This is a genomic window from Streptomyces aidingensis, assembly GCF_900112355.1.
Taxonomy (GTDB): domain Bacteria; phylum Actinomycetota; class Actinomycetes; order Streptomycetales; family Streptomycetaceae; genus Streptomyces; species Streptomyces aidingensis.
In genome coordinates this window covers 111,301-167,953 of sequence record NZ_FOLM01000013.1, presented here as the reverse complement: position 1 = coordinate 167,953, position 56,653 = coordinate 111,301, and the positions used below count along the sequence as shown (strand labels likewise).

The 56,653-nt window shown below is 73.1% G+C and carries 48 protein-coding genes; 14 read left to right on the top strand and 34 right to left on the bottom strand.

What is annotated here, in order from left to right; genetic code table 11:
• Positions 1-28: 28 nt before the first annotated feature.
• The gene (locus BM242_RS21920; protein WP_093840604.1) at positions 29-784 is read left to right on the top strand and encodes an SDR family oxidoreductase; all 756 of its coding nucleotides are present in this window, start codon (positions 29-31) and stop codon (positions 782-784) included.
• 93 nt (positions 785-877) lie between these two features.
• Here BM242_RS21920 and BM242_RS21915 read toward each other — a convergent pair whose 3' ends face one another.
• The 5 genes from BM242_RS21915 to BM242_RS21895 form a co-directional block, all read right to left on the bottom strand.
• On the bottom strand, positions 878-1,927 hold the full coding sequence (locus BM242_RS21915) for an SIS domain-containing protein (protein WP_093840603.1): 1,050 nt from the start codon (positions 1,925-1,927) through the stop codon (positions 878-880).
• Positions 1,928-2,057: 130 nt separating this feature from the next.
• The gene (locus BM242_RS21910) at positions 2,058-3,587 is read right to left on the bottom strand and encodes a glycoside hydrolase family 3 protein (protein ID WP_093840602.1); all 1,530 of its coding nucleotides are present in this window, start codon (positions 3,585-3,587) and stop codon (positions 2,058-2,060) included.
• 20 nt (positions 3,588-3,607) lie between these two features.
• On the bottom strand, positions 3,608-4,630 hold the full coding sequence (locus BM242_RS21905; protein ID WP_245834380.1) for a carbohydrate ABC transporter permease: 1,023 nt from the start codon (positions 4,628-4,630) through the stop codon (positions 3,608-3,610).
• Complete coding sequence (locus BM242_RS21900) at positions 4,627-5,583, bottom strand: carbohydrate ABC transporter permease (protein ID WP_093840601.1); 957 nt, start codon at positions 5,581-5,583, stop codon at positions 4,627-4,629. The genes BM242_RS21905 and BM242_RS21900 overlap by 4 nt, the downstream gene beginning before the upstream one ends.
• Before the next feature lie 141 nt (positions 5,584-5,724).
• Positions 5,725-7,014, bottom strand: coding sequence for an extracellular solute-binding protein (locus BM242_RS21895; RefSeq protein ID WP_093840600.1), 1,290 nt, complete (start codon positions 7,012-7,014; stop codon positions 5,725-5,727).
• A 270-nt stretch (positions 7,015-7,284) separates the two neighbouring features.
• On the opposite strand from BM242_RS21895, the gene BM242_RS21890 reads away from it, so the two are divergent.
• A complete protein-coding gene (locus BM242_RS21890) occupies positions 7,285-8,088 on the top strand; it encodes a GntR family transcriptional regulator (protein ID WP_093840599.1) in 804 nt (267 codons plus the stop codon).
• A gap of 473 nt (positions 8,089-8,561) precedes the next feature.
• Positions 8,562-9,059, top strand: a complete 498-nt coding sequence (locus BM242_RS21885; RefSeq protein WP_093840598.1) for a GNAT family N-acetyltransferase — start codon at positions 8,562-8,564, stop codon at positions 9,057-9,059.
• Between the two features lie 34 nt (positions 9,060-9,093).
• On the opposite strand, the gene BM242_RS21880 is transcribed toward BM242_RS21885, so the two are convergent.
• Positions 9,094-9,471, bottom strand: a complete 378-nt coding sequence (locus tag BM242_RS21880; RefSeq protein ID WP_139238400.1) for a hypothetical protein — start codon at positions 9,469-9,471, stop codon at positions 9,094-9,096.
• A 245-nt stretch (positions 9,472-9,716) separates the two neighbouring features.
• On the opposite strand from BM242_RS21880, the gene BM242_RS21875 reads away from it, so the two are divergent.
• Complete coding sequence (locus BM242_RS21875; RefSeq protein ID WP_093840637.1) at positions 9,717-10,919, top strand: NAD(P)/FAD-dependent oxidoreductase; 1,203 nt, start codon at positions 9,717-9,719, stop codon at positions 10,917-10,919.
• On the opposite strand, the gene BM242_RS21870 is transcribed toward BM242_RS21875, so the two are convergent.
• A complete protein-coding gene (locus tag BM242_RS21870) occupies positions 10,906-11,346 on the bottom strand; it encodes a hypothetical protein (RefSeq protein WP_093840596.1) in 441 nt (146 codons plus the stop codon). The two genes, BM242_RS21875 and BM242_RS21870, sit on opposite strands and share 14 nt — an antisense overlap.
• A gap of 120 nt (positions 11,347-11,466) precedes the next feature.
• Between BM242_RS21870 and BM242_RS21865 the strand changes: the two genes are divergently transcribed.
• Together BM242_RS21865 and BM242_RS21860 are read left to right on the top strand one after the other, a co-directional pair.
• Positions 11,467-12,285 (top strand): helix-turn-helix domain-containing protein, encoded by an 819-nt coding sequence (locus BM242_RS21865; RefSeq protein ID WP_093840595.1) that lies wholly within the window; start codon positions 11,467-11,469, stop codon positions 12,283-12,285.
• Complete coding sequence (locus BM242_RS21860; protein ID WP_093840594.1) at positions 12,282-12,494, top strand: DUF397 domain-containing protein; 213 nt, start codon at positions 12,282-12,284, stop codon at positions 12,492-12,494. The genes BM242_RS21865 and BM242_RS21860 overlap by 4 nt, the downstream gene beginning before the upstream one ends.
• Here BM242_RS21860 and BM242_RS21855 read toward each other — a convergent pair.
• The 17 genes from BM242_RS21855 to BM242_RS21775 form a co-directional block, all read right to left on the bottom strand.
• Positions 12,463-15,270, bottom strand: coding sequence for a SpoIIE family protein phosphatase (locus BM242_RS21855; protein WP_093840593.1), 2,808 nt, complete (start codon positions 15,268-15,270; stop codon positions 12,463-12,465). The genes BM242_RS21860 and BM242_RS21855 overlap by 32 nt on opposite strands.
• A gap of 100 nt (positions 15,271-15,370) precedes the next feature.
• Positions 15,371-16,297 carry a PfkB family carbohydrate kinase gene (locus BM242_RS21850; protein WP_093840592.1) on the bottom strand — a complete coding sequence of 309 codons (927 nt, stop codon included), beginning with the start codon at positions 16,295-16,297 and terminating at the stop codon, positions 15,371-15,373.
• A gap of 17 nt (positions 16,298-16,314) precedes the next feature.
• Positions 16,315-17,304, bottom strand: a complete 990-nt coding sequence (locus BM242_RS21845) for a zinc-dependent alcohol dehydrogenase family protein (RefSeq protein ID WP_093840591.1) — start codon at positions 17,302-17,304, stop codon at positions 16,315-16,317.
• Entirely contained in the window at positions 17,301-18,149 is an 849-nt protein-coding gene (locus BM242_RS21840; RefSeq protein ID WP_093840590.1) for a carbohydrate ABC transporter permease, read from the bottom strand. The genes BM242_RS21845 and BM242_RS21840 overlap by 4 nt, the downstream gene beginning before the upstream one ends.
• Positions 18,146-19,192, bottom strand: coding sequence for a carbohydrate ABC transporter permease (locus tag BM242_RS21835; protein ID WP_093840589.1), 1,047 nt, complete (start codon positions 19,190-19,192; stop codon positions 18,146-18,148). Before BM242_RS21835 ends, BM242_RS21840 begins: the two co-directional genes overlap by 4 nt.
• A complete protein-coding gene (locus BM242_RS21830; RefSeq protein WP_093840588.1) occupies positions 19,189-20,571 on the bottom strand; it encodes an ABC transporter substrate-binding protein in 1,383 nt (460 codons plus the stop codon). The genes BM242_RS21835 and BM242_RS21830 overlap by 4 nt, the downstream gene beginning before the upstream one ends.
• 199 nt (positions 20,572-20,770) lie before the next feature.
• A complete protein-coding gene (locus BM242_RS21825; protein ID WP_093840587.1) occupies positions 20,771-21,538 on the bottom strand; it encodes a DeoR/GlpR family DNA-binding transcription regulator in 768 nt (255 codons plus the stop codon).
• Between the two features lie 326 nt (positions 21,539-21,864).
• Entirely contained in the window at positions 21,865-22,881 is a 1,017-nt protein-coding gene (locus BM242_RS21820) for a hypothetical protein (RefSeq protein ID WP_093840586.1), read from the bottom strand.
• 141 nt (positions 22,882-23,022) lie between these two features.
• The gene (locus BM242_RS21815; protein WP_093840585.1) at positions 23,023-23,754 is read right to left on the bottom strand and encodes a D-Ala-D-Ala carboxypeptidase family metallohydrolase; all 732 of its coding nucleotides are present in this window, start codon (positions 23,752-23,754) and stop codon (positions 23,023-23,025) included.
• 192 nt (positions 23,755-23,946) lie between these two features.
• Positions 23,947-24,600 (bottom strand): peptide deformylase, encoded by a 654-nt coding sequence (gene def / locus BM242_RS21810; RefSeq protein WP_093840584.1) that lies wholly within the window; start codon positions 24,598-24,600, stop codon positions 23,947-23,949.
• Positions 24,601-24,711: 111 nt separating this feature from the next.
• Positions 24,712-25,734, bottom strand: a complete 1,023-nt coding sequence (locus BM242_RS21805; RefSeq protein WP_093840583.1) for a tetratricopeptide repeat protein — start codon at positions 25,732-25,734, stop codon at positions 24,712-24,714.
• A gap of 285 nt (positions 25,735-26,019) precedes the next feature.
• The gene (gene rsrA / locus BM242_RS21800; protein ID WP_093840582.1) at positions 26,020-26,313 is read right to left on the bottom strand and encodes a mycothiol system anti-sigma-R factor; all 294 of its coding nucleotides are present in this window, start codon (positions 26,311-26,313) and stop codon (positions 26,020-26,022) included.
• Complete coding sequence (locus BM242_RS21795; RefSeq protein ID WP_093840581.1) at positions 26,310-27,125, bottom strand: sigma-70 family RNA polymerase sigma factor; 816 nt, start codon at positions 27,123-27,125, stop codon at positions 26,310-26,312. Before BM242_RS21795 ends, rsrA begins: the two co-directional genes overlap by 4 nt.
• Before the next feature lie 115 nt (positions 27,126-27,240).
• Positions 27,241-27,972, bottom strand: a complete 732-nt coding sequence (locus BM242_RS21790) for an alpha/beta hydrolase family protein (RefSeq protein WP_093840580.1) — start codon at positions 27,970-27,972, stop codon at positions 27,241-27,243.
• A 49-nt stretch (positions 27,973-28,021) separates the two neighbouring features.
• Entirely contained in the window at positions 28,022-28,843 is an 822-nt protein-coding gene (locus BM242_RS21785; protein ID WP_093840636.1) for an SOS response-associated peptidase, read from the bottom strand.
• A gap of 65 nt (positions 28,844-28,908) precedes the next feature.
• Complete coding sequence (locus tag BM242_RS21780) at positions 28,909-29,730, bottom strand: hypothetical protein (RefSeq protein ID WP_139238399.1); 822 nt, start codon at positions 29,728-29,730, stop codon at positions 28,909-28,911.
• A gap of 320 nt (positions 29,731-30,050) precedes the next feature.
• On the bottom strand, positions 30,051-32,723 hold the full coding sequence (locus BM242_RS21775) for a glycoside hydrolase family 48 protein (RefSeq protein WP_093840578.1): 2,673 nt from the start codon (positions 32,721-32,723) through the stop codon (positions 30,051-30,053).
• Between the two features lie 339 nt (positions 32,724-33,062).
• On the opposite strand from BM242_RS21775, the gene BM242_RS21770 reads away from it, so the two are divergent.
• Positions 33,063-34,877 (top strand): glycoside hydrolase family 6 protein, encoded by a 1,815-nt coding sequence (locus BM242_RS21770; RefSeq protein WP_425443910.1) that lies wholly within the window; start codon positions 33,063-33,065, stop codon positions 34,875-34,877.
• A 284-nt stretch (positions 34,878-35,161) separates the two neighbouring features.
• On the opposite strand, the gene BM242_RS21765 is transcribed toward BM242_RS21770, so the two are convergent.
• From BM242_RS21765 to BM242_RS21755, 4 genes are read right to left on the bottom strand one after another with little or no spacing between them, the layout of a single operon-like run.
• The gene (locus BM242_RS21765; protein WP_107365160.1) at positions 35,162-36,274 is read right to left on the bottom strand and encodes a methyltransferase domain-containing protein; all 1,113 of its coding nucleotides are present in this window, start codon (positions 36,272-36,274) and stop codon (positions 35,162-35,164) included.
• A gap of 4 nt (positions 36,275-36,278) precedes the next feature.
• Positions 36,279-36,455 (bottom strand): hypothetical protein, encoded by a 177-nt coding sequence (locus tag BM242_RS29605; RefSeq protein WP_175541520.1) that lies wholly within the window; start codon positions 36,453-36,455, stop codon positions 36,279-36,281.
• A complete protein-coding gene (locus BM242_RS21760) occupies positions 36,452-36,805 on the bottom strand; it encodes a hypothetical protein (RefSeq protein ID WP_093840575.1) in 354 nt (117 codons plus the stop codon). Before BM242_RS21760 ends, BM242_RS29605 begins: the two co-directional genes overlap by 4 nt.
• A gap of 41 nt (positions 36,806-36,846) precedes the next feature.
• Complete coding sequence (locus tag BM242_RS21755; RefSeq protein WP_093840574.1) at positions 36,847-37,113, bottom strand: hypothetical protein; 267 nt, start codon at positions 37,111-37,113, stop codon at positions 36,847-36,849.
• Positions 37,114-37,258: 145 nt separating this feature from the next.
• Between BM242_RS21755 and BM242_RS21750 the strand changes: the two genes are divergently transcribed.
• Positions 37,259-38,035 carry an aminotransferase class IV family protein gene (locus tag BM242_RS21750; RefSeq protein ID WP_093840573.1) on the top strand — a complete coding sequence of 259 codons (777 nt, stop codon included), beginning with the start codon at positions 37,259-37,261 and terminating at the stop codon, positions 38,033-38,035.
• 563 nt (positions 38,036-38,598) lie between these two features.
• Here BM242_RS21750 and BM242_RS21745 read toward each other — a convergent pair.
• The 3 genes from BM242_RS21745 to BM242_RS21735 form a co-directional block, all read right to left on the bottom strand.
• Positions 38,599-41,379, bottom strand: a complete 2,781-nt coding sequence (locus BM242_RS21745; RefSeq protein WP_093840572.1) for a WD40 repeat domain-containing protein — start codon at positions 41,377-41,379, stop codon at positions 38,599-38,601.
• Positions 41,380-41,446: 67 nt separating this feature from the next.
• Positions 41,447-42,640 carry a WD40 repeat domain-containing protein gene (locus BM242_RS21740; RefSeq protein WP_139238398.1) on the bottom strand — a complete coding sequence of 398 codons (1,194 nt, stop codon included), beginning with the start codon at positions 42,638-42,640 and terminating at the stop codon, positions 41,447-41,449.
• Between the two features lie 121 nt (positions 42,641-42,761).
• Positions 42,762-43,799, bottom strand: coding sequence for a LacI family DNA-binding transcriptional regulator (locus BM242_RS21735; RefSeq protein WP_175541519.1), 1,038 nt, complete (start codon positions 43,797-43,799; stop codon positions 42,762-42,764).
• Between the two features lie 236 nt (positions 43,800-44,035).
• Here BM242_RS21735 and BM242_RS21730 point away from each other — a divergent pair, with 236 nt between their 5' ends.
• From BM242_RS21730 to BM242_RS21715, 4 genes are all read left to right on the top strand, one after another.
• Complete coding sequence (locus BM242_RS21730) at positions 44,036-45,394, top strand: ABC transporter substrate-binding protein (protein ID WP_245834378.1); 1,359 nt, start codon at positions 44,036-44,038, stop codon at positions 45,392-45,394.
• 13 nt (positions 45,395-45,407) lie between these two features.
• Positions 45,408-46,442 carry a carbohydrate ABC transporter permease gene (locus tag BM242_RS21725; protein WP_093840569.1) on the top strand — a complete coding sequence of 345 codons (1,035 nt, stop codon included), beginning with the start codon at positions 45,408-45,410 and terminating at the stop codon, positions 46,440-46,442.
• A gap of 2 nt (positions 46,443-46,444) precedes the next feature.
• Positions 46,445-47,380, top strand: coding sequence for a carbohydrate ABC transporter permease (locus tag BM242_RS21720; protein ID WP_093840568.1), 936 nt, complete (start codon positions 46,445-46,447; stop codon positions 47,378-47,380).
• Between the two features lie 231 nt (positions 47,381-47,611).
• A complete protein-coding gene (locus tag BM242_RS21715; RefSeq protein WP_093840567.1) occupies positions 47,612-49,030 on the top strand; it encodes a GH1 family beta-glucosidase in 1,419 nt (472 codons plus the stop codon).
• A gap of 138 nt (positions 49,031-49,168) precedes the next feature.
• On the opposite strand, the gene BM242_RS21710 is transcribed toward BM242_RS21715, so the two are convergent.
• Together BM242_RS21710 and BM242_RS21705 are read right to left on the bottom strand one after the other, a co-directional pair.
• Positions 49,169-50,545: a sensor histidine kinase gene (locus tag BM242_RS21710; RefSeq protein WP_093840566.1), complete on the bottom strand. Its 1,377-nt coding sequence runs from the start codon at positions 50,543-50,545 to the stop codon at positions 49,169-49,171.
• Positions 50,542-51,240: a response regulator transcription factor gene (locus tag BM242_RS21705; RefSeq protein ID WP_093840565.1), complete on the bottom strand. Its 699-nt coding sequence runs from the start codon at positions 51,238-51,240 to the stop codon at positions 50,542-50,544. Before BM242_RS21705 ends, BM242_RS21710 begins: the two co-directional genes overlap by 4 nt.
• Before the next feature lie 32 nt (positions 51,241-51,272).
• Here BM242_RS21705 and BM242_RS21700 point away from each other — a divergent pair, with 32 nt between their 5' ends.
• Positions 51,273-51,941, top strand: a complete 669-nt coding sequence (locus BM242_RS21700; protein ID WP_425443908.1) for a hypothetical protein — start codon at positions 51,273-51,275, stop codon at positions 51,939-51,941.
• 261 nt (positions 51,942-52,202) lie between these two features.
• Entirely contained in the window at positions 52,203-54,383 is a 2,181-nt protein-coding gene (locus BM242_RS21695) for an acyltransferase family protein (RefSeq protein WP_245834377.1), read from the top strand.
• A 45-nt stretch (positions 54,384-54,428) separates the two neighbouring features.
• Here the strand turns inward: BM242_RS21695 and BM242_RS29900 are convergent, their stop codons facing one another.
• Positions 54,429-56,594, bottom strand: a complete 2,166-nt coding sequence (locus tag BM242_RS29900; RefSeq protein ID WP_217652566.1) for a LysM peptidoglycan-binding domain-containing protein — start codon at positions 56,592-56,594, stop codon at positions 54,429-54,431.
• Positions 56,595-56,653: the final 59 nt, after the last annotated feature.

The following is a 56,653-nucleotide window of genomic DNA, read 5'->3' as shown; positions in this document are numbered from 1 at the left end:
ATCACTCACTACAGAAAGAGGGTGCGGCATGTCCACACTCAGCGGCAAGACCGCGCTGGTCACCGGGGCGAGCCGGGGCATCGGGCGGGCCGTCGCCGAGCGGCTGGCCCGGGACGGCGCCCGGGTGGCCGTGCACTACGGGCAGAGCGAAGGCGGCGCCAAGGAGACCGTGGCCGCGATCGAGGCGGCCGGCGGCAGCGCCTTCCCGCTGCGCGCCGACCTGAGCACCGGTGACGGCACGGCCCGGCTGTGGGCCGAGTTCGACCGGTCGGCCGGCGGACTGGACATCCTGGTCAACAACGCCGGGGTGGTCGGCACCCGGCAGGGGGCCGGCGCGGTCACCGAGGAGAACATCGACCACCTGCTCGCGGTGAACCTCAAGGCGCCGCTGCTGCTCACCGCGGCCGGCCTGGACCGGTTGCGGGACGGCGGGCGGATCGTCAACGTCTCCACCGTGCTGACCCGGCGCCCGATGGTCACGGAGCTGCTGCCGTACGCCGTCAGCAAGGCCCCGCTGGATGTGTACACCACGTTCCTGGCCCGGGAGCTGGCGCCGCGCGGCATCACCGTCAACGCGGTCGCGCCCGGTGCCACGGACACCGACATGAACGCCGACTGGCTGCGCGCCAGTGACGAGGGCCGGGCCGCTGCCGCCGCCTTCGCCGCCCTCGGACGGGTGGGCGAGCCGGCCGACATCGCCGACGTGGTGGGCTTCCTGGTCTCCGAGGACGCCCGCTGGGTCACCGGCCAGTGGCTGGAGACCGGCGGCGGCGTGCTGCTCTGAGCGGCGGCGTCTCCGCGGCGGTGCCCCGGTTCCGGCCCGCCCCCGTGCGGGCCGGAACCGGGGCGCCGCCGGTCCGGCGGGTCCGGCGGGGGTTCAGCGGGTTTCGGTGACCTTGGCCAGGGAGCGGGGGGCGTCGGGGTCCTGGCCGCGGGCGATGGTGACCTCGTGGGCGAGGAGCTGGAGCGGCAGGATCTCCAGCACCGGCTGGAGCTCCTCCGGGACGCCGTCGGCGGGCAGCACAAAACCGGCGGAGGCACCGGCCACCGCCGCGGCCGGGCCGACCACCATCAGGTCCGCGCCCCGGTCGGCCAGCCGCTCCAGCACCGGGCGCAGTGCCTCGCCGCCGCGGCCCTCGGTGACGATGGCGATCACCGGGGAGACGTTGTCCACCATGGCCAGCGGGCCGTGCAGCAGATCGGCGCCGGAGTAGGAGAGCGCGGGGATGTAGCTGGTCTCCATCAGCTTCAGCGCCGCCTCCTTGGCCGTCGGGTAGCCGTAGCCGCGGGAGGTGATGACCATCCGCTCGGCAAAGCGGTAGCGGGCGGCCAGGTTCCGGATCTCGGCCCCCCGGGCCAGGATCTCCTCGGCCAGCGCGGGCAGTTCCTTCGCCCGCGCGGCGCCGTCTGAGCCGCCCAGGGCTTCCACGAACAGATACAGCGCCAGCAGCGAGGCGGTATAGGTCTTGGTGGCGGGCAGCGCCCGCTCCGGTCCGGCCAGGATGCCGATGTGGTACTCGCTGACCGCCGCCAGCGGGGAGTCCGGGTTGTTGGTGACGGCCAGGGTGATCGCCCCGGCCTCCCGGGCGGCCCGGGTGGAGGCGACCAGATCGGGCGAACCGCCGGACTGGCTGACCGTGATCACCAGCACATCGGTGAGGTCCTGCGGGGCGTTGTAGGCGGTGGTGACGGACATCGAGGTCAGCCCGCACGGCCTGCCCAGCCGGATCTCCAGCAGGTACTTGGCGTACAGCGCCGCATTGTCCGAGGTGCCGCGGGCGGTGAGCAGCACGAACCGCGGGGCGCGCGCCGCGATCTCCTCGGCCACGGCACGGATGCGCGGCATCCCCTCGCCGAGCAGCCGCCGCAGCACGGCCGGCTGTTCGGCGATCTCCCGGGCCATGATGCGTCCGGCCTGCGCGGTCATTGCGTGTGCCTCCTGTGGGGCGGTGTTCCGGTACGGCGGGGGGCGGCCTCCGGCCGGGCGGGGCCAGGGCCGCGGTCGGCGGCGCGGGGATCGGCGCGGGGATCGGCGCGGGGGTCGGCGCGGGGGTCGGTCATGGTGCGGTGAGCGCCTCCGCGGCGGCCCGGCCGCAGACGCGGGCGGCGCCGTGGGTGGCCAGGTGCAGGGCGCCGGCGGGCGGGGCCTGCGGGATGCCCATCTCCACCACCACCGTGTCCGGGCGGGCGGCCAGCAGCGCGTCCAGCGCGGCGGCCATCCAGGGGTGGCGGTGCACGTCCCGCACCACCGCGACCACCGGACGCTCCCCGGCCCCGGCCAGGATGTCGGCCACCAGCCGCCCGGTGCCGTCCGCCTCGGCCCGGTCGCGGCCGTAGCGGGCCACCCGGGTGCCGGGCAGCAGGCCGTCCAGATGGCCGCCGACGCCCCACGGGGTCTCGGCGCCGACCGCGACATTGGCGGCGGCGGAGAACTCGGCGACATAGGGCGGGGTGGTCAGCACCGGCCGGGGCGCGCCCGGGTCGCGGGGCGTGACGCGCAGCGCCCGGCGGGCGGCGGCCAGGCCGATGTCTTCCCCCGCCGCGGCCGGGCGGCGGGCGGCAGCGCGCTGCTCCGCGGCCTGGCGGCCCAGGGCGCGCACCCGCCGCGCCGCGTCGTGCAGCCGCTCCTGGGGCAGTTCGCCGGAGCGGACGGCGGCCACGATCGCGTCGCGCAGCCGCTCCACCTCCGCCCAGTCGGAGGCGCGGCCGGCCACGCAGATGGCGTCCGCCCCGGCGGCGACGGACAGCGCCGCGCCGCGCGGCATGCCCCAGGTGGCCGCGATGGCGTCCATGTCCAGCGCGTCGGTGAAGATCAGGCCCTGGAAGCCGAGACCGCCCTCGCTCACCGGGGCGCGCAGCAGCCCGGTCAGCACGGCCGGGCTGAGCGTGCCGGGCCGGTCGGGATCGAGCGCCGGGACGACGATGTGCGCCGACATCACGCAGCGCGTGCCGGCCGCGATCGCCGCCCGGAAGGGCGCCAGCTCGCGCTCGTGCAGTGTCGGCAGGTCCACCGGGACGCGCGGCATGGCCAGATGGGAATCGGTGTCGGTGTCGCCGTGGCCCGGGAAGTGCTTGACGCAGGCGGCGACGCCGGCCGACTGGAGCCCTTCCACAAAGGCAGCGGTGTGCCGGGCGACCAGCTCGGGATCGTCGCCGAAGGAGCGGGTGCCGATCACCGGGTTGCGCGGGTCGGAGTTGACGTCCGCGGACGGTCCCCAGACCAGGTTGGCTCCGGCGGCGGCGATCCGGCGGCCCATCTCCGCGGCCACCTCCCGGGTGAGTCCGGTGTCGTCCACCGCGCCCAGCGCGTTGGCGCCGGGGAAGGAGGAGCCGGTGCGCACCTCCAGCCGGGTGACGTCGCCGCCCTCCTCGTCCAGGGCGATCAGCACCTCGGGGTTGGCGGCCCGGAGCCGGTCGGTGAGGGCGGCGAGCTGCTCGGCGGAGACCACGTTGCGGCCGAAGACGCCGACCCCGGTCATGCCGTTCTCCAGACCGCGCAGCAGCCAGTCGGGGGCGGTGTCGGTGCCGTCGAAGGCGGGCTGGAGGACGGCCAGGGCGTCGCGGGCGATGCGGGCTTCGTCACTCATGGGCGGGTCAGTGGTCCCTTCTATCCCTTCACGGCACCGGCGGCCATGCCTCCGGTGACCCGTCGCTGGATGATCAGGAAGAGGATCACGACCGGGAGGGTCACCAGGGTGGAGGCGGCCATGGTCGCGCCCCAGTCGTTGCCGAACGCGGTCTGGAAGGAGGAGAGCCAGATGGGCAGGGTCTTGGCCTCGGGGGACTTGTTGAGCACCAGCACCATGGCGAACTCGTTCCAGGCCATGATGAAGCCGAAGATGGAGGTGGCCATCAGGCCCGGGGCCAGCAGCGGGAAGATCACCCGGAAGAAGGCGCCGGTCCGGCCGCAGCCGTCGATCATGGCGGCCTCCTCCAGTTCCCTGGGCACGGCGGCGATGAAGCCGCGCAGCGTCCAGATGGTGAAGGGCAGCGCCATCACGAAGTAGATCAGCGTCAGCGACCACACGCTGTTGAGCATGTCCAGGTCGCGGGCGTTGAGATACATGACGATGATCAGCACTTCCCAGGGCGCCATCTGGGCCACCATCACCACCAGCACCATGGCCCGGCGGCCCCGGAACCGCATCCGGGCCAGGGCGAAGCCGGCCATCAGGGCGACCAGCAGGGCCAGCAGCACCGCGCCCAGGGTGACGATCACGCTGTTGGCGGCATAGGTCCAGAACAGTTCGGCGCCGGTGGCGGTGGAGTAGTTCTCGAAGGTGGGGACGAAGAGGAAGGACGGGTCCTTGGTGAGGATGTCCGTCTGCGGCTTCAGCGAGCTGGACACCATCCAGTAGACGGGGAACAGGAACACCGCGATGAGCAGCAGGGCGGCGGCGTTGGGCCAGATCCGGCCGGGGGCCGTGCCGCGCGGGCGGTGCGGCCCCCGCCGCACCGGCGCGGCGGTGCCGGTGCCGGTGCGGCGGGGGGCGGCGCCGCGGCCGGTGCCGTCGGCCACGGTCTGCCGGACGGGGTCGGCGGCCGGCGGAGCCCCCAGCGGCCCGGAGACGTTCAGCCCGGCCATCCGGTCCGTGGTCTTCTCCACCGGGGCCGTGGAATCGGGGCTCATGACTGCTGCTCCTTCTCCTGCTTGAGGATCAGGCGGAAGTAGAAGGACAGGGCGACCAGCAGGATCAGCAGGGTGAGCACGGAGATCGCGGCGGCGGCCCCGAACTGCTGCTGGCCCATGCCCTCGATGTACGCCATCACCGGCAGGGTCTCGGACTCGCGGTCCGGGCCGCCGCTGTTGAGGGCGTAGACCTGGGCGAACGCCTTGAACACCCAGATGATCTCCAGGAAGGTGGTGATCAGGAAGAACGGCCGCATGATCGGCAGCACCACGGACCAGAAGATGCGCCAGGCCGAGGCGCCGTCCATCCGGGCGGCCTCGTAGATCTCGCCGCCGATGGTGGTCAGGCCGGCGTAGAGATTGAGCGCCACGAACGGCACCGACATCCAGACGATCAGGACGGTGGCGATGGTGAGCGTGGAGAAGCCGGACTCGAACCAGTTGTGCTGCTCGTAGCCGTCGAAGCCGAGCGTGCGCATGACCCAGTTGGCCAGGCCGAACTGGGTGTCGAACAGCCAGCGGAAGACGGTGGTGCTGGGGATGATCGGCATGGCCCAGGCGAGCACCAGGGCGATGGACAGCGCCAGCCGCATCTTCTTGCCGAGCCGGTTCAGCAGCAGGCCGACCAGGGTGCCGAGCACCATGATCAGCACCACGTTGGCGCCCATGAAGACGAAGGTGCGGCCGACGGTGGACCAGAAGCGGTCGTCGTCCAGGACATCCGCGTAGTTGTCCAGGCCGGTCCACTCGGTGGTGCGGGTGATGATCTGCCGTTTGCCGAACTCCTGGAAGGAGATCAGCACATTGCGCACCAGCGCCCAGCCCAGGATCAGGGCGAGTGCGGCCACAGCGGGCAGGATCAGCAGATAGGGCACCAGGCCGGCGCCCCACGGCCGCCGGGGCCGTCCGCGCGCCTCCGCGGCAACTGGTGTGCCCGGGGTCTGAGCCGTCATAGTCGTGTCTTCCGTCTTCCTCGCGCTCTCACTCGCGCTGGTGCGCGCCCGGTGCCGGCCGGTGTGCGGACGGCGGGACAGCGGACAGCCCCCGGGGCCGCCGGCGGGGCTCCCCCGCCGGCGGCCCCTGCGGGGCGGGTGTCACTCGCGGTTGATGCGGTCGGTGATCTCCGCGTCCGCGGCCTCGGCGGCCTCGGCGTAGTCGTCACCGTTGAGCACCTTGGTCATGTACGACTTGATGGGGTTGGGGTCGGTCTCGACATTGGCCCATCCAGTGGTCAGCGGAGGAAGGTAGCCGACCTCCGCGGCCTGCACCATGGCCTCGGCGAAGGAGCCGGCCTCCGGGGAGGCGGTCACATCGGTGCGGTTGGGGATCACGCCGCCGCCCATGGCGTCCACGTACTTCTGCGCCCACTCCTGGGAGGTGGCCAGCTCCAGCCACTTGGTGGCGTACTCCTTGCTGCCGGCCCGCTCGGCCACGGCCAGGTTGGAGCCGCCCAGGAAGACGTGGCCGGGCTCGTCGGCGGTCTTGCCGGGGATCGGGAAGTAGCCGAAGTCGGCGGTCCCGCCCTTCTCCTCGATGGCGGCGATGGCCCCGCCGGCCTCCCAGCCCAGGCCGATCCAGGAGGCGATCTTCTCATTCGGGACCACGTCCACGGACTGCTGCGGGGTGGCCTCGTCGGTGTCCTTGGGAGCCGTGGAGAACTCCTGGAGCTGCTGGTAGAACTCCATGCCGGCCTGCGCCTGAGGGGTGTTCAGGGCGCCGGCCCACTCCTCGCCCTCCTTGACCGCGAAGGCGCCGCCCTCGTCGGCCATGAAGCCGCCGGCCACGTACCAGCTCTGGCCGGGCAGGTAGATCGGCTGGGCGTCGGTGTTGGCCTCGATGGTCTCCAGGGCCTCGATCCACTCCTCGCGGGTGGTCGGGACCTCGGCGCCGGCCTCCGCCCAGATGGCCTTGTCATAGATGACCGCGCGGTTGGCGCCGTACATGGGCACGGAGTAAAGGGCGCCGTCCACCTGGGCGGACTCCAGCATGGTGGCGTTCCACGGCTGGTCGGCCAGGTCGCCGAGGTCGGCCAGGCCGCCGGTGGTGGCAAAGCCCACGGTCTGGGTGTTGCCTATCTCCAGGACATCCACGGTGCCGTCCTCGGAGAGGGCGGTGGTGATCTTCTCCTGGATGCCGTTCCACTCCTGGATCTCGACATTCACCTCGACACCGTGCTCGGCCTCGAAGGCGGTGTTCAGCTCGTCCAGCCAGGCGTCCGGAGCGGAGCCGGTCATGATCCATACGGTGATGGCCTCCGGCTTGTCCCCGCCGCCACCGCCGCCGCCACCGGCGTTGTCATTGCCACTGTCGCCGTCGCTGCCGCACGCGACCGCACCTGCGGCCATCGCTGCCACGCCGATGGCTGCCATAAGCTTGCGCTTCACGTCATCCTCCTCAGGGGGAGGCCGGACCCCCTTGCGCCTGGTCACGGGACGGCCTTTAGTGGTGTACTCAAGAGGTGTAGACCAGTTGCATGACAGGCTGGACTAGACCAGTAGGGGTGTCAAGGGCCGCACAAGGGACCGGCTCCGTCCGTTACCGGAACGACATCTGCGCGAAGAAGCGCCCGGGTTCCGGCCCATGACACGATTGAGCCGCACTATTCGGAGGAGCCGGTGTCAACAGCACGGAAAGAGCCGGGGAGGCGCGCCAAGGTGACCGACGCAAGCGCTGTCGTCAACACCGCCGGCGGCAACGCCGCAGGTGGTCAGGGCACGACAGGCGGAGACGGCGACCGCACACGGACCGCGCGGGTACCGAAGTACTACCGGCTCAAGCGGCACCTCCAGGACATGACGGAGACCATGCCGCCGGGCACCCCGGTGCCGCCGGAGCGCTCGCTGGCCGCGGAGTTCGACACCTCCCGCACCACCGTCCGGCAGGCGCTCCAGGAGCTGGTGGTGGAGGGCCGGCTGGAGCGCATCCAGGGCAAGGGCACCTTCGTGGCCAAGCCCAAGGTGGCCCAGGTGCTCCAGTTGACCTCTTATACGGAGGACATGCGCGCGCAGGGCCTGGAGCCCACCTCACAGCTTCTGGAGATCGGCTACATCACCGCCGACGACCGGCTGAGCCGGCTGCTGGACATTCCCGAGGGCGGCCGGGTGCTGCGCATCGAGCGGCTGCGGCTGGCCAACGGCGAGCCGATGGCCATCGAGACCACCCATCTGTCCCAGGAACGCTTCCCGGCGCTGCGCCGCTCGCTGGTGAAGTACACCTCGCTGTACACGGCGCTGGCCGAGGTCTACGGGGTCCATCTGGCGCACGCCGAGGAGACCATCGAGACCTCGCTGGCCACCCCGCGGGAGGCCGGCCTGCTGGGCACCGATGTCGGACTGCCCATGCTGATGCTCTCCCGCCACTCCCGGGACAGCAACGGCGATCCGGTGGAGTGGGTGCGCTCGGTCTACCGCGGCGACCGCTACAAGTTCGTGGCCAACCTCGAACGCCCCGGCGGCTGAAGCCGTCCGGCGGACGTTTCCGCCGCCGGGCGGCCGTTGGGCGTCGCACCGCCGGAGACCGCCCTGCGGCGCGGAGCCGGCCTGCCCGGGCCGCCCTGGATTCCCCTTCCGGCCGCCACAACGCCGGTCCGGCAGCGGCGCGGCACATGAACCCCCGTCGGCATGCCCGTCCGCCCTCGCTCCGCTCCCCTCCCCTTGTTCCCTTGGCGCGGTGCCGGTGTGGGCCGGCGGGCGGGCACGCGCCACCATGCGGCGGGATGCCCGCCGCCGCCGGCCGCTTCAGGCCGCACCCCGGCCGCACGGGTCACATGCCGGGCCGGAGGACCGCCGGCCTCTCCCCGCATCCTGCCCGGCCGGCGGCCCTCCCTTCCCCAGCCCGCTCCGGCCCGCCCCGGCCAGGTATACCCGGCCGGGGCGGGCCGCCCCCGTTGCGGGCAGGTCCCGATGTCGGTGCCATGCCGCACCATGGCCTCATGGACATCACCATCCGCGAGGCCCTGGCCGAGGAGCTGCTGCCTGCCGCCGATCTGCTCACCCGCGCCTATCTGGACGACGGCCTGCTCACCTTCGGCACCGACGACCCCTATCTGGCCACCCTGCGCGACACCCCGCACCGCGCAGCCGAGGCCGAACTGCTGGTGGCCGTCGATCCGGCGGACGGCGCCCTCCTCGGTACGGTCACCTTCGCCCCCGAGGGCCCGTATGCCGAGATCTCCCGGCCCCAGGAGGCGGAGTTCCGCATGCTGGCCGTCTCCCCCGCGGCACGCGGCCGGGGTGTCGGCGAGGCGCTGGTGCGCGCCTGCATCGGCCGGGCCCAGTCCCGCGGCATGCGCGGCATAGTGCTGTCCACCTCACCGCTGATGCACACCGCCCACCGTCTCTACCGGCGCCTGGGCTTCGCCCGCACCCCCGAGCGGGACTGGTCGCCCACCCCCGACTTCACCCTGCACGTCTACACCCTCACCTGGTGACCACTCCCCTGGTGGCCAAGCGCCCGCGCCCGGCTCAGAAGCCCCGCGGCGGCTGCCCCGGCCCGCCCATCGGCGCCGGGGGACCCTGCGGCGCGGCGTAGGCCGCCGGCGCAGCCGCGTTCTGCCGCCGGGGCGAACCGATCGACACGGCCACCGAGCCCAGCATCAGGCCGATCCCGGAAAGCCCCGCCACCAGCGACTCCCCCGGCCACTCGAACGACCCGTGCTGAGAGCTGCATATCTCCTCCTGCCGCGGGCTCTCCGGCGTGCCCTCGTTCTCGGTGGTGCACCGGTAGGAGAAGGAGACGCCCATGGTGTCCGGGCTGGACCCCATGACCGAGAGGGCATAGACGAACATGGCCGGCCCTCCCAGCAGAAACAGCACCTGGAAGGTACGAGCAGCAGGATGCACGGCCGGACTCCCCCGATTCGGTCAACAACCGGGACCTGACCCTATAGCCGCCGCCCACCCCGCCATCCCTCGATGAGAGCGGGACGAGAGCGACCGGAGAGCAGCCGGAGAACACCCACCGCACCCGGCCCCGGGCCGTACCGCTCCCGCCGGGCGTGAGCCGGCTCACGGTCACCGCGCCCGTGTCACAACGGGCCCTCCTCCGGTGTCTTGTGGTCGAGCCCCTGGAAACGGAGGAGAAGAACATGGCGGAGAACACCGAGGTGGTCGTGGTCGGCGGCGGATACGCCGGGGTCACGGCGGCCAACCGTCTGACGCAGCGCGAGGACGTGCGGGTGACCCTGGTCAACACGCGCCCGGCCTTTGTCGAGCGCATCCGCCTGCACCAACTGGTGGCCGGCTCCTACGACGCGACCACCGACTACCGTCAGGTGCTGGCCGAACGGGTCCGGCTGGTCGTCGACACGGTGACCCGGATCGACGCGGCCGGGCGCAGCGTGACCCTGACCGACGGCGGCACGCTCGGCTACGACTATCTGGTCTATGCGGTGGGCAGCGGCAGCGCCGAGCCCCAGGTGCCCGGAGCCGCCCTGTTCAGCTACCCGCTCGCCAGCCTGGAGCAGGCGGAACGGCTGCGGCCGGTCCTGGAGGCCGCGTCCGCCTCGGCCCCGGTGACGGTGGTCGGCGCCGGCCCGTCCGGCCTGGAGACCGCCGCCGAGCTGGCGGAGGAGGGCCGCGCCGTCACCCTGGTCTGCGGCGGGCCCCTCGGCCCCTATCTGCACGCCCGGGGCCGGCGCTCGGTCGCCAGGCGGCTGGCCCGGCTCGGCGTGACCGTGGTCGACGGTCCCGGCACCCGGGTCACGGAGGTGACCCGCGACGTGGTGCGGCTCGCCGACGGCCGCGAACTGCCCAGCGAGGTGACCGTCTGGACCGCCGGCTTCGGCGTGCCGGACCTGGCCGCCCGCAGCGGGCTGGCCGTCGACGCCGAGGGCCGCCTGCTCACCGACGAGACGCTGACCAGCGTGGACGACCTGCACATCATTGCGGCCGGCGACTCCGCCGCACCGTCCGACCTGCCGTTCCGGATGAGCTGCCAGGCCGCCGGGCAGCTCGGCGCCCAGGCCGCCGAAACCGTGCTCAGCCGGATCGCGGGCAGGCAGCCCGCCCCCGTCAACGTGGTCTTCGCCGGCCAGTGCATCAGCCTGGGCCGGGGCGGCGGCATCTTCCAGTTCGCCTCCAGGAACGACCACGCCAACCCGCTCTACGTCGGCGGCCGTGCCGGGGCGAAGCTCAAGGAGTTCGTCTGCAAGAGCACGCTCAAGCAGCTGGCGGGCGAGGCCCGCAAGCCCGGCGGCGTCACCCTGGGTACCCAGTCCCTGATCAAGAACACCCAGCGCCGGGACCTGCTCCGGACCAGGCACGGCAGCACCCCGCTCACTCTGCCCTGAGTCTCCGCTCCCGCTGCTGGTCCCGCTGCTGGGCCCGCTGCTGGGCCCAGAGGATTTCGGACATGTGGGCGGCGCGCAGGTCGTTGGGGACGGTGAACAGTTCCTCTCCGGTGAGCGCCGAGCGCAGGGTGACCCGGCGGCGGTCCACCCGGGTCACCGTGCAGACCTGGCCGTGGCGCACGGACCAGACGGCCGCGCCCGGTTCCAGGGTGATGCGGTGCGCCATCGCGCCGGTGAGCATCAGATTGCCCACCGCCGCCGCGTCCTCCACGGCCAGCGGCGCGATGTCGACGCGCAGCCTGCCCGCGTCGCCCACCAGCCGGACCGGGGCGGCCACGCCCACGACGCCGAACATGTCCAGCAGCAGATCACGCGCCCGCCGGGCCGCCTCCGCGTGCCCGTCGGTCGTACAGGCCGGAACATTCATGAGCCGGATACCTCCTCCACTTTCGGGTGCATCCAGTTCATCGGCCGGACGCCCCGGCAGGGAACGTGCCAGCGTATGAAGCTCTCAATTCCATGCCGGGGAAGGAGAGTCGAAAGGCCCATGACGATCGAACTCGACCAGACCGCCGTTCCCGAGGACTCGGTGCTCACGTTCTTCGGCGAGCAGCTTGCCGCCCACCGGAGGAAGGCGGGCTGGACCCAGGAGCAGACGGCCAGGGCGGCGCGCTCGACGCAGTCGATGATCAGCAAGGTGGAGAAGGCCCGGCTGGTCCCCTCGGACGTACTCGCCGCCGATCTGGACCGGGCCTTCGGCAGCGACCGCTACTTCACCCGCCTCCACGCCCTGGTCCGCCGCTACGCCTACCCGCGCTGGTTCCTGCCGTACATCGCACTGGAGCAGGACGCGACCGCCATCCGCTCGTTCGAGGGGCAGGTTCTGCCCGGGCTGTTGCAGACGGAGGAGTACGCCCACGCGATGCTGGCGGCCGTCAGGCCGGACAACCTGGCGGAGCTGGTGGCCGTCCGCATGTCCCGGCAGGAGATCCTCGGCAAGGAGACACGGCCGCACACCTGGTTCATCATCGACGAGTTCGCTCTGATGCGGCACATCGGCGGGCCGCAGGTGATGCGCCGCCAGTTGCGGCATCTGCTGGAGGCGGGGCGGCACCCGCGAACCGTCGTCCAGATCGTCCCCCGGAGTGTTCCGGCACGTCCGGCGCTCGCCGGTCCCTTTACGCTGCTCACGCCGCAGGAAGGCGAGACCGTTGTCTATATCGACGGGTACCCCCAGGGGCGTCTGAGCCCCGATACTGGCGAGGTCACGGCCGCCGTCCACGCCTATGATCTGCTCCGGGCGGTGGCACTCTCCCCACAGCAGTCGGCCGAACTCATCGACACTCACCTCAGGGGACTCTCATGACCGCAAGCAACCTGCGGCAGGAATGGCGGAAGTCGAGCTACAGCGACAACGGGGGGCCAAGCTGCCTGGAGGTGCGCGACGGCATAGCCGGGGCGGTTCCCGTGCGGGACAGCAAGCAGCCGGAGGGCGCGCAGCTCCGGGTGCCCGCTTCCGCCTGGGCCGCCTTTCTCGGGCACCTCACCCGGGGAGGGGCTGTTCGGTCCAGATGACCTTGCCGGAGCCGGTGTAGCGGGTGCCCCAGCGCTGGGTGAGCTGGGCGACCAGGAAGAGTCCGCGTCCGCCCTCGTCGGTGATGCGGGCCCGGCGCAGGTGGGGCGCGGTGCTGCTGCCGTCCGAGACCTCGCAGATCAGCTTGCTGTCGCGGAGCAGCCGCAGCGTGATGGGCTCGCTGCCGTGGCGGATGGCATTGGTCACCAGCTCGCTGACGGCCAGTTCGGTGGGGAACTGAAGCTCCTCCAGCCCCCAGTCGGCCAGCACGGCGGTGACGTCTGCGCGGACGCGCGGGACGACGGCCGGGTCGGCGGGCAGGTCCCAGGCGGCGACATGGCGGGCGTCCAGCGCGCGGGCGCGGGCGACGAGCAGGGCGATGTCGTCGGCGGGGTGGCCGGGCAGCAGGTCGTCCAGGTCCCGGCAGGTCTGCTCGGGGGTGCGGCCGGGCCGGCCGAGTGCCCGCCGCAGCCGTTCCAGGCCCAGGTCGGGGTCGCGGCGGCCCAGGTGTTGCAGCAGTCCGTCGGTGTACAGCACCAGCGAGCTGCCCTCGGGCACCTCGATCTCGGCGGTTTCGAAGGGCTGGCCGCCCAGCCCCAGGGGCGGGCCCGGGGGCAGTTCGGGGAACTCCACGGTGCCGTCCGGGAGGACCAGGGCGGGCGGCGGATGGCCCGCGCGGCCCAGGGTGCAGCGCTGGGTGACCGGGTCGTACACGGCGTACAGGCAGCTCGCGCCGACGATCTCCTCGCCGCCGTGCTCGCCCTCCTCCCGGTCCAGGTCGAGACGGCAGACCAGGTCGTCGAGCTGGGTGAGGATCTCGTCCACGGCCAGGTCCAGGGCGGACATGTTCTGCACGGCGGTGCGCAGCCGGCCCATGGTGGCGGCGGCGGGCAGGCCGTGGCCGACCACGTCGCCGGCGACCAGCGCCACCCGGCTGCCGGAGAGCGGGATGACGTCGAACCAGTCGCCGCCGACCCCGGACCGCGCGGGCAGATAGCGGTGGGCCGCCTCGACCGCCTGCTGCGCGGGCAGGCCGCGCGGCAGCAGGCTGCGCTGGAGGGCGAGGGCCACCGCGTGCTCGCGGGTGAAGCGCCGGGCGTTGTCGATGCTCACGGCGACGCGTGAGACGAGTTCCGCGGCGAGCGCGAGGTCGTCCTCCTCGAACGGCTCGGGGCGCTCGGAGCGGTAGAAGCTGACCACGCCCAGGGTGGTGCCGCGGGCCAGCAGGGGCACCGCGATCAGCGAGTGGACACCGGCGTCCAGGATCTTCCCGGTGCGGGGAGGGTCCTGGGCGATCCAGCCCGCGGCCTCGCCCAGCACCGCCTCCCGCACCGGCCTGCCGCTCTCCAGGGCGCGGGCCTGCGGGGTCCCCGGGGCCAGCGTGATCAGGTCGCCGACCTGGTACATGTCGGAGGTGCCGGGGAAGCCGGGGATGCCGTGCGCCGCGGTGCGGCGCAGCGGTCCGTCCACCGGTACCGGCTCCTCGCCGAGCAGCACGGCGGCCGGCAGGTCCACCGCGGCGAAGTCGGCGAGCTGCGGGACCACCACCCCGGCCAGTTCCTCGGCGGTCCGGGTCACGTCCAGGGTGGTGCCGACGCAGGCGCCGGCGTCGAACAGCAGGTCCAGCCGCTGCCGGGCCCGCAGCGCCAGCCTGCCGACGCCGGGCTCGCCGATGGCCAGCAGCCACCGGCCGGCGTCCTGCGTGCCGGGCGCGGGGGCGGGCGCGGGCGGAGCCGGGTGGCGGCCGGCCGCCGCCCGGAGCGGCGCGGTGGGGCCGGACGGGCCGGCTGCCATGGCGGGGAGCGGGGGCGGCCCGCCGGGGCCGGGGTGCCCGGCGCCGGGCACCGGTGTGTCCAGGCGCCGCAGGTCACCGGAGGGCAGCAGGGCTTCCACGGCAATACCCGCGATCCCGTCGGCGTCCTCCACCGGCCGCCCGAGCAGCACGGCTGTCCGCCCGTCGGTGAGCGCCACCTCGGCCGGTCCGGCCCGCCCGGAGGAGATCATCGCGGTGGCCCGCTCCTCCAGCAGACGCAGGTCCCGGGGGGCGAGCAGCTCGGCGAGCGGGGCCCGGGTGCCGCCCGGTCCGCGGGCCGCCGCCCGGCGGCGGGTCTTCCAGTAGGTCTCCAGCAGAGACCGTTCGCGGGCCGTCGTGCCGTCCAGCAGCCGCTGCCCGATGGCGCGGACCGCCTGCATCGCCACGCCGATCATGTGGGGGTCGTTGGCGTCCGCCAGCTCGCAGCTCAGGTCGAGCACGCCCAGCACCCGGCCGGTGAGCGGATCGCGGATGGGGACGCCGACGCAGGACAGGCCGCTCAGGCAGTCGGCGAGGTGTTCCCGGCCGCGCACGAAGGCGGGCTGCCGGGTCAGGGCGGCGGTGCCGATCCCATTGGTGCCGATGGCCTGCTCGGCGGCGCTGAATCCGGGGGCGAGCCGCAGCGCGTCGAGCCGGCGGTTCAGGAAGGGCATGCCGACCCGGCGTTCCAGCAGCCGGGCCCGCTCGTCGCTGAGGAACGCGGTGACGCGGACGCCGGACAGCCGCTCCTCCAGGCTGTCCAGCACCGGCCGGGCGGCCCGCACGAGGCTGTCGGCGTCACCGTCCGGGACGGCGCGGTGGGGATCGTCCGGCGGGGTGCCCTCCGCGACGCCCAGCGTGCGGCAGCGCCGCCAGGACGCCAGGATGGGCGCACGGACCATGGCCCGCCGGTCCGCTCCGCCGCCCGGAAGCAGTCCGTCGGGCGCTTCGGACCCGGTGGTCACGTCGTGGGGGCCGACTGCCATGAGTCACTTCCGCCATAGGGTGCGGTCACCCGACCGCAGGAAAAATCATACCTTTCCTGGGCACAACGGGAGAACACCGGGTTTTCTTCCGCCCGGCCGGTCAGGCGCCCGGGGCGGCGGATTCCAGATCGGCGAGGGTGGGGGGCTCGGGGCCGGTGCGGGTGCAGGTGAGGGCGGCGGCACGGGCGGCGCGGGTGAGCAGGCGGCGCAGCCCGTCGGGGCCGGCCGGCGGGCTGCCGCCGGCCGCGGCCAGGGAGTCGAGCAGGGCGGCCTGGAAGGCGTCGCCCGCGCCGACCGTGTCGGCGACGGTGACGGCCGGGGCCGGCACATGCGTCTCCCCGGTGGGGGTGACCGCCAGGGCACCGGCGGCGCCCAGGGTGACCACGGCCAGCGCCGGGGAGGGCTCGGAGGCGAGCAGGCGGCGGGCGGCCTGAGCCGGGGCCAGGCCCGGCAGCAGGAAGGCCAGGTCCTCGTCGCTGGCCTTGAGCACGTCGGCGGTGGCGGCCAGCCGCAGGCAGGCGGCCAGATAGACCTCCCGGTCGGGCTGGACGGCGGGGCGGACATTGAGGTCGGCGGCGACGGTGCGGCCCCGGGCGCGCTGCTCCTCGCACAGGGCGATGACGCGGGCGGCACCGGGTTCCAGGATCGTGGCCAGGGAGCCGGTGTGCAGGACGGCGGTGTCCTCCGGCACGGGCAGCCCGGCCGGGTCCCAGGTGGCCAGGAAGTCGTAGGACGCCGAGCCGTCCCGGTCCAGGCAGGCCAGGGCCACGGTGGTGCGGGCGGTGGCGGCCGGGGCGCGGATCACGGGGACGCCGGTCTCCGCGAGCCGCGCCGCGACCAGTTCACCGGGCGGGTCGTCGCCCCAGCAGGTGACCAGGGTGACCGGCCGGGCCAGCCGGTGCAGGCCGACCGCCACATTGGCCGGGCTGCCGCCCGCCACCGCGGTGGCCTGCCGGGAGCCGGCGGGCCAGAGCAGGTCGACCAGCGACTCGCCGACGACGGTCACACGGGCCGCGCGCTGGGGCATGTCGGGTACTCCTCGGTTCAGGGGAGGACGAGGATCTTGCGGCCCTGTCCCGCGGCGAAGCGTTCCAGGGCCTCGGGGTAGCTGTCCAGCGGGAAGCGGTCGCTGATGAACAGGGCGGGGTCGATGACCCCGCCGGCGAAGAGTTCGGCGGCCCGCTCGAAGCTGTGCAGCACCGCCATCGAGCCGGTGATGGTGATCTCCTGGTTGTAGATGCGGTAGGGCTCGATGACGGCCGTGGTGGCGTAGTCGGCCACCCCGAACTGGAGGAAGGTGCCCGCCTTGGCGACCCGGCCCAGCCCGTCCTGGATCGCCTTGGCGTTGCCGGTGGCGTCGATCACCACGTCCCAGCCCTGCGGGCGGCCGAGTTCCTCGGCGCTCGCCGCGGAGCCGGTGACGCCCAGGGTGCGGGCGGTGGCCAGCCGCTCCGGGTTGATGTCCACCACCTCCACCGAGGCCGCGCCGGTGCGCTTGGCGAGTTCCAGCATCATCAGGCCCATGGTGCCGGAGCCGTAGATCAGCACATGCGCGCCCATCCGGGCGGAGAGCACGTCATAGCCGCGCACCGCGCAGGAGAGGGGTTCGACGAGTGCGGCGTCGGCGGTGGCGATGTGCTCGGGCAGCCTGACGCAGTTGGCCACCGGGGCGAGCGCGTACTCGGCCGCCCCGCCGGGCCGGGTGACGCCGATGGCGCCCCAGTTGTCGCACATGTTGGCGTGGCCGGTGCGGCAGTAGCGGCACTCGTGGCAGTAGAGGGACGGATCGACGGCGACCCGGTCGCCCTCGGCCAGCTCGGTGACGTCCCGGCCGGCCGCCACCACCTCCCCGGCGAACTCGTGGCCCGGCACAATGGGCAGGGTGGGGGCGAACTCGCCCTGCATGATGTGCAGATCCGTGCCGCACAGTCCGCAGGCGGCCACCTTCACCACCACCTGCCGGGGCCCGGGCGCCGGGTCGTCCACGGTGGTGACCAGGACGGAACCCGGCGCCTCGATCAGTGCGGCTTTCACTTCACGGCTCCCAGTGACAGGCCCTGGACGAGTTTGTCCTGGGCGGCGAACCCCGCGGCGAGCACCGGCAGGGAGATGACCAGCGACGCGGCCGACACCTTGGCCAGGAACAGGCCCTGGCTGGTGATGAAGCCGGTCAGGAAGACCGGGGCGGTCTCGGCCGTGACCCCGGTGAGGACCCGCGCGAACAGCATCTCGTTCCAGGAGAAGATGAAGCAGATCAGCGCGGTGGCGGCGATGCCCGGCGCGGCGACGGGCGCCACCACCCGGGCCAGTACCACGGGCAGCCGGGCGCCGTCGATCTGGGCCGCCTCGATCAGCGAGGCGGGCACCTCGGCCAGGAAGGACTGCATCATCCACACCGCGATCGGCAGGTTCATCGCGGTGAAGAGGATGACCAGCAGCCAGATGTTGTCCAGCAGGCCGGTGTTCTTGGCGATCAGATAGACCGGCAGCAGGCCGGCGACCAGCGGCAGCATCTTGGTGGAGAGGAAGAAGAACATCACGTCGCGCCACCTGGCCACCCGCCGGATGGACAGCGCGTAGGCGGCGGGCAGCGCGAGCAGCAGGACGAGCAGGGTGGAGAAGACCGAGGCGGTCGCGGAGTTGATCAGCGGCGCCCAGGGGTCGGCGCCGCCGTTCAGCCCGAAGAACTCCCGGTAGCTGTCCAGGGTCAGGGGCGCGGTGAAGGACGGCGGGTTGGTGGCGGCGTCCGGCTCGGCGTGGAAGGAGGTCAGTGCCATCCAGGCCACCGGCAGCACGAACAGCAGGCCGGCCAGCCAGGCCAGCAGGGTGAGCGCGGCCGGGCGCAGCCGGGCGCGCGCGGTGGTGGCAGCGGCCGTCATCCGCGGGTCACCTCCTCGGTGAAGAGGGACGAGACGACCCGCAGCGCGAAGGTGGCCAGGATGATCGTGCCGATCACCACCAGCACACCGGCCGCCGAGGCCAGCCCGTACTCGTGCGCCTGGTAGAAGGTCTGGTAGATGGTGAAGGGGAGGTTGGCGGTGTCCAGCGCCCCGCCGGTGATGGTGAAGACCGCGTCGAAGTGCTGGACGATGTAGATCGAGCCGAGCAGGGCGCCCAGTTCCAGATAGCGCCGCAGATGCGGCAGGGTGAGGTGGCGGAAGATCTGCCAGTCGCTCGCCCCGTCGATCCGGGCCGCCTCCACCACGTCCAGCGGCCGGCTCTGCAGCCCGGCCAGCAGGATCAGCATCATGAACGGCGTCCACTGCCAGATCAGCGCGGCTTCGACGGCGGCCAGCGGATACTCCGAGATCCAGTCCGGCTGCGGGCCGCCCACCAGCCCGAGCAGGCCGTTGAACAGGCCGTACTCGGGGTTGTAGAGGACGTGCTTCCACAGCAGGGCGGCGGCCACCGGCACCAGCAGGAAGGGGGTGATCAGCAGGGTGCGGACCAGGCCCCGGCCCCGGAAGCGGCGGTCCAGCAGCAGCGCCAGCACCAGCCCGAGCAGCAGGGTGACCAGCACCACCGTCGCGGTGAGCAGGATGGTGGTGATCACCGAGGAGCGCAGCCGCTCGTCGCCGAGCACGGTGGAGTAGTTGCCGAAGCCGGCGAACTCGCGGGCGTCGGGGTAGAGCGAGTTCCAGTCGAAGAGGGAGATCACCAGCGTGCCCAGGAAGGGAAGCTGGGTGACCACGATCAGGAAGACGAGGGCGGGCAGCAGCGGGGCGCGGGTGGCCCAGGCCCTGGCCCGGTTCCCGGGCCGCCGTCCCCCGGCCCGCCCCCGCCGGGGCGGGCGCGGCCGGCCGGGGGGCGGGGATGTCCCGGCCCGGCCGGGCGACGCCCGGCCGCTGCCGCCGGCGGGGGCGAGGGGGGAGGCGGCGGGGCGGGGAGAGCCGTCCGCCGCGCTCAGGGGGGTGGTCTTCATCGGCTGCGGTACTCCTCGGCGATCTCCTCGGCCATCCGCTGGGACTTCTCCAGCGCCTCGGCCACGCTCTGCCGGCCGGCGATGGCGGCGCTGATCTCCTGCGAGACGCGGGTGCCCAGGTCGGTGAACTCGGGTATGCCGACGAACTGGATGCCGGGGGCCGGGCGCGGCTGCACGCCGGGATTCTCCGGGTCGGCGCTGTCGATGGCGTTCCGGGTCACCTCGTAGAAGGCGGCGGCGGCCTCCTGGTAGCGGGGGTTGTCGTAGAGCGAGTAGCGCTTGCCGGCCGGGACGTTGGCCCAGCCGATCTCCTCGCCGACCAGCTCCTCGTACTCCCGGCTGGAGGCCCAGGAGATGAACTCCCAGGCGGCGTCGGTGTTGCCGGACGCCCGCTGGATGCCCCAGGCCCAGGTGTAGAGCCAGCCGGAGGAGCCGGTCTCCTGCACCGGCGCGGGCACATAGCCGATCTTGCCCTTGACCGGGGAGCCGTCGGCCTCCAGGGAGCCGGCGCCGGCGGTGGCGTCGTACCACATGGCGGTGGCGCCCTGGGTCATGTTGTTGAGGCACTCGGCGTAGCCGGCCTGGGCGGCGCCCGCCTCGCCGTGCTCGCGGACCAGATTGACGTAGAACTCGGTGGCCTCCCGGAATTCGGGGTCGGTCAGCCGGGCGTTCCAGTCGGCGTCGAACCAGGTGCCGCCGAAGGTGTTGACGACGGTGGTGAGCGGGGCCATGACTTCGCCCCAGCCGGGCAGGCCGCGCAGGCAGATGCCCTTCATGTCGTCGCGGGCCGCGTCGATCTCGGCGGCCAGGGAGGCGACCTCCTCCCAGGTGGGCCGGTCCGGCATGGTCAGGCCCAGCTCGTCGAAGACATCGGTGCGGTACATCAGGAAGGAGGACTCGCCGTAGAAGGGCTGGGCGTAGGTCTTGCCGTCGTCCCCGGTGAGCGAGAGCTGCATGGGGGTGAGGATGTCGGCGGCGTCGTAGTCCTCGTCCTCGGCCAGGTAGGGGTCCAGTTCGTGCAGCCAGCCGTTGCGGGCGTAGATCGGGGTCTCGTAGTTGGAGATGGTGGCCACGTCGTACTGGCCGGCCTGGTTGGCGAAGTCCTGGCTGATGCGGTCGCGGACCTCGTTCTCCGGCATCACGGTGAAGTTGACCTCGATGCCGGTCTCGCTGGTGAAGTGCTCTGCGGTGAGCTTCTGGAGTTCCACCATGGGCGGGTTGTTGACCATCAGCACGTTGATGGACTCGCCGTCGGACGAACCGCCGCCGGAGCCGCCCGCCCCGGCGCAGGCGGTGAGTGCGGTGAGCAGCAGACCGCCGGAGAGGGCGAGGGCGAGCGCCGGCCGGACGGGACGTCTGGAGGAGCGGGAGGGGATCATGGTGCGGCTCCGGTTCTGGAGAGGGGTTCCGGTGCGTCGGAAGGGAGGGATGAGCGAGGGCAGCGCCAAGGACGACGATGAAGACGAAGCAGACGATGGAGACGGTGAAGGGGAAGCAGAAGAAGGGGACGAAAGGGACGGGGGCGGGGTAGGGGGAACGGTGCTGCCGGGTGCGGGTGGAGCGGGGCGGCGCGGAGCGCTAGACGCGGTGGACCGCCGGGCCCATCAGCGAATACCGGTGCGCCTCGGCCGCCGGCAGCCGGGTACTGGTCACGATCGCCTCGAAGTCGCCGACCTCGGCGAAGCGGCAGAAGCTGACCGCCGCGAACTTGGTGTGCACGCCGATGAAGATCCGGCGCCGGGCCGCGCGCATGGCCTGCGCCTTCACCTCCCCGACCGCGGGGTCCGGAGTGGTCAGCCCGTACTGCCGGGAGATTCCGTTGGCGCCGATGAACGCCAGGTCGATGACGAAGCCGGACAGCATGTGAACGGTCCAGTGGTCCACGGTGGCCAGGGTGCCGCCGCGCACCCGGCCGCCGAGCAGCAGCACGGTGATGCGGTCGTCCTCGCGGTCGGCCAGGGCGCCGGCCACCGGCAGGGAGGCGGTGACCACGGTGAGCGGGCGCTCCCGGGGCAGTGCCTCGGCCACGAGCTGGGGGGTGAAGCCCTCGTCGATGAAGACGGTTTCGGCGTCGCCCAGCAGTTCGGCCGCGGCGGTCGCGATCCGCCGCTTCTCGGGCACATGCATGGTGGTGCGGAAGGCGAGGGTCGTCTCGAAGTTCGCGCTCTCCACCGGGTAGGCGCCGCCGTGGGTGCGGCGCATCAGACCGTGGTCCTCCAGCAGCCGCAGGTCACGGCGGATGGTCTCGCGGGCGACGCCGAGCCGTTCGGCGAGCCCGGCGACGTCCACCGAACCGGCGCGGCGGGCGGCGGTGAGGATTTCCCGCTGGCGTTCCTCTGCCTTCATGACGCGGTTCACCTCGCTCGCCTCTCGCCCATCGCCACTGACCGGCCGGTCGCCGGCCGTCATGGGGTGCCCGTTCGGGCCGACAGGAGGAGTTTTACCGATGACCCGGGGCTGTCACCAGGGCGGGAACAGCATCGATAGTGCCCGTTTGTGCCCGTTTCCGGGGGCGGCGCCCGTCCGGCGTCCGGGCAGGAAGCCGGAACGGCCGGACGGGGGCCGCCCGTTCCGCTGCCCGCGGTGACCGTTTCCGGCCCGTTTTCCGGCCGGTCGTCCGGCCGGCCGGTCGCCGGGCCGGCCGGCGGTGCGGCGGGATGGGCGGGGCCGGTTCAGGGGGCGAGCACGGCGCGGGCGCGTGCCATCCGTTCGGCGTGCTGCCGCTGGTAGTCGGCGAGCAGACCGGCGTGCTCGGCGATCAGCTCCGCCTGGTATTCGGCGTCGACCGCGGCCCAGCGCGCCACCAGGCCGGTCTCGGTCTTGCAGGCCACATCCTGCCGGGCGGCGGCGATGGCCCGCTCGTCCATGATGTCGGTCAGGCCCAGGTCCTCCACGGCGGTCAGCGGGCCGCGGGCCTCCGGGTAGCCGTTCCGGGCCATGCAGCCGGCCCACTCCCGGCGCAGCCCGGCCACGCGCGGGTCCTCGTCGGCGGCATGGCCGGCCTCGTCCTCCAACTGGTGGATAAAGGTGGGATCGATCCAGTCCTCGCCGGGCTCGTTGATGGCGAGCCGGGCCTCGCCCCAGCAGCCGGTGGCCGGCTCGGACGGCTGGGACTGCCCGGACGGATGGGCGGGGCGGGGTTCCGGGCCTTCGTGGGCATGCCCGGGCTCCCGGCCCTCCGGGTCATGGGTGATCTCCGCGGGCGCTGTCTGCTCGGTGTGCTCCGGGTCGCCGTAGAGGGCGAGCCGCTCCTGGGCCGACAGGTCCTGCTCGATCCGCGGATAGGCGTCCGGTTCCAGATCGGCGGGGTGGCGGTAGCCGTGGACCGCGGCATGGCCGGGGTCGTCCACGCCGTAGAGGTGGGCATAGGGCGGCAGGCCGGACGGCCCGGCGGGCGCGGGCGGGGTGTAGTCCAGGCCGTGGCGGCTCATGCACTCGGTGATCAGCACGTTCCGGGCCAGCTCCAGGGTCCGCTGGTCGGCGTCGCTGATCCGGTAGCGGTCCATGGGGAAACTCAGGCCGGCGCCCAGGCTGTGCGCGCCGGGCGCCCGGCTCACCGGCGCGGACTGTTCCGGGGCCGGGTCCGGCCGTGTCGAGCAGCCGGCCAGCAGCCCGGCGGCGGAGACGGCGAGGAGGGCGGAGGCGGTGACCGTGACGACGGCGGCACTGGGGCGTGGGGGGATGCGCACCGGTTCGACTCCCTGCTCGGAGTGTCGGAAGGAGCAAAAGGCGGACGGCGGGAGAGCGGGGGGACGGGAAAGCGGGGCGGGAAAGCGGGGGGCGGGGCGGTCCGCCCGGCCGCCTGCGACGGCCGGGCGGCACCGGTGCGGTCAGATTCCGCAGTTGGGTGCGGACCAGGCGCGGCTGGCCCGGGTGTCGACATGGGTGTGGTCGTTGTGGCCCGGGTAGCCGGGCCCGAAGATGCCGTTGAAGCCGTGGTAGCGCGCCCGCTTCGCCAGCGTGCACAGCGCATGGCTGCCGGTGAGGTCCACCGCGTCGCCGTAGAGGTGGCGGCTGTTGGACGCGCCGCCCACCGCGCTGTTGCAGGAGTAGGAGCGGAAGCCGCTGCTGACATAGAGCGGCCGGTCGCCCAGGGCGTGGCGCATGGCCTGGAGCTTCCACATCGCCCGCCGGGCGTTCTCCTTGGCCCTGGAGGCGCTCACCGCTCCGCCGGACCAGGTGCTGTTGCACCTGTTGAGCTCGGAGAAGGTGAAGTTGGCGGTGGAGCAGTCGCCGTCCTGGAGCTGGTAGATCTTGTTGAAGGTCTGCGGGCCGGCCACGCCGTCCACGGTGAGGCCGTAGGCGGACTGGAAGCGCCGCACCGCCGCCGCCGTGGCCGGGCCGTAGGCGCCGTCGATGGCGAGCACGGCGCCGTAGCCGGGGTAGCCGGCGACCCGGATCTGGAGCTGGGCCACATCCGAGCCGGACATGCCCTGGCTCAGGGTGCGGGGGAAGGTGTAGCAGGAGTCGGCCGCGGCGCTGCCGGTGGCGGCGGCCGAGAACAGGCCGACTGACAAGAGCATGACAACCGAGAGAAGAAGACGCGACATCCGTCTGGACATGAGGTGCCTTTCGGATTGCGGTGGTGGGGGGACGCCGGGGTGTCGTACCCGGGCATCAGCAGAGTGCCCCCACCGCTCTACCCGCGTCAACCACGGCCGGGAAACGCCAGTGGACGGGCCAGTGAAAAGCCGCCCGGCCGCCGCGCGCGGGCGGTTCCGCCGTCCGGCGGAACCGCCCGCGCGCCGGGCGGCTCAGTCGTTGGGCACCGTCTCATAGCGGGGAGTGTTCTCCTCCATCGTCTTCAGCGCCTTGCGCCGGTCCCGCTTGGAGAGCCGGTCGATGTAGAGACGGCCGTAGAGATGATCCGTCTCATGCTGGAGGCAGCGGGCGAAATAGCCGGTGCCGCGCACCCGGATCGGATTGCCCTGGAGATCCTGGCCCCGGACCACCGCGTAGTCCGGGCGGGCCAGCTCGCAGTAGGCGGTGGGAACGGAGAGGCAGCCCTCGTTCTCCTCGGCCAGCCGCCGCCGGTCGGCCGGCAGCTCCTCCAGCTCGGGATTGCACACCGCGCCGACATGGCGGACGCCGTCGTCGTCCGGGCAGTCGTAGACGAAGACCTTCAGATCCACACCGATCTGGTTGGCGGCCAGGCCCACCCCCTCGGCGGCCCGCTGGCTGGCGAACATGTCGTCCACCAGCGCGGCGAGTTCGTCACCGAACTCGGTGACCTCGCGGCACTCCCGGTGCAGCACCGGATTGCCGACCACGGTGATCGGACGCACCGTGCCGCGCTCCCGGTGGGCGCGCTCCCGCTCCGCGGCATCGCTGGTGTCGTCCACGAACACCGACCCGGCGTCCTCCTCGGTGCCCGCGCCGGTGCGCTGCTCGGTCTGGTGCTGTGCCATGGTCCGGGTCTGCCTTCCTGAGGTGAGGGCCGGTAATAGCCGGAAGCGTCGGGAACAGCTTACGTTCCCCCACCGCCCGCGCCATGGGCCGGTCGGAATCCGCGGGAACGCTCAGCAGACTTCTTCCAGATCCCGCCAGTAGCGGGTCTCCGGGCTGTCCGCCACCCAGCTGTCCAGCAGGCCCTGCACCAGCGAGGCGGGCGCCGCCAGCCCGCACTCCCGCTCCGGGGACCACAGCGGGGTGCCGCCCGGCCCCTGCGGGCCGGACCGGCCCGGAGCGCTGTGGTCGTGCGGATCGTGCGGCGGCGGACCCTCCTCGCCCTGCGTGGAGGCCATCCGGCTCTCCGAGCAGGACCGGCACAGCAGCCGCACCGAGGAGGTCCAGTCCTCGGCGGCATATCCGGCGTCGGCGGCCAGCTTCTCCAGGGCGTCACGGTCCGAGGGGCGGGCCGCCTCCAGCAGCACCACCCACGTCGGCACCGAGGACGGCGCCCACAGCTCCAGCTCGTCGAAGACCGGATAGACCGTGGTACGGCCGCCGGAACCGTCCCGGGTGACCGTGCGCTCGCCGTTGGGCACGCCGTCGTGCAGCACCACCTCGCCCCAGCGGCGGCCGGAGGACGGCAGCGGGATGTTGGTGATCTCGATCCGGGCGGGATCCAGCCGGGCGCCCCACACGACCTCGGACTCGCCGGACGGCGACAGCCGGACCGCGGCCCCGCCCAGCTCCATGCCGGACGGCGCCGTCACGGCCGCCGCCGGATCGCCCGCCCCGGGCACCTCCAGGCCGAACGCCCGCCAGGCGCGGCGGGCCAGCGGCCAGTCGTGCAGGGCGGTCGCCGCTATGCCGAGATTCCACCACTCCGGCGCCCCGGCCTCCCGCTCCACCAGGGCGACGGCGCGCAGTCCGGCGGCGCGGGCCTGCTCCCAGTCGTGGCGGAACTTGTGCAGCAGCGCCAGATTGAACCAGGAATCGGAGAGCCAGGGCTCCAGATCGGCGGCGCGGGTCAGCAGCGCGCCGGCGTCCTCGTAACGGCCGGCGTCGATCAGGGAGAACGCGCGGCGCGTGGCCAGCCGCCAGTCGGTGCACGGCCGCTGCCTGGCCGGCCCGACCGCCCTGCCGAAGATTCTCACGATGTCCTGCCTGATTCCCGCCTCGTAGCCGTCACGTCCAGAGTTCTCCTGTCCGCGGGGGGAGATCGCCAACCCCGCGCGCAGGAGTCTGCTCTCAGCTCCCAGCATGTGCCAGTCGTGGGGCCCGGTGCGCGGTCTTTTGTGAAGCATCACACTATGGAGACGCCAGGCGTACGCGGGTGCGTTGCCGGCCCGCGATGGCCTTCCCCCGTACGGGGGAAGCCGGCGGCGGGGACGACGGCGGTGCCGGTGGCGGTCCCATGTGCCCGGGGCGGCGGCGGGCTCTCAGTCGGCGGGCTGCTCGCTCAGCGAGGAGGGCGTGCCGCCGTTGCGGATCACATCGATCCGCTCCATGACCTTGGTGCGCAGATCGGCGGGCACCTCGTCATGCCCGCAACACCGCTTGACCAGCTTCTTCACGGCCTGCTCCAGACCGTACTTCTCCAGGCACGGAGAGCACTCCTCCATGTGCACCCGGAACTTCTTGCGCTCGGCCTCGGGCATCTCGCTGTCGAGATACTCGTAGAGATGGTTCAGAATCTCCGAGCAGTCGGTCTCGTGGGGCTTGCCGCAACTCATGATCCCGAGCCTTTCTCCGCCCCGGCGGGGACCAGGCCGCGCTCCCGCGCGTAGTCCTCCAGCATGTCGCGCAACTGACGACGGCCGCGATGCAGCCGGGACATCACCGTGCCGATCGGAGTACCCATGATGTCCGCGATCTCCTTGTAGGCAAACCCCTCGACATCCGCCAGATAGACGGCGATCCGGAACTCCTCGGGGATGGCCTGGAGGGCCTGCTTCACATCCGAGTCGGGCAGCCGGTCCAGCGCCTGCGACTCGGCGGACTGCAGGCCGTTGGAGGTGTGCGACTCCGCGCGGGCGAGCTGCCAGTCCTCGATCTCCTCCGCGGCACTGCGCTGCGGTTCGCGCTGCTTCTTGCGGTAGGAGTTGATGAAGGTGTTGGTGAGGATGCGGTACAGCCACGCCTTGAGGTTGGTGCCGCGCCGGAACTGGTGGAAGGAGGCGTACGCCTTGGCATAGGTCTCCTGCACCAGATCCTCCGCGTCGGCCGGGTTGCGCGTCATGCGCAGCGCCGCCGAGTACATCTGGTCCAGGAACTCCAGGGCCTCCCGCTCGAAGCGCGCGTTGCGCTGCTCCGGGGTCTCCTCGACGCTCCCGTCATCGGCCGTGGCGACCGGACCCACCTCCTCAGTCGGACCCGCGGCGGACCGGGTGCCGTCCGGCTCCCTCCCGCCGCCGTTCGTTTCGGAGAATAGACGACGACCGGGGTCCTCCGCTCGCGACGGGCGGTCTGCGGCCGGCCGGAGCGTCGCCCAGTCCACCCGGGTCGCCGAGGACTGGGGGCGGGGCGGGCAGGCGGTCGATCCCATACGGGTGATCCTCGCTTTCGGGCCGTCCGCGCCGGCCGGGCCGGGAACCCCGGCGGTGGCGGCGTGATGGCGTGGTGACTGGTGCGTCCGTATGGCAGAACACCGCCGCCACCGTTCACATTCCCCGCTTCCCGGGCCGTGCCGCGAGCAGCCGGCCGGTGACCGCGTCGGCGACGGCGCCGGTCAGCAGGGCCAGGGCGGCCCGCTGGTCCAGCGGGCCCCGGGCGGGGACGGCGAAGGCGTGGTCGCCGTGCGGGACCTCGGCCAGATCCGTGCCCGCGGGAAACTCCCCGGGACGGCCGAACGGATCACGGCCGCCCTGCACCACCAGAACCGGCACCCCGGCACCGGCCAGCTCCGCGGCCCGGGAACGCTCCGGCCGGCCCGGGGGGTGCAGCGGAAAGGACAGCGCCACCACGGCCGCGGCGCCCAGCTCCCGCGCGGTACGGCAGGCCACCCGTGCCCCGGCGCTGCGCCCGCCGGCGAGCACCGGCACCCCGCCGCCCGCCTCCCCGGTCACCGTCGGCCACAGCGCCCGCCACGCCTCGTCCAGCGCGGCCGGGGCGGGCGCGACTCTTCTGCCCGCCACCCGCCAGGGCTGCTCCACCAGGGCGACGGTCACCCGGTGCGGGGCGGGCGGCAGTGCGGCGGCCAGCGCCCGGAGATCCCGCGCCTCGATCCCGCCGCCCGCGCCGTGCCCGAGCGCCAGCACGGCCCGCGGCTCCCCCGCCGCCCGGTGCCAGGTGATCCGCGCCTGGCCGCGCGGGGTGGCCACGGCCGTCGTCTCCGCCGCCGGTACCGCCCGCGCGTCCGCCGCCGCCCGCACATCCGCCTCGGAAGCTCCCATGCACCCCACCGTATGCCCGCCCGCGGGCGGCGGGGGCGGCGGAAGGCCGTCAGAAGAGGGTGGTGTCCTCCGGCTCGGGGAGCTCGGCGACCAGGCCGGGGCCGTTGTTGGCGGTGCTGTTGACCTCGCGGCTGACCGGATAGGCGCGGACCAGCCCCGACGGCGGCGGTGCCAGCAGGCCGCGCAGCGCCTCCGGATCGGTACGCGACGGATCCAGCCATGCCTCCCAGCGCTCCGGCGGCAGCATCAGCGGCATCCGCGGATGGATGTCGTGCAGCGTCAGTGGCCGCTCCCCCGCCGCCTGCTCCGCACCGGCACAGGGGGTGGCCTCCGCATCCGTGGTGATCACCGTGCAGGTGGTCCACCAGGCGCGCGGGTGGTCGTCGGGCAGGCTGCGGTCCCGCCAGAACTCGAACAGCCCGGCCATCGCCATCACCGAGCCGTCCGCCGGGGTGACGAAGTACGGCTGCTTGCGGGGCCGTTTCCGCTTCCCCTTCTCCTCCTCCTGCCGCTCCTCCCCGGCCGTGGCCCACTCGTAGTAGCCGTCGGCGGGCAGCAGGCAGCGGCGGGCGGCGAACGCCCTGCGGTAGGCGGCCTTCTCGTGCACCGTCTCGGCCCGCGCGTTGATCATCTTGGCCCCGAGCTCCGGCGACTTGGCCCAGGACGGCACCAGGCCCCAGCGCAGCACCCGCAACTGGCGCACCGGCGCCGGATCGCCGCTGTCCTTCAGCGGGCGTTCCAGGACCGCGTACACCTCCTTGGTGGGCGCCACGTTCCAGTCGGCGCCCACCGCCTGCCCGTCCCAGTGCTGAATGTCGAAAAGCGCGGCCAGTTCGTCGGGCCCCCGGCTCGCGGCATAGCGTCCGCACATGCGGCCCACCATAAGGCCACCCGCCGACAAGTCCGGCCGGAGCTCCGCGGGCCGCCGGCCGCGGCTCAGGCGCACCAGAAGAGGAAGCAGGTGCGGGGCGGGTCGGAGGATTCCGGCGGGTCGCCGGACTCGGTCCCGGACGGCCCGGACGGCGACGGGGCGCCGGTGGACGGCTCCGGCTCCGGCGAGGGGGACGGGGACGGGGCGGGCCCGGTGCCGGTGGTGGGGTCCGGGGCCGGGGCGGCGCCGTCGGTGTCGCCGTCCTGCGGCGGCTCCCCGGCCGGGTCCTCGCTCTCCCCGGGCCCGTCCTCCGGCCGCTTGCCGTCCCCGGCGCCGTCCCCGGCGCCGTCCTCCTCCGCGGTCGGCTCCGCGCCCTCCCCGTCCCGCTCCGGGTCACCGTCCGCCGGCCGTCCGGCGGCCCCGGGCGTCTCCCGGCCGCCGGCCGCCGCCCCCGCCCGCTCCTCCCCCGGACCGGCGGCGGCCTCCCCGGCGCCGCCCGGGGACTGCGCATCGCCGCCGAGCTGCCGCTCGGCCCGTGCGGGCTCCCGGTCCGGGGAGCGCCCGATACCCGGCAGCGGCACCTCGCCCAGCTCCACCACGGCGACCCCGAGCAGCACCACGCCCAGCACCGCGCCGGCCACGGCTCTGGCCCCGCCGCGGCGCCCGCGGCGCCGGTGCGCGGCGGCGGCCGTTCTGCGGGCGGCCCGGCCGCCGGCGCCGGTGCCGGTGCCGGCGTCCGCCGCCGGGGCGCCGAGCGGGAGGGTGGGGCGGTCGTCCTCGGCCGGCTCCCGCCGGCGCGACGGCGGCGGGTCGGCAACGACGGCCCCGCATCCGGGACACATCAGGGCGCCGTTCAGATGGCGCCGGCACGTTATGCAGTAATCCACGGCAGAGCGTCGTCCTTCGGTGGGGGGACGGTACGGCGCGAGTGCTGCGGGCCGAATTCCGGAAACACCCTAGGGGCCCGGAACGCGGAACAGAAACAGAGGTCCGTGGCGTGGCGGGGCAGACGGACAGGGGCCCTGGAGTCGTCCACTCCGGGGCCCCTGCCTCAACTCACCATTTTCGCTTGTGTGATTCTGTTGTGTGTTTCCGTTGTTGTTCTCTTGTGTATTCGGTTGCGATGTTCAGTTGCGCTTTTCAGTTGTGGTGCCGGGTTGCCGATCGGAAGCGGGAGTCGTGAACCACCGGTGGACGGCGGCCCCGGTCACTCGCCGAAGAGCTCGGCGTAGACGCCCATCGCGACCAGGATGTCGGACTGCGCCCAGAACCGGTGGTACTCGAACTCGGGCGCCGGTCCGCCGTTCAGGTAGTCCTCCACCTTCGACCACTGCGGGTCGTCGTGGTAGAAGGTGCGCAGCGACTCGAAGGTGGCGCCCGGCTCGATCACGTCACCGTTGGGCATGGTGCCGCTGAAGACGGCCGGGATGTAGACCTCGTCGTCGAAGCGCTCGTAGTCCTCACGGACCTCCGGCGTGGCGATGCCGATGTCGTCCATGTGGAACCACATGGCGTCCAGCAGGCCCTTGGCCGCGGCCTGCGCCTCGGTGTCGCCGCTGGCGGCGGCGTAGTAGGCGAGGGTGTTGGCGAAGGAGCCGGCCACGCCGACGTCCTGGCTGGTGGACTCCACGGTCACGTGCAGGTTGTTGTTGGCGCCGGGGTTGCTTGCGTTCCAGGTGTCCGGAGCGCCGGTCCAGGCCAGGGTGGACGGGATGGAGAAGTCACCGCCGGTGCCGATGGTGGTCTCGCTCAGGGCCCAGTCGACCCACTTCTCCACGACCTCGCCGGCCATGGCGTCGCCGGTGGCGTAGTAGTACTCCGCCAGCCGCTGCATGGACCACGCCTGGAAACCGAACCAGGTGTTGGACTCCGGGTCGTGGTAGACCGGGGCCTCGTCGTAGTACATGCCGTAGAAGGTCGGGGTACCGGCCGGCGCGGCGCTGTAGTCGCCGCCCCAGCTGTTGGTGGCACCGCCCGCGATGCCGCCCTCGGCCGACTGCAGCCAGCGGTAGAACTCCACCTGGCGGTCCAGGCTGGTGCTCCAGTCGGTGTCCGCGCTGGGCGAGTCGGGAATCAGGTCGGAGTCGGTGGACAGCACCCAGGCGGCCATCGGGTTCTGGTAGCCGAAGTGGGTGTGGCTGCTGCCGATCCGCCAGGCCCAGCCGGCGCTGCTGTCGGTGGCGCCGCCCCAGGCGTAGTACCAGGAGAGCAGGTAGTGCGCGCTGCTCTTGCCGGTGCCCGCCGGGCAGCTCGGGCTGGAGCAGCCGATCTCCTTGAAGTACTTGTCGAACATCGCGTAGCGGAGGTAGTCACCCATCCGGGCGGCCTTGTCCACGGTGGCGGCGACGGCGGCGGAGTTGCCCTGCTCGGCGGCCCACTCCTTGGCCCAGTAGGCCGCCTGCACCGCGCGGGCGTCGGCGTCCGGGGCGTTGGTGTAGCGCCACTGCTCGGCGTAGCCCTCGTCGTCGATGAACAGGTCGAGGAAGCCGTTCGGCCCGCCGTAGTCGTAGTCGTCGCACGACGGGTGCGGCACGGTCTCCCAGACCGACTCCTGCTCACCGCGCTGGAAGGTGTTGATGAAGGACGGGCCGTCGCTGTCCGGGCCGCCGGCACACATGTTGCCCGGCTCGTTGCCGAAGCCGTAGACGTTGTCCACGTCCTGCAGCCAGTGCATGCCGTAGATGTCGTCCGTGCCGTAGGTGGAGGACAGCTCATTGGCCAGCGGGTCCTGGCCGACGTCCACATTGCCGTCCAGCGGCGAGGGGTAGCCGCTGGGCTGCGGGTGCTCCGGGGCGTAGGTGGCCGGGCTCGACGGGTCGTAGAAGCTGTTCGTCGGCTGGTCGTCCGCGCCCGGGATCATGTACTGCTCCATCGTGTCCCAGGCGTCGTTGAACGGCGCCCAGTCCCCGGTGATGCGGCCGTAGACGGCCTGCAGCCAGATCAGGTAGCTGTATGCCTCGGAGGTGGTCTCATGACCGTGGTCCGGGGCCTCGACGATCAGGGTCTCCACCGCGTGGTAGGGGATTCCCTCGGGGGAGAAGTACCCGCTGGCCGGGTCCATCACCTTGTCGTAGAGCTCCAGGAAGCGCTGCTCGTACTCGCTCTCCGCGCCGGTGCGCACGGTGACGGCGACGGTGGCCGACTCGTGGCCGGGCGCGGAGGCGGTGATGACGGCGGAGCTGCTGGCCGAGGCGGAGGCCGACAGGGTGACGTTCTGCGGGGTGTCCCAGTTCGCCGGGGTGAAGGTGAGCGAGGAACCGCCGGAGACGGTGATCCCGGTGTCACCGGAGGTGCGGGCGACCGAGACGGTCACATTGCTCTCCGGCTCGTTGGACAGGCTCAGCCCGAAGGTGCCGGTCTCTCCCGGGTTCAGCGCCACCGTGGTCGGGCTGGCGATGATCTGGGGGTCGACCACCGGCTCCTCACCACAGGTGGTGCCGTTGACCGCGAAGGAGGTCGGGGCCTGGTTGGTGCCCGAGTAGCTGAAGTTGGCGCCGAAGCCGGTGGAGGCGCCGGGCGCGATGTTCCCGTTCCAGGGCGCGTTCTGCACCGTGACCGTCTGGCCGGACTGCGACCACTGGCCGCTCCAGCCCTGCTGGAGCTGCTGGTTGCCGGTGTAGCTGTAGGTGAGGGTCCAGCCGCTGATGGCCGAGTCACCGGTGTTGTTCAGGGTGATGTTGGCGGTGAAGCCGGAACCCCAGTCGTTGGCCGAGTAGTCGACCTCACAGCCGAACTCGGCGGCCTGGGCGGAGCTGTTGAGCCCGCCGTGCAGGGCAAACGGAATCGCCAGGGCCGCCGAGGCCGCGATGGCCACGCGGCGCCATCGGCGGCGTGTGGGGGGAGGCGATGCCCCTGGGGGGAGCTTTCTGCGGACACGCATGCGCGTCTCTCCTTGCGTTGCGGCTCAGGGGGTGACAGTTGGGCGTGGCGTGTGCCTGAAAACCAGTGGGAGCGCTCCCAATATCGAGGCTCTGCATGCGCGCGTCAATAGTTCTGACGAAGACTCCGACATACGGGCAGGTCAGCTATCACTTCTCGAACGACCTCTTGGCATGACCCACTCATTGGCGTTACGGTCCCTTCAACCAGTGGGAGCGGTTCCATGAACGTCAGGCGCCAGGGACGGCGCAACGCTGACATCGAGAGGACTGCAATGAGCCGCACCAACCCCCCACCCCTGCGGCGGTTCCGGCCGGCGGCCGTACTCGCCGCGGGTGCGATGCTCGTCGGGGCGGCGGGCATCGGCCTGCTCCAGGGCAGCGCATCCGCAGCCACGTTCGGCTGTGACGTGAACTATTCCGCCAACGACTGGGGTTCCGGCTTCACGGCCAACATCTCCATCCAGAACGTGGGCGACACGGCCACCAGCGACTGGACGCTCAACTACAGCTACAGCGGCAACCAGCAGCTCCAGCACGGCTGGAGCGGCCGGTGGTCGCAGTCCGGCCAGAACATCACCGTCCAGAACGAGTCCTGGAACGCCGCGATTCCGGCCGGCGGCTCGGTGAGCATCGGCGCCAACTTCAGCTACTCCGGCAGCAACGCCGCCCCGAGCTCCTTCTCGGTCAACGGCGTCACCTGCGACGGCACCGCCCAGACCACCGGTGGCACCACCACCAACGGCGGTACCACCACCAACGGTGGCACCACCACGAATGGCGGCACCACCACCAACGGCGGCACGACGACCAACGGTGGCACCACGACCAATGGCGGCACCACCACCAACGGTGGCACCACCGGCGGCAACAACAACGGCGACCGGGTGGACAACCCGTACGTGAACGCCCCGGGCATCTACATCAACCCGGAGTGGTCCGCCAACGCCGCCTCCGAGCCGGGCGGCTCGCGCATCGCCGACGAGCCGACCTTCGTCTGGCTCGACCGGACCGCCGCCGTGCACGGCGACGGTCAGTCCGCCGACCGCTCGATGGGCCTCAAGGACCACCTGGACGCCGCCGTCGAGCAGGCGAACGGCCAGGAGGGCTTCGTCTTCCAGGTCGTCATCTACAACCTGCCCGGCCGTGACTGCGCGGCGCTCGCCTCCAACGGCGAGCTGGGGCCGGAGGAGATCGACCGGTACAAGACCGAGTACATCGACGTGATCGCCGACATCATGGACGACCCGGCCTACGCCGACCTCCGGATCGTCACCATCGTCGAGATCGACTCGCTGCCCAACCTGGTCACCAACACCACCGACCAGGGTGAAGCCGGCACCGAGATGTGCGACACGATGAAGGCCAACGGCAACTACGTGAAGGGCATCGGCTACGCCCTGAACAAGCTGGGCGACATCCCGAACGTCTACAACTACGTCGACGCCGCGCACCACGGCTGGATCGGCTGGGACAGCAACTTCGGCCCGACCGCCGACATCATGCTCGAGGCTGCGACCGCCGAGGGCGCCACGGTGGACGATGTCCACGGCTTCATCACCAACACCGCCAACTACAGCGCGCTGGAGGAGCCGTACATCGACATCAGCGGTACGGTGAACGGCCAGCAGATCCGCCAGTCCGACTGGGTGGACTGGAACCAGTACATCGACGAGCTGAGCTTCGCCCAGGCGTTCCGTCAGGAACTGGTCAGCACGGGCTTCAACAGCGGCATCGGCATGCTGATCGACACCTCCCGCAACGGCTGGGGCGGCCCGGAGCGTCCGACCGGTCCCAGCTCCTCGACCGACCTCAACACCTTCGTGGAAGAGAGCCGGATCGACCGCCGCATCCACCCCGGCAACTGGTGCAACCAGGCCGGTGCGGGCCTGGGTGAGCGGCCGACGGCCGCGCCGGCGTCCGGTATCGACGCCTACGTGTGGGCCAAGCCTCCGGGGGAGTCGGACGGCGCCAGCGAGGAGATCCCGAACAACGAGGGCAAGGGCTTCGACGAGATGTGCGACCCGACCTACGAGGGCAACGCCCGCAACGGCGACAGCATGTCCGGTGCCCTGCCGGACGCCCCGATCTCGGGTCACTGGTTCTCGGCCCAGTTCCAGGAGCTGATGGCGAACGCCTACCCGCCCCTGAGCTGAGCTGAAGACCTGACCTGACGGTCAGTCCTCCACGGAAACCCCCGGTCCTTCCTTCCCCCAGGACCGGGGGTTTCCCCTTGCCCCGGCACCCCGGATCCCGGAGCACGCCCGTATCGACCGCCACGGGTGAGCAGTGAAGACCAGCGGCGGCGGTGGGTGTCAGCAGGTGCCGGTCCCGTTGCACACCGGGCAGGGCACCTTGACGCGCGCGCCGTCGCGCCATTCCCAGATCCAGCCCTTGCCGGCGTCGCTGTTGGCGCAGTTTCCGCACTGTCCCATGGCGGCTACCTCGCTTCGATCGGTGTGAGTACGGTGTCGAGGGGGGTGCCGGGGTCGCCGAGCCAGAGGTACTGGCGGTCGGGGGTGACGGTCAGGCCCATCTCGCTGAGCCCGGGGCTGCCGTTCTCCGCCCACCAGCGCAGGGTGTGCTCGACCTCGTCCCACAGGTTTCGCGGTCCGTACTGGTGGACGAGGCCGTCGCGGATCTCGGCGCGGGAGGGCCGGCTGAAGAGGGTGATGGTCCCGTCCGGTCCCATCCAGGGGATGTCGCCGGTGCGGGCGGCGATGAGCAGGTCCAGGGCGGAGGGCCGGTGGGCCGCCAGGGCGGGGTCGATGGCCGGGGGCCGTACGCGCGGCTCGTCGTCCGCCCACGCCGCCGGGGCCGGGGCCGGGTCGGTGGTGCCGGTGGCCGGGGCGCGCAGCGGCATGAAGGCGCAGGTCTGGGACTGGAAGTGGCCCACCGCGATGCCGTCCTCGGCGACGGTCAGGCGCAGCAGCCGGCCGATGGGCGGGTGATAGGGCAGGACGATGGTGCCGCCGGGCCGGGTGTGCTTGATCCAGGTGTGGGGGAGGGTGGTGACACCGACGGTGACGTGGATGCGGTCGAACTCCTCGTCGGGGAGGGTGGTGGCGGCGTCGCCGACGAGAACGGCCGGCTGCGGTGCGATCCCGGCGCGCTCCAGATTGGCCACCGCGACAGTGACCAGTCCGGGGTCGATGTCGATGGTCGTGACGAGTCCGGGGTCGCCCGTCAGGTGGGTGAGGAGAGCGGCGGTCCAGCCCGTCCCGGTGCCGATGTCCAGGACCCGTTCGCCGGGCCGGGGATCCAGATGGCGAAGGCCGGCGGCGACCAGATGCGGGGCGGAGGCCGAACAGGTCGGCATGTTGCGGCGGTCGGCCGCCGTCTCGGGGGTGAGGGGAGTACGGCCCTGGTTGAGCTGGGTGACGATGACGGTGTCGGAGCAGACCGCGGTCCACCAGGTGTCGGGCGCGGCACGGCGGTCGATCCAGTGGCCGGTGCCGCCGGCGGAGGGGGCCGCCCACGCCCGGTCGGGGATGAAGTGGTGGCGGGGGACGGTGAAGAAGGCTGCGGCGATGTCCGCTCTGCGATGGTTCATCGGTTCATCGGTTCCTCGGGTCTGCGCTCTGGCGGCGATGGGCGGCCAGGAGGCGTACGGCGGCCGGGCACAGCACGTCCGGCAGGTCGCGGCAGGCGATGCAGGTGCGGGCATGATCCAGCACCCGCGCGCAGCGGGCACGGCCGGCCAGGGTGGCCAGGGAGACGTGGGCGGCGGTCACAGCAGCCCCTCTCCGCCGGCCGGGGTGTGGCGCGCGGCGTGGTCCCGCTCGGCCGCTGTGATGCAGTCCGGGCAGGCGACCAGCCGGTAGCCGTCGGGGAAGTCGGCGTCGATGTCCCGGACCGGAGTGCCGTTTCGGGTCCCCCGGTGGCAGCGGTAGCAGCGGCGGAGGAGTTCCTTGGCGCACTGCGGGCATGCGAAGCTGCGTTCGGCGGTTGACGTCTCTCCGTCATGCGACGGCTCCACGCGAATGGAGTCCTGGGTGAGACATCCGCAGCGGAGACAGCGGCGCAGGGCGCGGACCGGATCGGGGTAGGTCAGCGGCTGCGGCGCCAACGGTGTGCTGTCCATGTCCCGGCCGGGCGGGGGCTCCCTCGGCAATGCCGATGTGCTCACCGGACCGGCTCCGGGTCCCGGGCGGGCAAGGGCTGCGCCACTTCCGTGGAGCGGATGTCTTCGACCAGCGGGTTCCACTCCCGTCCGCCGCCGATCGGCCGCAGCCATACCCGGTGCTGCTGCCGCTCGTCACCGGGCGGGAAATCCACGTCCATCACTTGGCCGTGGCGGCGCAGGCGCCGGTCGAAAGCCGTGGTGCCCACTCGCAGCCGGCCCGAGGTGGCCACCGCATGTGGTGGTGAGAAGTCGTTGGATGTGGCCATGGAAGTCTCCTGGACCGGTCCGTGGTCGGGGCTTCCAGGGTGGCCGCCGGAGGGGGCCTCGCCCAAGGCCCTCTTGCCGCCTCAGCGCCGAACCCGCACCGAACTTGCCGTGCGCCCGGCGCGTATCGGCTGCCAGAATCGGGCCATGCCATCCCTCGACGGCCCCTCTTTCACCTCCGACGACATGGCAGCGCTGGCGCTGACCAACCTCGGGCACTTCACATCCATCCGTGTGGACGGCGGCCGGGTACGCGGACTTTCGCTTCACCTCACCCGGCTGGCCCGCGACTGCCGCACCGTCTTCGACGCCGAACTCGACATCAACCGTGTCCACGAGCAGATGTGCCGCGCCGCTCACCGCCGCGAAGGTGCCTTCGTGCTGCGAGTGACCGTGTTCGACCCCGCCATCACCCTGGGCACCACTGGCGCTGACGCCCACCCCGCCGCTCTGGTCACCGTCCGCCCGGCCGGCAGCCTCGACCAGCCGCCGCTGCGCGTCGCCTCCCACGTCTTCCAGCGCGAGCTGCCCCAGGTCAAGCACACGGGCTTGTTCGCCTCCCTCTACCACCGGCGGGCCGCCATGCGGGCCGGCGCCGACGACGTGCTGTTCACCGACACCAGCGGCGCCGTCTCCGAGGGCGCCACCTGGAACATCGGGTTCTGGGACGGTCGGCGCGTGGTCTGGCCCAAGGCCGAGGTGTTGCCCGGCGTCACCATGGCGCTGCTCCAGGAGCAGGCCGACCACACCACCGCACCCGTCACGCTGTCGCTGGACGGCATGGAGGCCGCGTTCGCCGCCAACACCTCCATCGGCGTACGGCCGATCTCCATGATCGACGACACCGCACTGCCGTCCGGCCATCCGGCACTGCAACAACTGCGGAACGCCTATCTCACCATCCCCGGCGAGCCCCTGGAGTGAGCGGCGATGGCGACCGTGGCCCGCGGGGGCGGCCGGGCCGGTACTGGCGACGGGTCCGATTGCCGGGTCGCACCGGGCGGTGCCGATGTGTTCCGTCGCGGTGCGCGGTGTGTCTTCGGGAAAATACGGGAAGCGCCCGGGGTCGCCGGCGATCCGGTCGGCGACGCCGACCAGGGCGGTGAGCAGCGCCGGTACCGGCTGCGGGAGCCGCGCGCCGGACCGGCCGCCCCGTCCGGGGTCCCCGGCCGACTGCGCGGTCATGGCGCAGGTGCCGGCGCAGGCGTCCGGCAGCTCGTGCTGGACGGTCCGCGGGCGGCTCCGCACGGGCGGCGGTGCGCGGCAGTGAGTGTTGACCGTTCAAGTCTTGTAAGTGCGGATGCTCCGGAGGGACTCCCCGGTGGTCTCCGGCGACGGCCGCGAATTGCCCGGTTGCCCGTTTCGGCCGGTTATGCCGTTCGGCCGGCCGGTCCGGGATCAGCAGCCGGCCGGCCATTCCGTGCGGCGCGAGCGGGCGAGTGTCGCCGAATTGTTGCGGAGCGGCATGCCGGGCCGGTTCCCGGGGGCTATGGCAGGGGCCAGCGGCGGGCTCCGTACTGGGTGACGGTGACCAGGGTGGCGCCGTCCGGGGAGAGCGCCACGCCGCCCTGCTGGGCGCCGAACGGGATGTCGGCCAGCACCCGGCCGGTGGCCGCGTCCCAGACGACTCCGGCGGCCCGGTCCCCGGCGAAGTGGACCCGCGGCCCGGCCGCGGACCACACCAGGGCGCCGTCGGAGGGGTCGCTCATGGGGAAGTCATGGACGGCGATGCGCGGTTCGGCGGCGGGCCCGGCGGCGGGTGCGCCGCCGCCGGGCCGCCGGCCCGGGGGCAGCGGCAGCAGCCAGAGGGCGGCGTCCTGGGAGCGGGTGGCCCCGGCCACGGCCAGGGTGCGGGCGTCCGGGGCGAAGGCCAGGCCGGTGATGCGGCGCAGCCGGGCGGGCGCGGTGTCGAGCAGCACCTGTCCGGTGCCGGTGGCGCGGACCAGCACGCGCTGCTCGGCGGTGCCGTAGGCGAGCAGGCCGCCGGTGGTGTCCAGGGCGGTGTGGTGGGGGCCCGCGGGTTCGGCGAGGGTGTGCAGCGGGGTGCCGCGGCGGACGTCGAGCAGCACCACCCGGCCGGTGGCGGAGGCGAGGACGAGGCGGCGTCCGTTCCCGCTGAAGGCCAGATGCAGGTCGGCGGGGCCGCCGGCGGCCGGGCCGGGCGGCAGCGCCCAGCTCCAGCGGCATTCCCCGGTGTCGGGGTCGTGCAGCAGGAGCTGGCAGGCGGCGCCGGAGAGGGCCCGGGCCACGGCGTCGCCGCGCGGGCTGAAGGCGAGGGCGCAGTCGGCGGCGGCCTCCGGGCCGCCCGGCAGCAGGGTGATCCGGGGTTCGGTGCGGCCGGGTTCCCCGTCCGGCCAGTGGCAGAGCACGTCCCGGCGTTCCCCGCAGAACCGGTCCACCTTGGCGGAGAAGACCAGCCGCCGTGCCTCGTCGGTGACGGCGGCGGGCCAGACGGGCCAGTAGGAGCAGGGCGGCGGGCCCGGCTGCCCGGCCGGCGGCTCCGGCGGCCGGCGGCCGGCGGCGGCGTTCGGGCCGTTCAGGCCGTTCAGGCCGTTCAGCGCGGTCCGGCCGGCGCCGGAGGGCTGGGCAGAGTCGTTTCTGCCGAGGCCGCAGGGCAGCCCTCCGAGCAGTACCGTGCCCGGGGCGGGCGGTCCGGCGGCGGGCGGGGCGCCGTCGGGGCGGCGCAGCCCGTCCAGGAACCACGCGGTCACCTCCTCCTGGACGACCACCAGGGCCCGGCCGTCCGGGGTGAAGGAGCCGGCCGCGCCGGCCGGGTCGGCCCACAGCACCCGGCCCTCGGCGTCGAACAGCACCGATCCGAAGTCGGCGGCGAGAAAGGCATGCGGGCCGGCCGGGGTCCAGGCGGCGCGGGCGGTCATGGCGGAGGCCGGGGAGGCGGCGTCGATGCTCTCCGGCGCGGGGGCCGGGCGGATCACCGGGCCCGCCGGGAGCAGGGCGGTGCCGTCCGGGCCGGTGCGGTGCGGGACGGCGGCCAGGGTGAGCAGCCGGGCCCCCGGGCGGGCCCGGGTGAGCAGGCCGGCCGCCTCGGGGACGCCGCCGACGGTGCCGCCGACCGCGAAGACGGCGGTGCCGTCCGGGGCCATGGCCAGGGCGGTGAGCGCGGTGAGGCCGGTGTCCGCGGTGGCCAGCAGCCTTCCGGTGGCCACCTCGCGGATCGCGACCCGGCCGGCCGGGCAGGCGTGGGCCAGGCGGGCGCCGGTCCGGTCCAGGGCGACCGGGCCGAACGCCTCGGCCTCGCGGTCCAGGGCGAGCAGAATCCGGCCGGTGCGGCTGTCCAGCACGCTGACCACGTCGGAGCTGCCGGTGCCGAAGGCGACCCGCCGGCCGTCGCCGGAGAAGGCGATGCGGACCAGGTCGTCCAGGCTGGTGCTGCCCTCCTCCGGGCCGGTCCCGCCGGTGCCGGTCCGGTCGGGGCCGAGCCGCCACAGGGGCCGGCCGGTGGCGGCGGACCAGGCCCGCCACACCCCGTGCACGGAGGTGGCCACGGTCCGGCCGTCGGGGCTGACCTGGAGGTCGTATGCCTCGTCATGGCACTCGCCGCCGTCCAGGTACCAGACCAGCGGAGCGTCGCGGGTGGTCTCCCAGCGGACGATGTCGCCGCCGCGGTCCTGCCAGGCGGCGCGGGCGCCGAGCGCCAGCCAGCGCAGTCCGGGGGGCGCGGCCACCGCCGAGGCGCCCTGGTAGAAGGAGGCGGCGGCCGGCGGGGCGGGGAGCGGGTCCGTCATGGCCAGTGCGTCCGGTAACACCCCGGCGGCGGGGACGAGCGGTGCGCCCGGGGCCGGGGAAAGCGCTGTCGCCGCGGAGACCTCGGAGGTCTGCCGGGCCGCGGCCACCGCCGGGGCGATGCCGGGTGAGCCCTCCGGCGACCCCTCCGGCGCACAGTCCGGCGCACAGTCCGCCGCACTGTCCGCCGCACGGCCGGCCGCCCGGTCCGCCGCGGGGGCCGGGGGCTCCTCGTCCCAGTCCTCCTCGACCGGGGTGGCGACGGTGCCGGTCTCCACCCGGTCCAGGCGCCCCAGGTTCCGGGTGCCGGCCAGCAGGTGGCAGGGGCGCGGATCGCCGCGGACCCACTGGGCCCACCAGTGGTCCGGCATCTCCCGCTGGGCCGCGGGCCAGCGCAGCACCAGCGGCGTCACCGCGGCCAGGGTCCGCTCGTCGCACGCTTCGAGCAGCGTGCAGATCTCCTGCCAGGCCGCACCGCCGGGCCGGGCGCGGAGCAGGTCCGTCAGGCGCTGTGCGTCGGTCATCCACCGTCCAGGGGGTCGTGGGGGGCTTGCGGGGCGGGTGAGTCGGGCGGGCACGGGCGGCGCCGGGTCAGCCCGGGGCGGCCGGTCCGAGGGAATGGCTGTGCACCCCCTCCGGGGTGGCGGTGAGGAACTCGGTGCCGTCGGGGGTGAGATTCCACGTGGTCTCCCAGCCCATGCCCGTGACGGAATGCAGCGGGCGTTCGAGCAGCAGGTCCCAGACCGTGACGGTGTGCCCGGAGCGGACCGCGACCCGCGGGCCGTGGGTGCCCCACTGGGGCCGGGCGCACTGCTGCCGGGCCTCCCAGGGCAGCCGGCCCAGCACGGTCCAGCCCCGGGCCGGACCGGCCCGGCCGGGCGGCGCCGCGGCCAGGTCCAGTACCCCGGCCAGCAGCTGCCCGCCGCGGATGCCGACCACGGCCAGCCGGTCGCCCTCCGGGGAGAAGGCCAGGCCGCAGCACCAGTCCAGGCCGGTGGGATGGACGGCCGGGGCGGGCGCGCCGGTGCCGCGCAGCGGCAGCACCGCGATCCCGCCGTCCGGTGCCGGGGTGTGCCCCCGGTAGAGGCGGAAGGCCACCCGGGAGCCGTCGGCGTCCAGCGCGATGGCTCCGGTGCCGCCGATCCTCGCCTCCGGTGACCGCCCCTCCTCGCCGTTGAACAGTTCCCGGCCGGTGCGCGAGTCGAGCACGGTCACATTGCGGCTGTTCTGGTCGCAGCCGGCCACGGTGCGGCCGTCCCGGGAGACCGCCAGCCGCAGATAGCCGGCGTCGCCGTCGGTGGCCGGGCGGGTGCGGCTGGCGGAGTGCCGCCACAGCTCGACGGCGAGCGGCGGGCCGCCGTCCGCGGCCGGTTCCAGGGCCCAGTGGATCATGCCGGCGACATGCTGTTCCTCGGCGCCGCCCAGCGAGGCGGTGACCATGGAGCCGTCCGGGTCGAGCACCAGGTCGCGCACGACCGCGCCATAGGGCCCGCGGACCAGCGGCAGGCGCAGCGGAGGGCGGGCGCGCAGCCGGGGGCGCCCGGCGGCGGCCCCCGCCGCCGGGCCCGGCAGCGGCTCCAGCACCAGCAGCTCGCCGAGGGCGGTGAACCAGGGCGCGGAGGTGGCCACCGCGACCCGGCCCAGCCGCCGGGAAGCGGCCACGCTGAGTATCCGCTGCGGCACGGCGGGACGCCCCGGAAGCGGACTGGTGTGATCCAGGTCGCCGGGCGCGCACAGTGGCTCGGCCGGTCCGTCGAGCACCGCAGACTGTCGGTCACCACCCATGCCCCGAGACCCTAGACCCAGGGCCCGGCCAGGCGCGGGTGCCGGGCGCGCCGGTGGGCGGTAACCGGCCGTTTCCGGCCGGGCCGGAAACGGACGGTCACCGCCGCACCGCCGGGACCCCTCAGGAGGAGGCCCGGCGCATCAGCTCGGTGGGCAGGACCTGCCGCGCCGGCCCGTCGCCCGCGTCATTGATCTCCACCAGCAGTGCCCGCGCCATGGCCCGGCCCATTTCCTCGATGGGCTGCCGCACACTGGTCAGCGGAGGGTCCATATGCCGTGCTATCGCCGAGTCGTCGAATCCGACCAGTGCCACATCGTCCGGAACCGAGCGCCCCGCTTCGCGCAGCGCCTGCCGGGCCCCGGCGGCCATCAGGTCGGAGGCGCAGAAGACCGCGTCCAGATCGGGCCGCCTGCGCAGCAGCTCCCGCATGCCGTTGTATCCGCTCTCCTCCGAATAGTCGCCGTAGTGGACCAGATCCTCGTCGTCCGGCCGGCCGGCCGCCCGCAGACCCTCCCGGTACCCGTCCAGCCGGGACCGGGCACCGTACATGTCCAGCGAGCCGGTGATGGTGGCCACCGTCGAGCGGCCACGGCCGATCAGGTGCTCCACGGCGAGCTGGGCCCCGCCGACGTTGTCCACGTCGACATACGGAAAGGTCTCGGCGGCGGACCGGCGGCCGTTCATCACCCCCGGGATGCCGAACTCGGTGAGCTGCTCCGGCAGCGGGTCCTCGCCGTGCAGGGACACCAGCAGCACGCCGTCCACGCGGTTGCCGGCCGCATACTCGGCGAACCGCTGCCGCTCCTTCGGGCTGCGGATCAGCGTCAGCAGCAGCTGCATGTCGGCATCGGCCAGCACCGCGCTGATGCCCCGGATGATGACGGAGAAGTAGGGGTCGTTGAACAGCCGCCCCTCCGTCTCCGGCACCACCAGCGCGACCGCGTCGGCCCGGTTGGCCGCCAGCGCCCGCGCCGCCCGGTGCGGTACATAGCCCAGATCCGCGATGGCCTGCTGCACCACGGTACGCGTCCGGTCGCTCACCCGCGGCGAGCCGTTGATGACGCGGGACACGGTCCCCCTGCCGACGCCGGCGCGGGCCGCCACCTGTTCCAGCGTCGGTCTACCGTTGCGTCCGGCACCACGCCTTCCCATTCCCATCGATTTTCCTCCTGTGTGTCGCCCCAGACTCCAACTACATCACGAAAGAGGCGACGTACAGCCCGATGCCTTGACACTTGCTCGCCGCTGGGGAACTCTTCACTTCATCAAGTTTGGGAGCGCTCCCATCCTGCTGAAACCCTACACAACCCGTACGTACCACGCCCGGTTCACTCCCCCCACAGCCGCACAATCGACCGGGAGCGGCACGTCGATGCGCCAGGAGGACGACCACCATGCGCAACACCCCCCGTATGCCGCGAGGCCAGCGCGGCAGGAGCAGCAGAGCGATCGCCACGGGTATCGCGGCGATACTGAGCGCGGGCCTGCTCGCCGCCTGCTCCAGCGATGACGGCGGCGAGGAGGCCGGCGACAGCGGCGGCAACGGCGGCGACAGCGGTGAGCAGATCACCCTCACCGTCGGCGTCTTCGGCCAGTTCGGTCTGGAGGAGGCGGGCCTGTACGACGAGTACATGGAGCTCAACCCCCACATCAAGATCGAGCAGACCTCGACCCAGCGGTCCGAGGACTACTGGCCCGCCCTGCTCACCAAGCTGCCCACGGGCAGCGGCCTGATGGACATCCAGGCCGTTGAGGTCGCCAACATCTACGAGGCGTCGAACGACCTCGCCCAGTACTTCGTGGACTACCGCGACTACGAGGACGTGGACCTCAGCCACTTCGTGGAGTGGAAGGTGGCCCAGGCCACCAACAACGACTCCGGCAAGGTCGTCGGCCTCGGCACCGACATCGGCCCGATGGGCATCTGCTACCGCAAGGACCTCTTCGAGGAGGCGGGGCTGCCCACCGATCGTGAAGAGGTCGGCGCCCTGTGGGCGGGCGACTGGTCCGCCTATGTGGAGACGGGCAAGGAGTGGCAGGCCGCCACCAGCTCGGACGCCAAGTGGGTGGACGCCGGCGCCGGCATGTTCCAGGCCATCGTGAACAGCTTCTCCGAGCGGTTCTACAACGCCGACGGCGAAGTGGTCTACGAGGACAGCGAGGGCGTCGCCACCGCCTGGGACACCACGATGGAGGCCGTCGAGGCGGACCTGACCGCCAAGCACGACCTCTTCTCGGAGGAGTGGAACCAGGGCATGGCCAACGGCGACTTCGCCACCCTGTCCTGCCCGGCCTGGATGCTCGGCTACATCCAGGACAAGTCCGGTGACGAGGGCAAGGGCCAGTGGGACTTCGCCGCTGCCCCGCAGGCCGCCAACTGGGGCGGTTCCTTCCTGGCCGTGACCGAGGCCTCCAAGAACAAGGAGGAGGCGGTCAAGCTGGCCAACTGGCTGACCGCTCCGGAGCAGCAGGCCAAGCTCTTCACCGAGCGCGGCAGCTACCCCAGCTCCGCCGTCGCGCAGGAGGACCCGGCCGTGGCCGCCGCCACCCACGAGTACTTCTCCGACGCCCCGATCGGTGAGCTGTTCAAGGCCGCCGCCGAGGGCATCCCGACCCTGATCACCGGTCCCCGTGACCAGATCATCGAGCAGGGTCTGTCCAATGGCATCCTGGTCGCCGAGCGCGAGGGGGCCGACCCCGAGACCGCCTGGGCCGACGCCGTCAAGGACATCAACAACCAGCTGGAAGAGTGACCAGGTACCCGGCATGACGACGGAACACCACCTTGCCGCGCCCCCCTCGGGGGGCGCGGCCCCGCGCCAGGAGCGTCCGCCCGGCCGAGGCCGTGCGGCGCGCAAGGCCCTCGACCCCAAGGCGGTCCGGCGGCGGTCGCTGCGCTACCGGCTCGACACCAAGTTCAGCCCCTACGGCTTCATCTCGCCGTTCTTCCTCTTCTTCGCGGCCTTCGGCCTCTTCCCCCTGCTCTTCACCGGCTGGGCGGCCCTGCACCGGGTACAGCTGCACAACCCGACCGACATGGAGTGGGCGGGCCTGCACAACTTCACCCGGCTGCTGGAGGACGAGTTCTTCTGGAACTCCCTGAAGAACACCTTCCTGATCGGCATGATCTCCACAGTTCCGCAGCTGCTGATGGCCCTCGGCCTGGCCCATCTGCTGAACTACAAACTGCGCGCCAGCAACTTCTGGCGGGTCGCGCTGCTGACCCCGTACGCCACCTCGGTGGCGGCGGCCACCCTGGTCTTCGCCCTGCTGTACGGGCGTGACTACGGCATGATCAACTGGGCCCTGGGCCTGGTCGGCATCGACAACATCGACTGGCAGTCCGGCGACTGGGTCTCCAAATTCGCCGTGTCGACCATCGTCATCTGGCGATGGACCGGCTACAACACCCTGATCTATCTGGCGGCCATGCAGGCGGTGCCGTCCGATCTGTACGAATCGGCGGCGATCGACGGCGCCTCGCGCTGGAAGCAGTTCCTCTATGTGACGATCCCGTCACTGCGCCCGACCATCCTGTTCACCATCGTGGTCTCCACCATCGGGGCCATGCAGCTCTTCGGTGAGCCGCTGCTGTTCGGCAGCGGAGCGGACGGCGGTCCCAGTCACCAGTTCCAGACAATCGGCCTGTACATGTACCAAATCGGCTGGTTCAACTTCAATCTGGGCCGGGCCTCGGCCATCGCCTGGGCGATGTTCCTGATCCTGATCCTGATCGGTCTGATCAACTGGGGTCTGACCAAGTGGGTCAACAAGTCCAGCGGCATCGGCAAGGGGGCCTGACCATGACGACCTCCGCGCTGGACCGGACCGGTTCCGCCTCCGCGGCGGCCAAGGGCTCGGACGCGAGCACCCCGCCCGGCCGCAGCCGCAGGCGGCGCCCGAAGGCGGGCGGCGCCGGCGGGCATCTGCATGCCGGCTGGCTGACCTACGCCATCCTGGCCGTCTTCACCTTCATCTCGTTCTTCCCCCTGGTATGGACGGCCATCGCCGCCTCCCAGAGCAACACCAGGCTCGCCAAGACCCCGCCGCCGTTCGTCTTCGGGCCGCGGCTGTGGCAGAACCTGGAGACCGCCTGGGACACCGGCCAGATGGGCAAGGCCCTGTTCAACACCGTCTTCGTGGCGGGCTGCATCACCGTCTCCACCGTGCTGTTCGCCACCATGGCGGGCTTCGCCTTCGCCAAGCTCCAGTTCAAGGGCAGGAACATCCTGCTGCTGATGGTGATCGGCACCATGATGGTGCCGCCGCAGCTCGGCGTGGTCCCGCTGTACATGGCCGTGGCCGAGCTGGGCTGGCACAACCAGCTCCAGGCCGTGATCCTGCCGTTCATGGTGAGCGCCTTCGGCGTGTTCTTCATGCGGCAATACCTGGTCCAGGCGCTCCCCACGGAGCTGATCGAGGCGGCCAGGGTGGACGGCGCGCACAGCCTCCGGGTGCTGTGGCACGTGGTCTTCCCGGTGGCCCGGCCGGCCATGGCCGTGCTGGGCATGCTGACCTTCGTGCAGGCCTGGAACGAGTTCCTGTGGCCGATCATCGTGCTGACCCAGGAGAACCCGACCGTGCAGGTGGGTCTGAATGGCCTGGGCCGCGGCTATGTGCCCGACCAGGGTGTGATCATGGCCGGCTCGCTGATCGGTACCCTCCCGCTGCTCATCACCTTCCTGCTGTTCGGGAAGCAGATCGTGGGAGGAATCATGCAGGGAGCGGTCAAGGGCTGACCGCCGGCCCGGGGACGCCGCGTACCGCCGGCCTGTGGCGGCCGGGCCCCGGCCCGACCGCGGCACATCCGGCGCATCCGGCGCCCCCGGGCCGTCCCCGTCCGCGGGGCGGGCGCATGACCGCATGGCATGTCACGACATGCCGGTGCGTCCGCCGAGCTGCCGCACCATACCTCCGAGGTCTGACCTCGGGGAGCCAAGACTTCACCGTGACAAAATGGGAGCGCTTCCATGACAGAGAGTAGCCCACTGGGCTTCCCCGAGGACTTCCTGTGGGGATCGGCCACGGCGGCGTACCAAATCGAGGGTGCCGCGCGTGAGGACGGCCGCACCCCCTCCATCTGGGACACCTTCAGCCACACCCCCGGCAAGGTCCTGGCCGGCGACACCGGCGATGTGGCCTGCGACCACTACCACCGGTGGCGCGAGGACATCGACCTGATGTCCGCCCTCAACCTGAAGGCGTACCGGTTCTCGGTCTCCTGGTCGCGGGTCCAGCCCACCGGGCGCGGCCCGGCCGTGCAGCGCGGTCTCGACTTCTACCGGAAGCTGGCCGACGGCCTGCTGGAGCGCGGCATCATGCCCGCCGTCACCCTGTACCACTGGGACCTGCCGCAGGAGCTGGAGGACGCCGGCGGCTGGCCCGAGCGGGACACCGCCAAGCGGTTCGCCGACTACGCCCGCCTGGTCGGCGAGGCGCTGGGCGACCGGGTGTCCATGTGGATCACCCTCAACGAGCCGTGGTGCAGCGCCTTCCTCGGCTACGGCTCCGGCGTGCACGCGCCCGGCCGCACCGAGCCCGAGGCGGTGCTGCGCGCCGCCCACCACCTCAACCTGGGCCACGGCCTGGGCGTGCGGGCCCTGCGCGAGGTGCTGCCGCGCGACGCCCAGGTGGGCATCACGCTCAACCCGGCGGCGGTCCGGCCCCATACCCAGGCCCCGGAGGACGTGGACGCGCAGCGCCGGATCGACGCCCTGCAGAACCGCATCTGGACCGGCCCGGTCCTGCACGGCCGCTACCCGGCCGACCTGATCGCCGACACCTCCCGGGTCTCCGACTGGTCCTTCCTCAAGGACGGCGACGAGGCCGCCATCCGGCAGCCGCTGGACTTCCTGGGCATCAACTACTACTCGCCCACCATCGTCTCGGCCGCCGAGCCGGGCAGCGAGAACGCCCGCAACGACGGCCACGGCGCCTCCAACCACTCGCCGTGGGTGGGCGCCGAGGACGTCGAGTTCCACCAGGCGCCCGGGCCGAGGACCGAGATGGGCTGGTCCATCGACCCGACCGGCATGACCGAGCTGCTGATGCGCTTCCACCGCGAGGCGCCCGGCCTGCCGCTGTACGTCACCGAGAACGGCGCGGCCTTCGACGACAAGCCGGACGCCGACGGCGCGGTCCACGACCCGGACCGCATCGCCTATCTGCACGGCCACCTGGCCGCGGTGCACGCGGCGATCGAGCAGGGCGCGGATGTGCGCGGCTACTTCCTGTGGTCGCTGCTGGACAACTTCGAGTGGGCCTACGGCTACAGCAAGCGGTTCGGCATCACGCACGTGGACTTCGACAGCCAGGCGCGCACCCCCAAGGACAGCGCCCAGTGGTACGCGCGGGTGATCGCCGCCAACCAGCTCCCGCCGCAGGCATGAGGTGAGCGGAACAGCGCGCTGAGGCCCCCGGCCGCGGCGACCGGCGCACGGACCCGGCAGGCGTATCCCGCCCCGCCGGGTCCGTGCCGCTTCGGCCCCCGCGGTATCGCGCCGCCGCCGGCGCGCCGCGGCATGCGCTCAGCGGGAGCGGTGGGCCGGCGCGGCGCGGCGGCGGGCGGGCGGCCGGCGCCGCCGCCCGTCCCGGGCCAGCCAGACCCGGACCTCCGCCCCGCCCAGCACCGACTGCCCGATCCGCACATCCCCGCCGGTGGCCTCCGCCACCCGCCGCACGATGTCCAGCCCCAGCCCCGTGGACCCCGGCCCGCCGTCGCCGATGCCGCGCCGCACCGCCGCGTCCGGATCGGCGATCCCCGGCCCCGCGTCCGAGACCAGCACGATCGCCCCGCTGCTGCCGTCCCCGCTGTGCACGTCCACCGCGAAGGCGGTGCCCATCGGGGTGTGCCGGAAGACATTGCCCAGCATGGCGTCGAGCGCCGCCGCCAGATCCGCCCGCGGCACCGGCACCCGCACCGGCCGGTCCACCCCGGCCAGCCGGGTCTCCCGCGCCTCGTCCTCGGCCAGTGCCGACCAGAACGCCATCCGCTCCCGCACCACCTCGGCCAGGTCCGTCTCCCGGGCGGCCCCCTCGGCCGGCAGCGCCGGCCGGTGCTCCCGCGCGGTGGCGATGATCAGATCCACCTCCCGCTCCAGCCGGTCCACCGCCTGCCGGGTCTGCTCGGCCGCCACATCGTCGCCCAGCGAGGCCGCGTTCAGCCGCAGCACGGTCAGCGGGGTGCGCAGCCGGTGCGACAGATCGGCCGCCATCTCCCGCTCGCCGGCCAGCAGTTCCGTCACCTGCCGGGCCATGGCGTTGAACGCCACCGCGGCCGAGCGCAGTTCGGCCGGCCCGTCCTCCGGCACCCGCACATTCAGCCGCCCCTCCCCCAGCTCCCGCGCGGCGCCGGCCAGCTGCTCGGCCGGCCGCACGGTGCGCCGCCCCAGCCGGTCGGCGATCGCCACCGAGCCCACGATCAGCCCGATGCCGGTGACCGTGAGCACCAGCCAGGCCATGGCCACGCCCCTGGTCAGCTCGCCGTCCGGGACGAAGACCTCCACCACGGCGATCTTCCCGCCGTCCACCGCGATCGGCTGGAGCAGCGAGACGCCGCCGGGCACCGGCCGGAACGCCGCCCGCCCCCGGGCGGCCGTGGCCACCAGTTCCGCCTCGGCCGCCCGGTGGCCGCCGACCACCAGCGGGCCGCTCTCCCCGGCCACCGGCACCCGGATCGCGATCCGCCCGGCCGCGCCGGCCTCCGTGGAGGCCATGGCGCGCTGCAACTGCCCCCGGTCGGTGGTGATGGCCAGCAGCGGGGCGATGGCGGCGGCCTGCCGTTCGGCGTTGCTCAGCGCCCGGTCCCGGGCCATCTCCTTGACCACCAGGCCGAGCGGTACGGCAAAGGCCAGCACCACCATGCTGGTGACCGCCAGAGAGATCCGGACCAGCGCCCATCTCATGGCAGCGGCTCCGGCGCCTCCAGTTTGACGCCCACCCCGCGCAGCGTGTGCAGATAGCGCGGCCGGGCCGCGGTCTCGCCCAGTTTGCGGCGCAGCCAGGACAGATGCACATCGATGGTCTGGTCGTCGCCGTAGGACTGCCGCCACACCTCGGTCAGCAGTTCCTTGCGGGAGACCACCACGCCCGGCCGCTGGGCGAGAAAGGCCAGCAGATCGAACTCGCGGCGGGTCAGGTCCAGCGGCGCGCCGTCGAGCTGGGCCTGGCGGCGCAGCGGATCGACCACCAGGCCGCCGACCCGCACCGTGCGGTCCTGCGGGACGGGGCCCGAGCGGGCGCCGGCCCGGCGCAGCACGGCCGCCATCCGGGCCGAGAGGTGCTCCACGGAGAACGGCTTGACCAGGTAGTCGTCGGCGCCGGCGTGCAGCAGCCGGACGATCTCGGACTCGTCGTCCCGGGCGGTGGCGATGATCACCGGGACCTCGGTGACGCCGCGCAGCATCTTCAGGGCCTCGAAGCCGTCCAGGTCCGGCAGGCCGAGATCCAGGATGACCAGCTCGAAGCCCAGTTGGGACACCTCGCGCAGGGCCTGGAGGGCCGTGCCGACGCTCCGGACGGTGTGCCCGGCGTCCGTGAGATGCCTGATCAGAGCGGAGCGGACGATGGGGTCGTCCTCGACCACTAGCACATGCGCCATGGGCGGCACCGTACGCCATTAGAGTGATGCAGGTGCAACGTCCTCTGGTGCACGCCGGACTGTGGGCAGCAGCGACCTGGGCGGCCGTGATGCTGTCGTGGTTCGGTGTGTCCGCGGTGCTCAAGGGCACGGTGTACGACCCGCCGCAGGCCCTGTCGGTGTCCGACGGGCCGGACTGGGCGGAGGCGGGCGCCCGGCTTCCCGACGCCTCCTCCACACAGCGCCCCCGCCCGGACGACGCGGGCGCCACGGACCGCCCGGACCCCTCGGATGCCATGGGCGGCGGGCACGAGGGCCACGCCGCGGCGGGGACGGACGGCTCCACCGCACTCTCCCCGGCGCCCGGCCAAGGGGACCCCGGCGCGGAAGCCGGCGGCACACCGGACCCGGCCGGGGAACCGGCCCGGGACGACGGCCGGGACCGGCCCGCCCCCGAGGACTCCGGTTCCGGGGAGTCCGGCTCCGGGGACGCCGGCTACGGCACGGTGGAAACGGTGGTCACGGACGGCGGCCGGGTGGTGCTGGACCTGCGGGAGGACCACGCCGAACTGGTGTCGGCGTCCCCGCAGGCGGGCTGGGAGATGCAGGTGTGGAACGAGGAGACCTGGATCCGGGTCACCTTCTCCCGCGACGACCGCGCCCTCTCCGTCTTCTGCGTCTGGAACGGCCACCCCCCGCTGATCGAGCACTACGAGGACTGAGACCGCCACGGCGGTCACCCGGGGCGCCCCCGAACCGGCCTGCCGGGGACATACGGTGAACGGCGTTCGAACCGCCGCCCGCCCTGTCGTTACGGCTGTGCGAACAACCGCGGCAACAACGACAGACGACGACAGACGACGGCAGATGACGACGACGACAATGTCGTCGCAGATGTCGTCGCAGATGTCGTCGCAGATGTCGTCGCAGATGTCGTCGCAGATGTCGTCGCACCACGTCCCCCGCACAAGGAGATCCGCACCTTGTCCGTCCGCTCCCGCACGCCCTCCCCGCCGCCCGCCGCCCGCGGCACCTCCTCCCCTCCCGGACCACGGCACGGCGCCTCCGGAGAACCCCGGACGGACTCCGCCACGGCGACCGGCGGCGCGGCACTGCGACCGGACATCCAGGGCCTGCGCGCGGTGGCCGTCTCCCTGGTGGTGCTCTCCCACTGCCAAGTCCCCCACCTGGCCGGCGGATACATCGGCGTGGACGTCTTCTTCGTCATCTCCGGCTTTCTGATCACCTCGCTGATGCTCCGCGAATGGAGCCGCGAGGGCCGGATCTCGCTGGGCCGCTTCTACGCCCGCCGGGCGCTGCGCCTGCTGCCGGCCGCCACCCTCGTCGTCATCGCCACCCTGGCCGGCGCCTGGCTGTTCCTCGGCCGGCTCCGCTTCGCGGACTACGCCGAGGACGCCGTCGCCTCCGCCTGGTACCTGGTCAACTTCCGGCTGGCCGAGGCCGGAACCGACTACTTCAACGCCGATGTGCCGCCCTCGCCGTTCCAGCACTTCTGGTCCCTGGCCGTCGAGGAGCAGTTCTATCTGGTCTGGCCCGTCCTGCTGATCGCCGCCCTCCGGCTCTTCCGGCGCCGGGTGCTGCTGACGGTCCCGCTGCTCGTCCTGGCCGCCGCCTCCTTCGCGCTCAATCTCCACCTCACCGGAACCTCCCCCTCCTGGGCCTATTTCGGATCGCCGGGACGGATCTGGGAGCTGGCCGCGGGCGCCCTGCTGGCCCTGGCGGCCCACCGCCTGGACGCCCTGCCGCGCCCGGCCGCGGCGGCGCTGAGCTGGGCCGGCCTGGCCGCCATCGGCTACGCGGCCGTGGCCTTCGACGAAAGCACCCGCTTCCCCGGACACCACGCCCTGATCCCGGTCCTGGGCTCCGCCGCCGTGCTCGCCGGAGGCGCCGCGGGCGCCCGCTACGGCGCGCGGGCGGTCCTCTCGCTGCGCCCCGCGGTGTGGATCGGCGGCCTCTCCTACGCCTGGTATCTGTGGCACTGGCCGCTCATCCTCATCGTTCCGGCCGCCGTCGGCGGCGGCGCTGAGGACGGGTTGCTGCGGCTGCCCGCCGCGCTGGGCGGCATCGTTCTCGCCTGGCTGACCCTGCGCCTGGTCGAGGACCCGGTGCGGTTCCACCGCGGGCTGCGGGCCCGGGCCGGCCGGGGGCTGTCGCTGGGTCTGGGCCTGTCGGCCGCCGCCGCTGCCGCCGCGGTGGCCGCGGCGCAGTTCCCGCCGGGCCTGGACTCCGGCGCCCCGCGGCAGAGCACCCGGGACGCCCTCGCACGCGCCTTCGACCCCGCTGCCGCGCTGACGGAACTGCTGGAGCAGCCGGTGGAACGGCTGCCCGCCAATCTGGAACCGAGCCTGCACGACACGGCCTACGGCAGGACCGCCGTCTACACCGACGGCTGTGCCCTGACCACGGCCGACGAGATGCAGACCCATCCCTGCCGGTACGGCGACCCGGCCGGCGACCGCACCGTGGTCCTGTTCGGCGACTCGCATGCCGCCCAGTGGTTCCCGGCCCTGGAGGCGATCGCCCGCACCCACCGCTGGCGGCTCTACTCGTTCACCAAGAACGCCTGCAAGATCTCCCGGATCACCATCGAGCTCAACGGCGGGCCGTACGCCACCTGTGACACCTGGCGTGCGGAGACCCTCGGAAGGATCCTGGAGCTGGAACCCGATCTGGTCATCACGTCCAACTCCAACTCGGCGAAGCTGTACGGGGAGGGCCAGGACGATCTGGGGACGGCGTGGGGGAAGGGGCAGGCCGAGACCTACCGGGTCCTGGGTCGGGGCGGCATCCGGGTACTCACCCTGCTGGACAATCCCTGGCCGAAGAGCAACGCGGTGGACTGCGCGGTGGCGAACCCCGGCAGGCTGAGCTCCTGCGCCCGGCACCGTTCCGAGGCCGATCCCCGGCCCGAGGTGACCGAGGCGATCCGGCAGGCCGCCGCCGCCGAGCGGGTGCCGGTGCTCGATCCCTACGACTGGGTCTGCGCCCCCTCCGGCAACTGCCCGGTCGTGGTGGGCAACACCATGGTCTACCGGGACTACGGCCATCTGGCGGACGGCTTCGTGGCGGCGCTCACCCCGGTGCTGGAGGACGAACTGCTGCGGCTCTTCGGCGCGGACCTGAGCGGGCGCCCCGGCGCCTGAAGGGCAGCCGGCCGACCGGGGCGACGGCCCGGCGACGGCCCCGGCTCAGCCGCAGCCGGCCGGGTCCGGTACCCCGGCACCGGCACCGGCACCGGCGGGCAGGGTCAGGGACTGGCCCGGCCGCAGCAGGGTGCCGTCCAGGCCGTTGGCCGCCATCAGCTCCGGCACCGTGGTGCGGTGGCGGCAGGCCAGCGCCCACAGGGTGTCCCCGGCCCGGACGGTCACCGCCACGGGCCGCTCTCCCGCCGCCGGGCACCCCCCGGCGCCGCCCTCGCCCGCCGGGCAGCCGCGGACCGGTGACGGGGACGCGGCCCGCCCGCCGGGGTCGTCCCGGACGGCCGGCGGCACGGAGAGCGAGGGCTCCGGCAGCGGCTGCTGCGCGGTGGGCTCGGACAGCGGGGTGCGGGGCGGCTCGTAGGCGGTGTAGCCGAAGAACAGGAACACCCCGGCCAGTCCGGCCGCCACATACCAGCCGCGATGCAGGGCCTGCCGGGGCGCCGGGGAGTCCTCGGGCGGCGGCCAGTCGCCGGGCGGCCGGTCCAGCGGAAGGGCGAGATTGACCCCGCAGAGGGTGAGCAGGAAGCGGAGCCGGGAGGCGGCCGAGGTGTCGGTGAGCGCCTCGCCCACCGCCTGGACCGCCTCCTCCGCCTCGCTGTCGTAGATCACCAGCCGGGGCGGGCCCAGCCAGGAGACCGCCCAGCCGGCGCGGCCGGCGATGGCCAGGCCGCGGCCGATGAGCACCCGCAGCGCGGTCTCCGGGGCGGTCTCGCCGAGTTCGCCCCACTGGCGTTCGCCCCAGGCGGTGTCCGCGAGCACCGCGGCCAGCTCCTCGTGGCGGCCGTCGGCCAGCAGATCCAGCACGCCGTTCAGGGTGGGCGGGCAGCCGGGCAGGCAGCCCAGGGCGTCGTGCAGATCGGCCAGGGCGGTGTGGACATGCAGTTCGGCCGCCTCGTCCGCCCAGTCGTCCCAGTCCGCCGGCCGGGCCGCGGCGCCGCCGGGGGCGCCGCCAAGCAGCCCCTCCCACGCCGCCCGGGGCACCGGCTCGGCCGGGACCGCCGGACCGGGCGTGACGGGCGGGGCCGGAGCCGCCGTCGCCGGGGCGGGCACCGCCCCGGCGCCGCGGTCCGGATCCGCGGGATGCCACGGGAGCCACGGGCGCTGGAGGCGCCGCAGGCGCTCCAGACGGCGCGGCAGGCCGGGTACGGTCGCGGGCAGCGCCTCCCGCCAGCGCGCCAGCCCCGCCGCGTAGTCGGGGTCGGTCAGCATCACGGCGAAGGCCCGCAGCGGCTCGTCCGGCACCCGGCCGGCCCGCCGCATCGGGTCCAGGAACCGGGCCCGGAAGTCCTCCCAGGCGGCGGCCAGCACCGCCGTCCCGGCCAGCGCGGCGGCGACCGGACCCGGCCCGGCCACGGCGGCGGCCAGCGCGTCCGCGGTCTGCTCCTGGCGCCGCCGCACCGGCAGCGAGACCAGGTCGTAGCACCGGCAGCACAGGGCGACGGTGCGGTACTGGGCCCGGTACCAGCAGCCGGTGCGGCGATGGGTGTCGCCCGCCTCGCGCAGTTCGTCGCGGAGTTCGCGCAGCGCGGCCGAGCCGCGGCGGACCGCCGGGGCGAAGCGGCGGTCCGCCGTCCGGCTGTCGTGCGCCAGCTCGCGGCAGAGCACGGCCCGCAGTTCCCCGGGCGGCAGCCCGGCCAGCAGCGGCACCCCGAGGTAGAGGCACCGCCCGGCCCCGTCGTGCCGGAAGCGGCGGAAGGGCCTGATCCGCCGCAGCCGCCGCAGCGGCCGTATCCGGCGCAACGGCCGCAGCCCGCGCCACAGCGCCGCGCCGGGGCCGTGATCCGGGGCCGCCGGAGCGGTACCGGCGGTGGCGCGGAGGGTGAGGCGTATCCGCGCCGGGACGGGCGCCCCGGTGGCCTCGGCCAGTGCCGTCACCGTCCGCCACAGGCCGGGGGCCTCGTCACGGCCCAGCGGGACGGACTCCGGCAGCGGGGACCGGCGCCGGCCGGCGCCCGCGAGCAGCGCGCGCAGCAGGGCCCACCACACCGGCAGCGCCGCGACGCCCGCCGGGAGGAGCAGGAGCGGCGGCAGCGGGCCGCGCACGGCGGCCGTCCACAGTGCCAGCGCCGGAGCGCCGGCCACCAGCGCCCAGCCGGCCGTCTGGAATCCGGCGATCAGCAGCAGCGCGGGGAGTTCCCGCAGCACGGTCCGCACTCGCGCACCACCTCCTCCCGCGGCACCGGCCGGGTCCGGCCCCGGCGGCCGGGACACGG

What these genes read in the sequence shown, in the direction of transcription:
- BM242_RS21920 (WP_093840604.1), top strand. Translation starts at nt 29, where the DNA reads ATGTCCACACTCAGCGGCAAGACCGCGCTGGTCACCGGGGCGAGCCGG.
- BM242_RS21915 (WP_093840603.1), bottom strand. Translation starts at nt 1,927, where the DNA reads ATGACCGCGCAGGCCGGACGCATCATGGCCCGGGAGATCGCCGAACAG.
- BM242_RS21910 (WP_093840602.1), bottom strand. Translation starts at nt 3,587, where the DNA reads ATGAGTGACGAAGCCCGCATCGCCCGCGACGCCCTGGCCGTCCTCCAG.
- BM242_RS21905 (WP_245834380.1), bottom strand. Translation starts at nt 4,630, where the DNA reads ATGAGCCCCGATTCCACGGCCCCGGTGGAGAAGACCACGGACCGGATG.
- BM242_RS21900 (WP_093840601.1), bottom strand. Translation starts at nt 5,583, where the DNA reads ATGACGGCTCAGACCCCGGGCACACCAGTTGCCGCGGAGGCGCGCGGA.
- BM242_RS21885 (WP_093840598.1), top strand. Translation starts at nt 8,562, where the DNA reads ATGGACATCACCATCCGCGAGGCCCTGGCCGAGGAGCTGCTGCCTGCC.
- BM242_RS21875 (WP_093840637.1), top strand. Translation starts at nt 9,717, where the DNA reads ATGGCGGAGAACACCGAGGTGGTCGTGGTCGGCGGCGGATACGCCGGG.
- BM242_RS21870 (WP_093840596.1), bottom strand. Translation starts at nt 11,346, where the DNA reads ATGAATGTTCCGGCCTGTACGACCGACGGGCACGCGGAGGCGGCCCGG.
- BM242_RS21865 (WP_093840595.1), top strand. Translation starts at nt 11,467, where the DNA reads ATGACGATCGAACTCGACCAGACCGCCGTTCCCGAGGACTCGGTGCTC.
- BM242_RS21860 (WP_093840594.1), top strand. Translation starts at nt 12,282, where the DNA reads ATGACCGCAAGCAACCTGCGGCAGGAATGGCGGAAGTCGAGCTACAGC.
- BM242_RS21855 (WP_093840593.1), bottom strand. Translation starts at nt 15,270, where the DNA reads ATGGCAGTCGGCCCCCACGACGTGACCACCGGGTCCGAAGCGCCCGAC.
- BM242_RS21850 (WP_093840592.1), bottom strand. Translation starts at nt 16,297, where the DNA reads ATGCCCCAGCGCGCGGCCCGTGTGACCGTCGTCGGCGAGTCGCTGGTC.
- BM242_RS21840 (WP_093840590.1), bottom strand. Translation starts at nt 18,149, where the DNA reads ATGACGGCCGCTGCCACCACCGCGCGCGCCCGGCTGCGCCCGGCCGCG.
- BM242_RS21835 (WP_093840589.1), bottom strand. Translation starts at nt 19,192, where the DNA reads ATGAAGACCACCCCCCTGAGCGCGGCGGACGGCTCTCCCCGCCCCGCC.
- BM242_RS21830 (WP_093840588.1), bottom strand. Translation starts at nt 20,571, where the DNA reads ATGATCCCCTCCCGCTCCTCCAGACGTCCCGTCCGGCCGGCGCTCGCC.
- BM242_RS21825 (WP_093840587.1), bottom strand. Translation starts at nt 21,538, where the DNA reads ATGAAGGCAGAGGAACGCCAGCGGGAAATCCTCACCGCCGCCCGCCGC.
- BM242_RS21815 (WP_093840585.1), bottom strand. Translation starts at nt 23,754, where the DNA reads ATGTCCAGACGGATGTCGCGTCTTCTTCTCTCGGTTGTCATGCTCTTG.
- def (WP_093840584.1), bottom strand. Translation starts at nt 24,600, where the DNA reads ATGGCACAGCACCAGACCGAGCAGCGCACCGGCGCGGGCACCGAGGAG.
- rsrA (WP_093840582.1), bottom strand. Translation starts at nt 26,313, where the DNA reads ATGAGTTGCGGCAAGCCCCACGAGACCGACTGCTCGGAGATTCTGAAC.
- BM242_RS21795 (WP_093840581.1), bottom strand. Translation starts at nt 27,125, where the DNA reads ATGGGATCGACCGCCTGCCCGCCCCGCCCCCAGTCCTCGGCGACCCGG.
- BM242_RS21790 (WP_093840580.1), bottom strand. Translation starts at nt 27,972, where the DNA reads ATGGGAGCTTCCGAGGCGGATGTGCGGGCGGCGGCGGACGCGCGGGCG.
- BM242_RS21785 (WP_093840636.1), bottom strand. Translation starts at nt 28,843, where the DNA reads ATGTGCGGACGCTATGCCGCGAGCCGGGGGCCCGACGAACTGGCCGCG.
- BM242_RS21775 (WP_093840578.1), bottom strand. Translation starts at nt 32,723, where the DNA reads ATGCGTGTCCGCAGAAAGCTCCCCCCAGGGGCATCGCCTCCCCCCACA.
- BM242_RS21770 (WP_425443910.1), top strand. Translation starts at nt 33,063, where the DNA reads ATGCTCGTCGGGGCGGCGGGCATCGGCCTGCTCCAGGGCAGCGCATCC.
- BM242_RS21765 (WP_107365160.1), bottom strand. Translation starts at nt 36,274, where the DNA reads ATGAACCATCGCAGAGCGGACATCGCCGCAGCCTTCTTCACCGTCCCC.
- BM242_RS21760 (WP_093840575.1), bottom strand. Translation starts at nt 36,805, where the DNA reads ATGGACAGCACACCGTTGGCGCCGCAGCCGCTGACCTACCCCGATCCG.
- BM242_RS21755 (WP_093840574.1), bottom strand. Translation starts at nt 37,113, where the DNA reads ATGGCCACATCCAACGACTTCTCACCACCACATGCGGTGGCCACCTCG.
- BM242_RS21750 (WP_093840573.1), top strand. Translation starts at nt 37,259, where the DNA reads ATGCCATCCCTCGACGGCCCCTCTTTCACCTCCGACGACATGGCAGCG.
- BM242_RS21745 (WP_093840572.1), bottom strand. Translation starts at nt 41,379, where the DNA reads ATGACCGACGCACAGCGCCTGACGGACCTGCTCCGCGCCCGGCCCGGC.
- BM242_RS21740 (WP_139238398.1), bottom strand. Translation starts at nt 42,640, where the DNA reads ATGGGTGGTGACCGACAGTCTGCGGTGCTCGACGGACCGGCCGAGCCA.
- BM242_RS21735 (WP_175541519.1), bottom strand. Translation starts at nt 43,799, where the DNA reads ATGGGAATGGGAAGGCGTGGTGCCGGACGCAACGGTAGACCGACGCTG.
- BM242_RS21730 (WP_245834378.1), top strand. Translation starts at nt 44,036, where the DNA reads ATGCGCAACACCCCCCGTATGCCGCGAGGCCAGCGCGGCAGGAGCAGC.
- BM242_RS21725 (WP_093840569.1), top strand. Translation starts at nt 45,408, where the DNA reads ATGACGACGGAACACCACCTTGCCGCGCCCCCCTCGGGGGGCGCGGCC.
- BM242_RS21720 (WP_093840568.1), top strand. Translation starts at nt 46,445, where the DNA reads ATGACGACCTCCGCGCTGGACCGGACCGGTTCCGCCTCCGCGGCGGCC.
- BM242_RS21715 (WP_093840567.1), top strand. Translation starts at nt 47,612, where the DNA reads ATGACAGAGAGTAGCCCACTGGGCTTCCCCGAGGACTTCCTGTGGGGA.
- BM242_RS21710 (WP_093840566.1), bottom strand. Translation starts at nt 50,545, where the DNA reads ATGAGATGGGCGCTGGTCCGGATCTCTCTGGCGGTCACCAGCATGGTG.
- BM242_RS21705 (WP_093840565.1), bottom strand. Translation starts at nt 51,240, where the DNA reads ATGGCGCATGTGCTAGTGGTCGAGGACGACCCCATCGTCCGCTCCGCT.